46 protein-coding genes (1 of these 46 running past the window's edge) are annotated in these 57,671 nt (G+C 52.3%); 22 read left to right on the top strand and 24 right to left on the bottom strand.

Annotated elements, in window-relative coordinates; genetic code table 11:
• Nucleotides 1–310: 310 nt before the first annotated feature.
• Nucleotides 311–5,854: an alpha-2-macroglobulin family protein gene (locus C0081_RS04350; protein WP_180966757.1), complete on the top strand. Its 5,544-nt coding sequence runs from the start codon at nt 311–313 to the stop codon at nt 5,852–5,854.
• A gap of 12 nt (nt 5,855–5,866) precedes the next feature.
• Nucleotides 5,867–8,020 carry a penicillin-binding protein 1C gene (gene pbpC, locus C0081_RS04355; protein ID WP_245417858.1) on the top strand — a complete coding sequence of 718 codons (2,154 nt, stop codon included), beginning with the start codon at nt 5,867–5,869 and terminating at the stop codon, nt 8,018–8,020.
• Between the two features lie 91 nt (nt 8,021–8,111).
• Here pbpC and purU read toward each other — a convergent pair whose 3' ends face one another.
• Together purU and C0081_RS04365 are read right to left on the bottom strand one after the other, a co-directional pair.
• The gene (gene purU, locus C0081_RS04360; protein ID WP_101532588.1) at nt 8,112–8,984 is read right to left on the bottom strand and encodes a formyltetrahydrofolate deformylase; all 873 of its coding nucleotides are present in this window, start codon (nt 8,982–8,984) and stop codon (nt 8,112–8,114) included.
• 181 nt (nt 8,985–9,165) lie between these two features.
• Nucleotides 9,166–9,885 carry a glutathione S-transferase gene (locus C0081_RS04365; protein ID WP_101532589.1) on the bottom strand — a complete coding sequence of 240 codons (720 nt, stop codon included), beginning with the start codon at nt 9,883–9,885 and terminating at the stop codon, nt 9,166–9,168.
• 180 nt (nt 9,886–10,065) lie between these two features.
• On the opposite strand from C0081_RS04365, the gene C0081_RS04370 reads away from it, so the two are divergent.
• The gene (locus C0081_RS04370; RefSeq protein WP_101532590.1) at nt 10,066–11,298 is read left to right on the top strand and encodes an NAD(P)/FAD-dependent oxidoreductase; all 1,233 of its coding nucleotides are present in this window, start codon (nt 10,066–10,068) and stop codon (nt 11,296–11,298) included.
• Nucleotide 11,299: 1 nt separating this feature from the next.
• Here the strand turns inward: C0081_RS04370 and guaD are convergent, their stop codons facing one another.
• The gene (gene guaD / locus C0081_RS04375) at nt 11,300–12,595 is read right to left on the bottom strand and encodes a guanine deaminase (protein WP_101532591.1); all 1,296 of its coding nucleotides are present in this window, start codon (nt 12,593–12,595) and stop codon (nt 11,300–11,302) included.
• 373 nt (nt 12,596–12,968) lie between these two features.
• Here guaD and C0081_RS04380 point away from each other — a divergent pair, with 373 nt between their 5' ends.
• Entirely contained in the window at nt 12,969–13,904 is a 936-nt protein-coding gene (locus C0081_RS04380) for a glucosamine kinase nucleotide-binding domain-containing protein (RefSeq protein WP_101532592.1), read from the top strand.
• Nucleotides 13,905–14,052: 148 nt separating this feature from the next.
• On the opposite strand, the gene C0081_RS04385 is transcribed toward C0081_RS04380, so the two are convergent.
• The 3 genes from C0081_RS04385 to C0081_RS04395 all read right to left on the bottom strand — a co-directional run bounded on the left by C0081_RS04385 (nt 14,053) and on the right by C0081_RS04395 (nt 17,273).
• Nucleotides 14,053–15,285, bottom strand: coding sequence for a Hint domain-containing protein (locus tag C0081_RS04385; protein WP_101532593.1), 1,233 nt, complete (start codon nt 15,283–15,285; stop codon nt 14,053–14,055).
• A 184-nt stretch (nt 15,286–15,469) separates the two neighbouring features.
• Entirely contained in the window at nt 15,470–15,814 is a 345-nt protein-coding gene (locus tag C0081_RS23065; RefSeq protein WP_146006402.1) for a hypothetical protein, read from the bottom strand.
• Between the two features lie 337 nt (nt 15,815–16,151).
• A complete protein-coding gene (locus tag C0081_RS04395; RefSeq protein ID WP_101532595.1) occupies nt 16,152–17,273 on the bottom strand; it encodes a DNA alkylation repair protein in 1,122 nt (373 codons plus the stop codon).
• 209 nt (nt 17,274–17,482) lie between these two features.
• Here C0081_RS04395 and nagA point away from each other — a divergent pair, with 209 nt between their 5' ends.
• Complete coding sequence (gene nagA / locus C0081_RS04400) at nt 17,483–18,643, top strand: N-acetylglucosamine-6-phosphate deacetylase (protein ID WP_101532596.1); 1,161 nt, start codon at nt 17,483–17,485, stop codon at nt 18,641–18,643.
• A 350-nt stretch (nt 18,644–18,993) separates the two neighbouring features.
• Here nagA and C0081_RS04405 read toward each other — a convergent pair whose 3' ends face one another.
• Nucleotides 18,994–19,854, bottom strand: coding sequence for an SDR family oxidoreductase (locus C0081_RS04405; protein WP_101532597.1), 861 nt, complete (start codon nt 19,852–19,854; stop codon nt 18,994–18,996).
• Between the two features lie 116 nt (nt 19,855–19,970).
• Between C0081_RS04405 and C0081_RS04410 the strand changes: the two genes are divergently transcribed.
• A complete protein-coding gene (locus C0081_RS04410) occupies nt 19,971–20,876 on the top strand; it encodes a LysR family transcriptional regulator (RefSeq protein ID WP_101532598.1) in 906 nt (301 codons plus the stop codon).
• Between the two features lie 54 nt (nt 20,877–20,930).
• Here the strand turns inward: C0081_RS04410 and C0081_RS04415 are convergent, their stop codons facing one another.
• From C0081_RS04415 to C0081_RS04450, 7 genes are all read right to left on the bottom strand, one after another.
• Nucleotides 20,931–22,370: an NAD(P)(+) transhydrogenase (Re/Si-specific) subunit beta gene (locus C0081_RS04415; RefSeq protein ID WP_101532599.1), complete on the bottom strand. Its 1,440-nt coding sequence runs from the start codon at nt 22,368–22,370 to the stop codon at nt 20,931–20,933.
• Between the two features lie 13 nt (nt 22,371–22,383).
• Nucleotides 22,384–23,955: a Re/Si-specific NAD(P)(+) transhydrogenase subunit alpha gene (locus C0081_RS04420; protein WP_101532696.1), complete on the bottom strand. Its 1,572-nt coding sequence runs from the start codon at nt 23,953–23,955 to the stop codon at nt 22,384–22,386.
• Between the two features lie 536 nt (nt 23,956–24,491).
• A complete protein-coding gene (locus C0081_RS04430; protein WP_210200389.1) occupies nt 24,492–25,499 on the bottom strand; it encodes a glucokinase in 1,008 nt (335 codons plus the stop codon).
• Nucleotides 25,500–25,790: 291 nt separating this feature from the next.
• A complete protein-coding gene (locus tag C0081_RS04435) occupies nt 25,791–26,342 on the bottom strand; it encodes a biotin transporter BioY (RefSeq protein WP_101532601.1) in 552 nt (183 codons plus the stop codon).
• A 39-nt stretch (nt 26,343–26,381) separates the two neighbouring features.
• Entirely contained in the window at nt 26,382–27,002 is a 621-nt protein-coding gene (locus C0081_RS04440; RefSeq protein ID WP_101532602.1) for an energy-coupling factor transporter transmembrane component T family protein, read from the bottom strand.
• The gene (locus tag C0081_RS04445; protein WP_101532698.1) at nt 27,002–27,865 is read right to left on the bottom strand and encodes an energy-coupling factor ABC transporter ATP-binding protein; all 864 of its coding nucleotides are present in this window, start codon (nt 27,863–27,865) and stop codon (nt 27,002–27,004) included. Before C0081_RS04445 ends, C0081_RS04440 begins: the two co-directional genes overlap by 1 nt.
• Nucleotides 27,866–28,024: 159 nt before the next feature.
• Complete coding sequence (locus C0081_RS04450; protein WP_101532603.1) at nt 28,025–29,926, bottom strand: acyl-CoA synthetase; 1,902 nt, start codon at nt 29,924–29,926, stop codon at nt 28,025–28,027.
• A gap of 369 nt (nt 29,927–30,295) precedes the next feature.
• On the opposite strand from C0081_RS04450, the gene C0081_RS04455 reads away from it, so the two are divergent.
• Nucleotides 30,296–30,598 (top strand): metal-sensing transcriptional repressor, encoded by a 303-nt coding sequence (locus tag C0081_RS04455; RefSeq protein WP_101532604.1) that lies wholly within the window; start codon nt 30,296–30,298, stop codon nt 30,596–30,598.
• A gap of 8 nt (nt 30,599–30,606) precedes the next feature.
• A complete protein-coding gene (locus C0081_RS04460) occupies nt 30,607–31,935 on the top strand; it encodes an MFS transporter (RefSeq protein WP_101532605.1) in 1,329 nt (442 codons plus the stop codon).
• A 14-nt stretch (nt 31,936–31,949) separates the two neighbouring features.
• Here the strand turns inward: C0081_RS04460 and C0081_RS04465 are convergent, their stop codons facing one another.
• A complete protein-coding gene (locus C0081_RS04465) occupies nt 31,950–32,795 on the bottom strand; it encodes a sugar phosphate isomerase/epimerase family protein (protein ID WP_101532606.1) in 846 nt (281 codons plus the stop codon).
• A gap of 156 nt (nt 32,796–32,951) precedes the next feature.
• On the opposite strand from C0081_RS04465, the gene C0081_RS04470 reads away from it, so the two are divergent.
• The 5 genes from C0081_RS04470 (at nt 32,952) to C0081_RS04490 (ending at nt 38,349) form a co-directional block, all read left to right on the top strand.
• Nucleotides 32,952–33,587: a LysE family translocator gene (locus tag C0081_RS04470; RefSeq protein ID WP_101532607.1), complete on the top strand. Its 636-nt coding sequence runs from the start codon at nt 32,952–32,954 to the stop codon at nt 33,585–33,587.
• Between the two features lie 268 nt (nt 33,588–33,855).
• Nucleotides 33,856–35,331 carry a UbiA family prenyltransferase gene (locus tag C0081_RS04475; RefSeq protein ID WP_101532608.1) on the top strand — a complete coding sequence of 492 codons (1,476 nt, stop codon included), beginning with the start codon at nt 33,856–33,858 and terminating at the stop codon, nt 35,329–35,331.
• A gap of 10 nt (nt 35,332–35,341) precedes the next feature.
• On the top strand, nt 35,342–36,670 hold the full coding sequence (locus C0081_RS04480) for an FAD-binding oxidoreductase (RefSeq protein ID WP_101532609.1): 1,329 nt from the start codon (nt 35,342–35,344) through the stop codon (nt 36,668–36,670).
• A gap of 174 nt (nt 36,671–36,844) precedes the next feature.
• Nucleotides 36,845–37,327, top strand: coding sequence for a DMT family transporter (locus C0081_RS04485; protein WP_101532610.1), 483 nt, complete (start codon nt 36,845–36,847; stop codon nt 37,325–37,327).
• A complete protein-coding gene (locus C0081_RS04490) occupies nt 37,327–38,349 on the top strand; it encodes an NAD-dependent epimerase/dehydratase family protein (protein ID WP_101532611.1) in 1,023 nt (340 codons plus the stop codon). Before C0081_RS04485 ends, C0081_RS04490 begins: the two co-directional genes overlap by 1 nt.
• A gap of 62 nt (nt 38,350–38,411) precedes the next feature.
• Here the strand turns inward: C0081_RS04490 and C0081_RS04495 are convergent, their stop codons facing one another.
• Together C0081_RS04495 and C0081_RS04500 are read right to left on the bottom strand one after the other, a co-directional pair.
• Entirely contained in the window at nt 38,412–40,094 is a 1,683-nt protein-coding gene (locus C0081_RS04495; RefSeq protein ID WP_101532612.1) for a hypothetical protein, read from the bottom strand.
• A 177-nt stretch (nt 40,095–40,271) separates the two neighbouring features.
• On the bottom strand, nt 40,272–40,499 hold the full coding sequence (locus tag C0081_RS04500) for an RND transporter (protein WP_101532613.1): 228 nt from the start codon (nt 40,497–40,499) through the stop codon (nt 40,272–40,274).
• 249 nt (nt 40,500–40,748) lie between these two features.
• On the opposite strand from C0081_RS04500, the gene C0081_RS04505 reads away from it, so the two are divergent.
• The 3 genes from C0081_RS04505 to C0081_RS04515 all read left to right on the top strand — a co-directional run bounded on the left by C0081_RS04505 (nt 40,749) and on the right by C0081_RS04515 (nt 43,422).
• Entirely contained in the window at nt 40,749–41,567 is an 819-nt protein-coding gene (locus C0081_RS04505; RefSeq protein ID WP_101532614.1) for a tellurite resistance TerB family protein, read from the top strand.
• 96 nt (nt 41,568–41,663) lie between these two features.
• Entirely contained in the window at nt 41,664–42,227 is a 564-nt protein-coding gene (locus C0081_RS04510; RefSeq protein ID WP_101532615.1) for a DJ-1/PfpI family protein, read from the top strand.
• A gap of 151 nt (nt 42,228–42,378) precedes the next feature.
• Entirely contained in the window at nt 42,379–43,422 is a 1,044-nt protein-coding gene (locus tag C0081_RS04515; protein ID WP_146006403.1) for a DUF4424 family protein, read from the top strand.
• Nucleotides 43,423–43,439: 17 nt separating this feature from the next.
• On the opposite strand, the gene C0081_RS04520 is transcribed toward C0081_RS04515, so the two are convergent.
• Entirely contained in the window at nt 43,440–44,117 is a 678-nt protein-coding gene (locus C0081_RS04520) for a helix-turn-helix domain-containing protein (RefSeq protein WP_210200390.1), read from the bottom strand.
• Nucleotides 44,118–44,452: 335 nt separating this feature from the next.
• Here C0081_RS04520 and gcvP point away from each other — a divergent pair, with 335 nt between their 5' ends.
• The 5 genes from gcvP to C0081_RS04550 all read left to right on the top strand — a co-directional run bounded on the left by gcvP (nt 44,453) and on the right by C0081_RS04550 (nt 50,433).
• On the top strand, nt 44,453–47,323 hold the full coding sequence (gcvP, locus tag C0081_RS04525; RefSeq protein ID WP_101532617.1) for an aminomethyl-transferring glycine dehydrogenase: 2,871 nt from the start codon (nt 44,453–44,455) through the stop codon (nt 47,321–47,323).
• Nucleotides 47,323–47,793: a hypothetical protein gene (locus C0081_RS04530; protein ID WP_101532618.1), complete on the top strand. Its 471-nt coding sequence runs from the start codon at nt 47,323–47,325 to the stop codon at nt 47,791–47,793. Before gcvP ends, C0081_RS04530 begins: the two co-directional genes overlap by 1 nt.
• A gap of 13 nt (nt 47,794–47,806) precedes the next feature.
• Entirely contained in the window at nt 47,807–49,222 is a 1,416-nt protein-coding gene (locus C0081_RS04535; protein ID WP_101532619.1) for an L-serine ammonia-lyase, read from the top strand.
• Between the two features lie 437 nt (nt 49,223–49,659).
• Nucleotides 49,660–49,905, top strand: a complete 246-nt coding sequence (locus tag C0081_RS04545) for an EF-hand domain-containing protein (protein ID WP_101532621.1) — start codon at nt 49,660–49,662, stop codon at nt 49,903–49,905.
• 240 nt (nt 49,906–50,145) lie between these two features.
• Nucleotides 50,146–50,433, top strand: coding sequence for a hypothetical protein (locus C0081_RS04550; protein WP_101532622.1), 288 nt, complete (start codon nt 50,146–50,148; stop codon nt 50,431–50,433).
• 89 nt (nt 50,434–50,522) lie between these two features.
• Here C0081_RS04550 and nqrF read toward each other — a convergent pair whose 3' ends face one another.
• From nqrF to C0081_RS04580, 6 genes are read right to left on the bottom strand one after another with little or no spacing between them, the layout of a single operon-like run.
• The gene (gene nqrF, locus C0081_RS04555; protein WP_101532623.1) at nt 50,523–51,743 is read right to left on the bottom strand and encodes an NADH:ubiquinone reductase (Na(+)-transporting) subunit F; all 1,221 of its coding nucleotides are present in this window, start codon (nt 51,741–51,743) and stop codon (nt 50,523–50,525) included.
• A gap of 12 nt (nt 51,744–51,755) precedes the next feature.
• Entirely contained in the window at nt 51,756–52,364 is a 609-nt protein-coding gene (gene nqrE, locus C0081_RS04560; RefSeq protein WP_101532624.1) for an NADH:ubiquinone reductase (Na(+)-transporting) subunit E, read from the bottom strand.
• 2 nt (nt 52,365–52,366) lie between these two features.
• On the bottom strand, nt 52,367–53,026 hold the full coding sequence (locus C0081_RS04565; RefSeq protein WP_101532625.1) for an NADH:ubiquinone reductase (Na(+)-transporting) subunit D: 660 nt from the start codon (nt 53,024–53,026) through the stop codon (nt 52,367–52,369).
• Nucleotides 53,026–53,838, bottom strand: coding sequence for a Na(+)-translocating NADH-quinone reductase subunit C (locus tag C0081_RS04570; RefSeq protein WP_101532626.1), 813 nt, complete (start codon nt 53,836–53,838; stop codon nt 53,026–53,028). Before C0081_RS04570 ends, C0081_RS04565 begins: the two co-directional genes overlap by 1 nt.
• Nucleotides 53,831–55,039: an NADH:ubiquinone reductase (Na(+)-transporting) subunit B gene (locus tag C0081_RS04575; protein WP_101532627.1), complete on the bottom strand. Its 1,209-nt coding sequence runs from the start codon at nt 55,037–55,039 to the stop codon at nt 53,831–53,833. The genes C0081_RS04570 and C0081_RS04575 overlap by 8 nt, the downstream gene beginning before the upstream one ends.
• 3 nt (nt 55,040–55,042) lie before the next feature.
• Nucleotides 55,043–56,392 (bottom strand): Na(+)-translocating NADH-quinone reductase subunit A, encoded by a 1,350-nt coding sequence (locus tag C0081_RS04580; RefSeq protein WP_101532700.1) that lies wholly within the window; start codon nt 56,390–56,392, stop codon nt 55,043–55,045.
• 359 nt (nt 56,393–56,751) lie between these two features.
• Here C0081_RS04580 and C0081_RS04585 point away from each other — a divergent pair, with 359 nt between their 5' ends.
• Nucleotides 56,752–57,671, top strand: partial view of an FAD:protein FMN transferase gene (locus C0081_RS04585; protein ID WP_210200391.1) — the 5' portion only. It continues 85 nt past the right edge of the window; the window shows 920 of its 1,005 coding nt (coding positions 1–920); the start codon lies at nt 56,752–56,754; its stop codon lies beyond the right edge, outside the window.

Raw genomic sequence — 57,671 nt, forward strand, 5'->3', positions numbered from 1 at the left:
GCTTTTTCTACGCAAGTATCGGGCGCAGCTAGTTAGAACCATTCAAGACCATATCGATCGCAGTTGCTCTTAGGCGCTCAAAGGCGCTAGCAGCATATTTTTGAAATCAGTCTCTATGAGGAAGGCTCTGCTGTGACCAACAGCAGAGCCTTTGCATTATTTCCTTCATTGCGGCGAAACATTGCACATTATTGCCGTAAAACTGTAAGATAGTTCGATAATCATTTTTTTAACTATGAGTTTTGTCAGCAAAGCCCTCATTTTTTAAAGAGGGATTCAGAATGACGTTATGATTCCACGGGAGGGGACCATGGCCCGCACATTTTTAGCACTGATAACCGGCCTTTTGTTTGCAACCTTGTCGCAAAACACAGCCTTGGCACTCGATGGCAGCTTTGTGCGTGAGGTGATTATCGAAAAAGACACCGATTACTTCGGCTTTGATCTTCAAACCCGCAAAAAGGTGTCCCTTCAGGCCTGCCAAAAAGCCTGCATCGAAAACCAGTCTTGCCGCGCATTCACCTATAATGTCAAAGCCCGCTTTTGCTTCCTAAAATCCGACTTTGCCCAAGCCACTGCATTTAAAGGCGCTATTTCTGGGCGCATTGTCACCCGCTCTTCCGAGCCGGATCTGGGGGCCGCGCCCAAACTATCATCTCTGGCTGACAGCTGGTATCCAGCTGCTAACGACCTGCGCCGCAAGCTGCTTAAAGCCATTCCCAATGGATCGCAGGGTGGGTTCCAAGATTTGGTCCAGCAGGGTCACGATGCCCTAGGCTTTGATGAGGCCGGAGCCGCGGTTGACCACTTCCGCGCGGCGTTGTCGATGCGTCCTGATGAAAGCGATCTCTGGTTGGCGCTCTCCACGGCCTATGCCCGCCTTGCCGTCACAAACCCAGACCGCGAACAAGCCCGACGCGCCCGCAGTGGTGCGATTACGTCCGCCATCAACGCCTATCAAACATCGCGTTATCGCAGTGAACGCGCCCAAGCGTTATCAGGCTTGGGACACAGCCTTGAGAAAGCCAACTGGTTCCGCGAAGCACTGTCTGCCTTTAAAATGAGCTTGGCGCTCAGAGAAAATCCAAAAGATCGTGCCGACTATGCACGTCTGCTTCAAAGCCACGGCTTCCGCATGCTTACCCACAGTCTGGATGCGGATATCAAAGTGCCTCGTGCATGTTTGCAATTTTCCGAAGATGTCAAAAAAGGCTTTGGCGATTTCGCCTCCTATATTCGTGTTGACCAGCAGCAACCCAAATCCCTAGACGTGTCGACACGCCAAATTTGCATTGAGGGACTTGCCCACGGGCGAACCTATCAGATTGATGTGCGCGAAGGTTTGCCAGCCGAGAATGGCGAGCGTCTGATGTCCAACCTGCAGCTCGATCTATATGTGCGCGACCGTTCAGCAAGTATGCGTTTTACAGGCAACAATTATGTTCTGCCAGCCAGCAACCGGCGCGGCATTCCTCTTGTTTCGGTCAACAGCGAAGAAGCCAAGCTGTCACTCTATCGCATCGGTGAGCGATCTTTGGCCCACATGCTACAGGGGGCCAGCTTTCTCCGGCAATTATCCAGCTGGAATATCACCGAGCTTGTAGACCGCATGGGGGCACCCGTTTGGAAAGGCTCTCTTGCGATCCGGCCCAAAAAGAATGAAGAAGTCATCACAGCAATCCCTATCGACGAAGCCCTGCCCGAACGAAAACCGGGGGTGTATTTGCTCACGGCGGCTACCAAGACCCACGATTTGAAAGACTACCCATCGCTTGCCAGCCAATGGTTTGTTATTTCCGATATTGGCCTGACCACATTCACCGGCACAGGCTCAGGGATTGGCGCACAGGGCGGGACCGCAGAGCTAGGCGGTTTACAGGTCTTTACGCGGTCCTTGGCCAGCGCCAAACCGCTGGTCGGTGTCGATGTGGAACTGATCGCTGTCAACAATGAAGTATTGGCTACCGGCATTAGTGACGCGTCCGGAATGGTGACATTTGATGCCGGTCTGGTGCGTGGCACTGATGGCCTTGCTCCTGCGGTTTTAACCGCAGCAAAAGGCGATGATGACTTTGTTTTCCTCGATTTAACCCGCCCCGGTTTTGATCTATCAGACCGCGGTGTCACGGGCCGCACCTCTCCACTTGGCGTGGATGTTTATGCCTGGACAGAGCGCGGGGTCTATCGCCCCGGCGAACAAGTGCATTTGTCAGCTATGGCACGGGATGCGTCAGCCCGAGCCGTGGATGATCTGCCACTGACCTTTATATTCGAACGCCCAGATGGCGTGGAAGCGCAACGTTTGATCGGGTCAGGCAAATCTTTGGGCGGATATTCCGTCAGTCTACCGCTGACAAGCAATGCACGGCGGGGCACTTGGCACGCTCGGGTCTATACCGATCCTAAAAAACCAGCATTGGCAGAATTGAATTTTCTGGTAGAGGATTTCATTCCCGACCGCACTGACATGACGCTGAAACCTGATACTGATGTTGTTAAACAAGGAGAAGCGGCCACGGGCGCGATTGAAGGACGCTATCTATATGGTGCTCCGGCGGCTGGCCTGAAGGTTGATGGCAATGTGCTGGTGCGCGAAACGCGTGGGCGCAAAGGCTATGACGGCTATATTTTTGGTCTGGATGAAGAGGATAACACGGGCATCGAGCGGATTACTCTGCGTCCATTGCCCCCGCTGGATGAGGCCGGTCTTGGCCGTTACGGGTTTACATTAGGGCAATTGAAGGCCTCGACACGACCAAAGGTCGCCGATCTTGTCTTGCGTATGCAGGAAGGGTCTGGGCGCGCCATTGAGCGTCGTGTTCGCTATCATGTTCAACCCAAAACAACGATGCTGGGCATCAAGCCCTTATTCGACGATGGACAGGTTTCAGAAAACAGCAATGCCGATTTCACCTTGATCGCGGTTGATCCTGAGGGACAACGCACCTCTGAAACATATGTTGACTGGTCGCTGATCAAAATCGACCGTCACTATCAATGGTATCGACAGGATTCCCGCTGGAACTATGAAGCGGTTGATCTGGAAAGCAAGGTGGCTGACGGGCAAATTGATCTGACCGCTGGTGAAGCCGCAAAATTGTCTCTCCCTGTGGAATGGGGCCGCTATCGCCTCGCCCTAGGAGAAGCCACCAGCTTTGAGTTTCATGCAGGCTGGAGCAGCGCCGCGGGATCGATCGATACGCCGGATGGACTAGAGCTTGCTTTGGACAAAACCTCCTATAAAGCTGGCGAGACGGCCCACCTCAAGGTTTCCCCAAGGTTTTCTGGCTCGCTGTTGCTCGCCATCGGAACCGATCAAGTACTCGAAACCTTGTCGTTCGATATCCCGGCAGAAGGAGCAACCATTGATATTCCTGTGGCGCAAGACTGGGGGGCTGGTGCTTACTTGCTGGCCAATCTCTATCGGCCATCGGACAAAGATACATCACGCAATCCTGCCCGTGCCATTGGCGTACAATGGCTGCCGGTTGAACCCGAGGATCGTGCTCTCAGCATCGAAATTGACAGTCCCGCCACCACACGTCCGCATGAACAGCTTGTTGTACCGATCAAGGTGGCTGGCCTTAAACAAGGTGAAGAGGCTTACGTCAATGTCGCCTTGGTGGACGAGGGTATTCTCAATCTCACCAATTACAAAACGCCAGATCCCGTGGCACGGTACTTTGGCCAGCGGCGTCTGGGTGTGAGCATTCGTGATATTTATGGACGCTTGATTGACGGCTCGGCCGGAGCGTTTGGCGCGTTGCGCACAGGTGGCGATGCGGGCGGCCCACAAATGCAGTCCAAAGGCAACAAACCAACACAAGAACTGGTCGCCTTTGTTTCCGGCATTGTGCGTCTTGATGATGATGGCGAAGCCGAAGTCGCGTTCGATATTCCCCAATTCAACGGTACAGCACGGTTGATGGCAACCGCGTGGACCGCAAAAGCGGTGGGTAGCACCGAACAGGACAATATAATCCGCGATCCGATCGTGGTGCATGTCAGCCTGCCTAAAGTTCTGGCTCCGGGCGATACGTCTCGAGCGCTGGTTGAACTAACCAATCTGGAAGCCCCCGTTGGAGACTATCACCTCGATGTCACCAGCGATGGCATCGTAGAAGTGGATATGGGTCAGATACCCAAGCTGGTCACCTTGGCCAAAGACAAGATGCTGTCTCTGAGCTTGCCCATTACGGCGCAAAAAGCAGGCACCGGCGATGTCACCGTCAGATTAGCCTCCGCGTCCGGTGATGGTACTGGCGTGCTGCATGAAGCGCTCGTGACGGTGCGATCTGGCGTGCTGCCGATCACACGCATATCACAGGTTCCACTTCAAGCAGGAAGCGGCAAGGTGATGTTGGACAGCGATATGTTAGCTGGCTTTACGCTTGCCGGATCGCAGCTGTCACTCTCGGTTGCGCCAGAAGGCACCTATGATGTTACATCCTTGTTGATGCAGCTGGATCGGTATCCCTATGGCTGTGCAGAACAGATCACCAGTCGGGCGCTGCCTTTGCTTTATGCCAAGGACATTGCCCTGCATCTGCCACAAGAGCTGTCTAGCCTTTCGGGCAAGCAGATGGATCAACGGCTGCAAAAGTCTGTCGACACATTGCTTTCCTATCAGAGCAATCAGGGGGGCTTCAGTCTCTGGGGCAACGGACTTGATGACCCTTGGTTAAGCGCCTATGTCGCAGATTTCTTGACACGGGCCAAAGAACAGGGCCTGAAAGTGCCAGCCGCACCCATGAAACAAGCTCTGACCAGCGTGCAGAATCGCCTCGCTTATCAAAGCGATCTTTCTCGCGACTCCGCGTCGGTTGCCTATGGGCTTTACGTTTTGGCTCGCAATCGAATGGCCTCCGCCGGAGACCTGCGTTATTATATTGAAACCAAGCTCAATGACTTCCGCAGTCCTCTTGCCCGGGCGCAGTTGGGTGCAGCAATGGCACTTTATGGAGACAGACCACGTGCAGAACTGGCCTTCAACTCGGCGCTCACTCTTGCGCAGACTCTATCTGTAAAAGCAATGATGCCAATCGAAGACAGCTACAGCTTCTCTTCGATCCGCCGGGATGTTGCCGCTATGCAGGCTTTGGCGGGCGAAATAACGCCGTCGCTTTCCAGTCTTGATGGTATCAAGACACTGGCGCGAGAACTGCATGATCCTGAGCGCCGGCTCAACACACAAGAGCAGGCGTGGATGGTATTGGCAGCGAGGGCTGACATTGCAAATGTTGTCGATCTTGGCATTGAGCTGAATGGGCAAGCGATTGAAGGGCCTTTGACATACAGCGTCACAGGCGATGCCTTGTCCGACGCACCGCTAAGCATCGCCAATCACGGCGACAAGGATCTGGTCGCACAGGTCACGACCATTGCAACGCCGGAGGCTCCTTTGCCTGCGGGTGGGGATGGTTTTGTCATTTCGCGCTCTTATCATCGTCTGGATGGCAGCCCCGCCAATGTCGCCGAAGTGGCGCAAAATGAGCGGCTTGTTGTGGTGGTGACGGCCAGTCAACTGGATGACCTGCCATCGCGCATCATGATCAGCGATTTGTTGCCCGCTGGTCTGGAAATTGAAAATCCGCATCTCATCAAAAGCGCGGATCTGGAGAATTTCCAGTGGTTGCCAAAAACCGACTTCGCCCATGTAGAGTTCCGTGACGATCGTTTGTTGGCGGCCATTGATCACGCCCCCGGTGGCAAACGAGACTTCACCCTCGCCTACACGGTGCGAGCCGTGTCTCCAGGCACTTATATGCACCCTGCAGCGGTGATTGAAGATATGTACCGGCCAGAGAAATCCGCCCGCACCGCGAGCGGATGGATGACTGTGACACAACCCTAATCTGGTTTTGCCATGTCATTGCGTATAAAGTCCAAACTGATAGCCATGCCGAAGCCTTTGCTCGGCATGGTTGCTGCATTAGGGCTGCTTTTCATTGTGGCTCTTGGCGGGGGGCTTGGCTTTGTTTGTTTCGTCAAATACAGCCCTCCCCCACTTGCCATGCTCGACAGGCTTTCGGTTGAAGTGGTTGACAGGGACAAGGCTTTGCTGCGGGCCTACACCACCGAAGCGGGCCGCTGGCGTCTTGCGGCTCATCTAGACAGCATCGACGACGAATTCATCAACATCCTGCTTGCCTATGAGGACAAGCGCTTTTGGCAGCATGGCGGCATAGATGCCAAGGCGATGGTGCGTGCCTTTTGGCAATTGCTCAGCAATGGCCGCATCATATCTGGCGCCTCCACCATCACGATGCAGCTGGCTCGACTGATTGAACCCAGAGACAAGCGCACCTTTGCGGCCAAACTGTTGCAAATGGCGCGCGCCCTTCAGCTGGAAGCGCGCTTCTCTAAACGAGAAATCCTGACGGCCTATCTCACACTTGCGCCCTACGGCGGCAATCTGGAAGGCATCAGGGCTGCATCTTTGGCCTATTTTGCCAAAGAACCGGGAGACCTAACCCTGTCCGAAGCGGCTTTGCTTGTGGCGTTGCCCCAATCCCCCGAGGCACGAAGACCGGACTTGCGCCCTGAGCGGGCACTGTCAGCCCGCAACAACGTCCTGATGCGCATGGCCAATGCGGGCGTGATTGCCAAAAGTGAAGTCGCCCGTGCAGCGTCGCGCCCTGTGTCCAGTTTGCGTCACCCAATGCCGCAATTGGCCGCCCATGCTGCCGATCGACTGCGCAAAGAGACCCCGAAGGCCCGCCTGCATGAGACGACCATGCTGCGTGCTATTCAAGAGCGGATGGAAACCGTGGTCAAAGAGGCTACCGAGCGGCTTTCTCCCGATTTGTCCATCGCGTTGGTCCTTGCCGATGCCAAAAACGGGACTATTCTGGCAGAAATCGGTTCGCCCGATTATCTCAGCGAAGCACGCAAGGGATGGGTCGACATGAGCCGCGCCTTGCGGTCTCCCGGTTCGGCTCTCAAGCCCTTCATCTATGGCCTCGCCTTTGAAGAAGGCTTGGTTCGGGCGGAGACACTGATCACAGACAGACCCATTAATTTTGGAGGTTACAGGCCTAAAAATTTCGACATGGACTATCAAGGCGAAGTGAGTGTTCGAAACGCCCTGTTGCTGTCGCTCAATGTGCCTGCTGTGGCATTGCTCGATTCCGTTGGTCCTGCGCGCCTGATGGAGCGGCTTGAGCGTGGCGGTGTCACCACACAATTGCCCGACGACGGGGATGTCGGATTGGCAATCGGCCTTGGCGGCTTGGGGATTAGCCTCAAGGATCTGACCCAGCTTTATACCAGTTTTGTGAATGGCGGCAGGGTCGTGCCTCTGGTTGACACGGTTGGCATAAAAGACACAAAAAACAAAGGAGGCACTGCGCGGCGGCCAGAGCGAAGGGCTCCTGTGCTCAGTGACAATGCAGCGTGGCACATCGCTGACATACTGATCGCCGCGACCCCGCCCGAGGGCGCATCCAATCTCGCTATCGCTTATAAGACCGGCACCTCCTATGGCTACCGCGATGCTTGGTCCGTGGGGTTTGACGGGCGGCATGTGTTGGGCGTTTGGGTGGGCAAACCAGACAACAGCGCCGTACCCGGCATCACCGGACGCACTGCCGCGGCCCCTATTCTGTTTGAGGCCTTCGCCAAATCGGGATTGGACATTATGCCGCTTTCCCAGCCCCCTCTGGGCACCGAACGGCAGACATTGGCTGAGTTGCCGCCGACCATGCAGCGCTTTAAAATCGAGGCCAATTGGTTTCAGGACCCAAACTTGCCCGAACCGGCACCCAAAATCAGCTATCCGCCCAGCGGCGCGCAAATCGAGATGGGTCAAACGTCTCAAGGACAGAAGTTACCGGTCATGCTCAAATTGCAAGACGGCCGCCCGCCCTTTCGCTGGCTCGCAAATGGCCGTGTGTTCGAGACCAATGCAAACCGTCGTCGGGTGAGCTGGAACCCGGACGGTGCAGGGCAATCGACTTTGACGGTGATTGACGCAGCAGGTCGCGCCGATAGCGTGAGCGTCTTTTTGCGTCAGCCCTGAGATAACAACCCATCATCCCGTATTGAAACAAAAGACCCGCTGATGGCAATCAACGGGCCTATAGCAATTGCGAAAAAGTTGGAACCAGCCTCTATCGGCTAAAAACCACAGTGCGGTTGCCGTCGATAAACACGCGCCCCTCGGAATGCAGCCGCAAAGCCCGCGACAAAACCCGCGCTTCGATATCACGGCCAAGACGGATCAACTCATCAGGATCGTCGGTGTGGCTCACTCGCTCAGTGCCCTGCTCGATAATCGGGCCTTCATCCAGATCTGGTGTAACATAATGGGCCGTTGCTCCAATCATCTTGACGCCGCGTTCCCAAGCGCGATGGTACGGTTTGGCGCCTTTAAAGGCAGGCAGGAACGAGTGGTGAATATTGATGATTTTGCCAAAATGCTTGGAAGAAAAATCATCAGAGAGAATTTGCATATAGCGCGCCAAGACAATCAATTCCGCGCCGGTGCGCTCTACCAACTCATTGAGTTTGGCTTCTTGTTCAACCTTGTTGTCCTTATCGACTGACCAAAGATAAAACGGGATGCCCAGACGTTCGGCATTGTTGCGACTGTCAGCATGGTTGGATACGACGGCGACAATATTAAGCGGCAGGCTGCCCTTTTGCACACGATAGAGAATGTCCTGCAGGCAATGGTCAAACTTGGACACCATGAGGATCGTAGGGACCAAGTCATCCGCTGATCTGAGAGAGATATCAGCGCTGAACTTTTCAGCAAAGGCATCGATAGACGCGCGCAGCGCAGTCATGTCGGTGCCTTCAGGTGTAGCGAGCAACACACGCATGAAAAATGAGCCTAAACCATCGTCCCGTCGGGATTTGGGTGCGGGCTGGAAATACTGATTGCTTTCCAGAATATTGCAGCGGAAGGTCAGCAGGCGGGCGCTGAGATCCGCCACAACGCCGGGCTGATCCGGGCAGGTCATTTTCAATAACATGGTCATGGAACTGGTTTCTTTTCACTCATACAAGACTGGCAAAACAGGCGTCTGCCATCAGATGAACCGATAGCAGGCTCGCGGCGACATTAGCCAAGTGCAGCGCATGAGGAAAGTGCCTCAGGCGGCTCGGCAGGCAAGAAACGAGGTTTTGCCGTTAAATTTTTGTCATTGTGGGCTGAATGGGCTAATCCACGCCAAATTCATCCACCATCTTGCGGATGGATTGCTCAATTTGGCCCCCGCAATACAGGTCGCCCCAGTTGGCTTTTTGCTCGGCTATAAGAGCAGCAATGGCCGGTTGCTTGGCCACGCGTCGCGATAATGCGGCCACGACAGGCGCATGGTGACTGATCACCGGCGTCAACGCTGGTAGATTATCCATCATAGAAAACCACAGTGCAGCGGTAGCAAGATCGGTAAGGCCCAGATCATCGGTGCCAAGCATAGTGCCCGCCTCAAGCGTTGCGCCATGATCGGTTGCGGTGCGCTCAAAAATTTGCAGCCAGCGGGGCAAGCGTTGGGTTACAAACGGCTTCCAGCTGCCCTCTTCCCACATAGACCGCCCGCCAAACAAAGTGACCTCATCCAGCACGTCGTTGATGTCGCCTAGAATTTTCTGGGTTAAAGCCCGCTTGGTAGCACTGGCTGGCATCAGCTGATGCTTTTCCGCCAGATAGATCAAAACGGCATTCATCTGGGCGATATAAAATCCATTGTCCGGATCAAACAACAAGGGTGGCGCCATGAATGGTGTGGGCTGGTCGTGCACCGGTTGCTCTTTGATGGCGCCAATATCTGAAAATTCCGCTTCATGCCACACGGCCCCCACATGAGCCAGCACATAGCGGATCAACTGCCCGCGAAAAGGAAGTGGCCAGTAAAACAGATTGTAGGGTTCAGACATGGAAGCGCATCCCTTGGTGTCGATTGTTCGAACATTTTAACCTGAAACAAGAGGCCAAGCCATTCAATTCCGATCGCAGAGGTTGGGTCATTACAATTTGATACCGAGATATCATTGACTTGCCCCGCTACAGTCTTTAGCCAACCAGCAAGATTTCCCATTTTTCTCAGGAGCAGGGCAATGAGCGATACAAAGTCAATTGTGGTTATTGGTGCAGGCCAAGCAGGGGCAACCCTGGTGCAGCGGTTGCGCGAATTGGGCTTTGATGGCGCACTAACTTTGATCGGAGCTGAGCCATACTTGCCCTATCAACGACCGCCCCTATCCAAAGCCTATTTGCTTGGCGACATGGATCTGGACGGCCTGACCTTACGGCCACAAGACTTTTATGATGGCCATGATATTACGCTCAAACTTGGCACCGCGGTTTCAGCCATCGACAAAGAAGCCCAGACCGTTACCGTCGGCCATGAGGTGATCCGTTATGATCATCTTGCGTTGACCACCGGGTCCGATCCGATCCGCTTGCCTGAAGCCTTGGGCGGACATTTGCCCGGTGTGCATGTGGTGCGCGGTCTTGCGGACATTGAGGTCTTGGAGCCAGAAATCCAACCGAACCGTCGTGTGTTGATCGTTGGTGGCGGATATATCGGGCTGGAAGCGGCTGCCGTTTGCGCCAAGCGCGGACTGGATGTGACTCTGGTTGAAGCGGCAGATCGTATTCTGCAGCGGGTCGCCAGCAAGGAAACCTCAAACTATTTCCGTGCCTTGCATGAAAGTCATGGGGTCAAGCTGTTGGAAGGCTGCAAGCTGGCCAATTTTGTTGGCGGCGAGCGGGTCACGGGTGCGCTTTTGGATGATGGTACCATGCTTGAGGCAGATTTTGTCATTTGTGGCATCGGCATTCGCCCTGCCACAGCATTGGCCCAGATGGCCGAGTTGACGCTGGACAATGGCATTAAGACCGATGGTTTTGCACGCACCTCGGACCCACATATCTGGGCGGCAGGCGATTGCGCTTCTTTCCCGTATAAAGAAACACGCATCCGGCTAGAGAGCGTTGGCAATGCCATTGATCAGGCGAAAATCATTGCGGAAAATATCATAGCGGCCCTCAACGACACTGCGCCAAAAGCCTATGCCGCGAAGCCTTGGTTCTGGTCGGATCAATATGATGTCAAACTTCAGATTGCCGGTCTCAACAGCGGCTATGACCGGATCGTCACCCGCCACAGTGGCGAGGCCAAATCCTTTTGGTATTATAAAGGCGATCTGCTTTTGGCCATCGACGCGATGAATGACCCGCGCGCCTATATGGTCGGCAAACGGCTGATCGAAGCTGGCAAAACGGCAGATCCAGCCGTGGTGGCCGATCCAGAATCCGATTTGAAAGCATTGATGAAGCGGGGATGACCTACCCCTTCATTGCTTCACCAGCGACATAGGTTTGGGCGACGGTGCGGTCGTCAGACATGATTTGCAGAATGAAAAGTTCTTCGGCAAGGCTCTGGCAGGTTTCCATCCGCAGGGCCATCGCAGGTGTGGCTTGCGGGTTGAGCACTACGATATCGGCCTCGGAACCAGCGTCCAGTGTGCCGATTTTATCCTCTAGTCCAAGCGCCGTAGCATTACCCAGCGTGGTCCAATAGAAGGCACGCAAGGGGTGCAGCTTTTGGCCATTGAGCTTTAGCACTTTATAACCTTCATTCAGGGTTTGCAGCATCGAATAGGATGTACCACCGCCGATATCGGTCGCGATGGCGCATTTGGCCCCGCGCTGGCGCAAGCCTTCATAATCGAACAAACCCGAGCCCAGAAACAAGTTTGACGTGGGGCAGAAAACGGGGCGAGAGCCGGTCTCGACCAACGCATCAATCTCGCGCGGCAGCATGTGGATGCAATGGCCCAGCAAGGTCTTGGTTCCCAGTAAGCCATAATGTTCATAGACGTCGAGATAGTCCCGCGCCTCGGGGAACAGCTTTGCCGTGAGATTGATTTCGTCGCGGTTCTCGTCGATATGGGTCTGGATGTAACAATTTGGATGCTCACGGGCGAGCGCTCCGGAGGCATCCAGCTGTTCCGGTGTTGAGGTGATAGCAAAGCGCGGCGTTATGGCATAATGTGCCCTGCCCTTGCCGTGCCAATCGGCGATCAACGCTTTGCTGTCGTCATAGCCTCTTTGCGGTGTGTCGCAAACATTGTCCGGTGCATTGCGATCCATCATCACCTTGCCGCCAATCACCCGCATGTTGCGGCTTGCTGCTTCTGCAAAATAGACCTCGGCAGACGCCTTATGCGAAGAACAATAGGCAACCGATGTCGTGGTACCGTTGGCAATCAGCTCATCGAAAAAGTGGGTCGCCATGCGCGCGCCATGGACAGGATCAGCAAAGCGGGCTTCAGCAGGGAAGGTATAATCCTGCAACCAGTCGAGCAATTGTGCTCCCCAGCTGGCGATGACCTGCACTTGCGGGAAATGCAAATGAGTGTCGATGAAACCCGCCATCAGCAAACAAGGCCGGTGGTCGATGATCTGGACATCGTCCTCCGCCTGCGCATGGATCGTGTCATATGCACCGCACGCCTTGATCATGCCGCCTTCGAGCAACAAGGCACCATCCTCGATATACAGATGTGCGCTGTCATCATCCGGCGTTTGAGGCTCGGATATGAAGGTCAAAATGCGTCCACGGAGTAGTTTTTGCGGCATGTCCCGTCCTGTTTTTGACGATTATCGGCCCCGTTCAGGCCATCGCAGAGTATGCCCAAACCGTGCCCCTAATACCATAGGGCGGCGGCGCTTTTTTGCCTTTATCAGTTTCGCCCAAAAGCGAACAATGTGCATAGCCTCGCGCAATAGAGACAGCAAACTTGACATTATGCGCTGTATCAGAGCAAAGCGAGGCACACGGCGGCTTGTAAATTTGCAAAGACTTTCGGGCTATAGTTCATATTACCCAGCATGACCAATGGAGTTGTTGCAATTGTTTTGAATTGGTATTGTACTGGTCAAGTGACGTAAACCGCTCGTTTGGGACATTGGCACTCTAGCGGGACATGCTCTAAATGGATGAGGCTAAGCCATGAAGGACACTGACACTCTCTATGTTGGCATCGACGGAGGCGGAACAAACTGTCGGGGTCGTCTGCGCGATGGTGCTGGGAAGCTTTTGGGGGAAGCCGTTGCAGGACCCGCCAACACACGGTTGGGCATTGCCCAAGCCCGCCAACAAGTGATCAAGGTTGCTCGGGACACCCTTTTGGATGCTGGTTTGGGCGACGATGCGTTGGCTCGATGTCATGTGGGTGCAGGGTTGGCGGGGCTGCATATCCTTGCGGACAAAGAAGCCTTTCTTGATTGGAAACACCCCTTTTTAAGCCTCAAAGTTGCCAGCGATGCCCGCATTGCTTGTCTGGGCGCCCATGATGGCGCGCTGGACGGTGGCATCATGATTATTGGTACCGGCAGTTGCGGCTATGGACTGATAGAAGGAAAATCGATCAATGTGGGCGGCTGGGGCTTTGCCCTGTCTGATGGTGCAAGTGGCGCACGCGTTGGCTATTTAGCCCTGCGCTATGCCATTGCGGCGCAAGATGGTATTTACGATTCCAGCTCCATGACCGACCATATTATGTTCCAGTTCAAATATAGCCCAGAAGAAATGGTGCTCTGGTCGGCTCAGGCCAAACCGGCTGATTACGCAGAATTTGCACGGATTGTCGTTGAGTATGCAGACAAAAACGACCCCGTGGCGCTCAACCTCATGGAACAATGCGGCTCGGAAGCCCAAGCGATTTTGCGGGCCCTTGCTTGCCGCGGCATCACCCGCATCGCCTTGATGGGGGGCTTTGCCGAATTTGTGGAGCCATGGTTGTCAGCGGATGTGGCAGCTTTGCTGGTGCCGCGCAAATACGATGCCCGCGACGGCGCAATTCTGCTTGCCGGAGGCCATCTGCAACCGCTCACTCCCACCTATGAACAAGATATGGGCCACAAAGACCGCTTCGGCAACAATTGAGAAGAACAAGGTGCGCCGCTCGGTGCTCCTTATTTCAAGGTCGACTCTGCGGACTTTCCAGACCTTCGTCCAGTTCGCACCAATGACCGCTTAGCTAAAAAAGAAAGGCGAGAGTTTCCCGCCTTGTTTTTTGCATTCGGACTAGATCCTAGTGAACCGTCACTTTTTTGGCTTTTGATGCTTTGCGTGCATTTGCTTCTGCAGCGCGGCGTTGCTTACGGCTCATTGTCCGTCTGGGTTTACTTGGCGTTCGCGCACCGTCTCGCATTGATAGCGGTACATTGGCGGGTGCTGCCTGAATAACCGCTGGGTTTCTTGAAATGGCAGCATCTGGCAAGTTGGGAAATCTTGGCATTGGCATTTGAGGGCCAACCGCTTCCCATTCACCAACTTGGTAAACGTGCGAGAGTGTCGTGGCCGAACGCTGCAAGATGTAATCTTCTGGTTTTGGCAGCTTGGAGTTATTCGTCCAGCGGAATGGCATCTTAGGCCCGTCGATGCTGGCTTTGATATAGCCGTCCTCTGTCAGCATTCCTCCACGCGCATAGATAATCTCTTCAATGGAGATATCTTCCCCGTCTTCATTGATGAAACGGGTACCAAGGCGAAGCTGGCCAACCTCTGACACCTTTACGCGGCCATCGGGTTGGCTTTCCCCAATGATGGCATGAATGAAGCGGTCACCAATGGAACCAAGGGGACAGCCAGTGGCAGCGCGTATTTTGCTGCCATCTTTCATGACCAGTGCCCCATCAGAGCGCAGAATATCCATGATTGGTACATGCTGGCCTTCAAACTCACCATCACCACACAATGTAACGTGGCCGGGAGTAACCATCAGGCCATGGACATCAAGGATTTGTTTTGCTGTGTTTGTGAAAGTCTGTGTTACACGGCCGGGTTTGAGATTGCCATCTTTGTCGTATGAAAGCACCCAATCTTCTGGCTCAACTTCCTCAATCGGTTTTTCTGAACCGTCCGCCATCGTGATGGGGGTGCCCGCGAGAAAGCACTTGGGCGGTGGTACGGAGTATCCGTTTTGAGGTAACTCTAGGTTTCGGGTGCCGAGTATTGCGATACCGTATGGCTTAGATGGTGTCCAAGGTGGCAAAACTGCATCGACTACATGAAGGCCAAGCGTTAAAATATTTCCATTCAGGCTTCTGTGTGTCGACCATAGAGGGTAAAAATCATACTGGTCGATGGGCTTATGAATGCTTTGTGACCAGCTGCCGTCTACTATGGTAGCTTTGCCATTAACGACGGCAACATTGACTGTCACATCAGCAACAAATCCGCCAATTGTCTCAGATTCTGCTCCACGAAACTGCGCACCAACTTTGTTTAAGTTTACGGTATGGTTTCCATCAGGAAGACTCATACTTCCGATTCGCGAATTAAGGCTAGGAATCTCCGAAGCAGACAGGTTTTCTCGCAAGTTCGATATGTTTACAGCGATACCTTGTCCACTTCCAGCCATATAACGGCTTAGTGTTCCTTCATTCGACAAATGATTTACCTGATATAGGCTCTCACCATTTACCACAACCCAGTTTCCACTCATATTAACCTCTGCATTTAAGAGAATACCCAACCAAATCAGAATTATTTATTTTGAATGAAAAAAATTTTATACTTGGATATACGTTGACTGAAGTTGAAATCAATTCAATTTCTTCTGATATTATATTAGAATTGATTTGATAGTGTTGAGAATCAAAAAAAACAATATTTGATACTATTCTTTCAAATTTTCGTTCAGGGCATTTTCTTAGAAATAAATCAGAAGTTTCTTTTTGAGCAATGGAAATTGCTGTTTTCTCATTTAGTTGTTCCAGTCCAATGAATTTAACTGAAATGAAAAGCAAGAGGACGCAGCTAATTAAAAATGTTGTTTTTATTAAGCTCATACCCCCCCCCTCTTGCACAATGTCCCAACACGAAACGCCTTATAAGAGCAACGTTATCATTAACAACCGTGCTGTGGAAGAAAAATGTCGCGTTGCTCAGCACCTCATTTAACACCATTAGGAGTAGTACTAAAAAACACCCGCCAACTGTCGCGATTGACGCTTGTTCAATGAACACTGCCAACGCCTTTATATCAACGCCCAGAAGCGTTAAGTGTTCCTAGAAGCAGCCGTCGGAACACTATGCAACATCGGTCGACTTGGGCTCAAAGCTGACCTTCATTGTTATAACAATCAGCGCCCTCTCCCTATGCCCCTCGAGCCAAAGCCTCCCCCGTCACACGAACAGTATAAAGGGCTCATAGCCAAATTCAGTGCCGTTGATGCGTAGGGAGAGCGCATGGGGGCCTGCGTAATAGGTGCGGGTTGTAATCGGCCGGATGGCGTGCGAGCGCGACAGGACCAGCCGTTCTCCCGGTTTCAACTGCATCTGTTTCCATTTGAACACCTTGGGCGCGAGCGTGCCATTGGCTTTTTTGAAATGCACCGCATAATCAATGACAATTTTCTGACTGCTCTTGGCTTTTGACTGCAAGACAACATTGAACGCCAGCGTGCCACCAAGGGACACTTGTGGCGTGTCGATGGTCACGATCGGGGGATTTATGATCGCAGGCAAAACACCAAAGGCTTTCATCACGTCAGGATGCCCCTGTTTGATCAATGTCCGGCAGGCATGGCGGATGAGTTTTTGGCGCGGTGCAGCGGCACCCTCCATCCAGTCATGAGCAATCCGTGCCACCAAATCGGCATGATCTTTGGCAATATCATTGATGTGGTTGGCCACAGACCGGCGCACATAGTCTTCTGGGTCGTCCCGCAGAGTAGTCAAAACAGGCAAGGTCGGAGTGGGATCTTCAACCAATTGTTTGAGCTGCATACCCCAAGGCAGTCTGGGGCGGGTTCCCTCTGACGCCAGCCGCCGCACATGGATATTTTCATCCCTTGCCCACGGGGTCATGATGGCCAATGCACGGGCTTGATCTGCCTCCAGATAGGGGCGGACATCAAATTCCGCTGTGCCGCGCTTGGTCATTTCTTTAAGCAGTGCCATAGAGCCTTCAAAATCGGCCAATCCGTGATGCCCGACAACCATCGTCAACGGCCACAAACCCCAGCCAGAAATGCCTTTTTCATCGCTTGGTTTTCCCGCCTGATCAATCGGATCGGGGTGTAGCATTGCAGCAAGGACGGCATTGCGATGGGGCAATTGGCTGGGCAATGCGACATGCAGCGCATCAGAAATCAGTTTGATGCGTTGTTTGAGTTCCAGCGAAGGAAGTGCGTCCAATATCGGTTGTGTGAAGGCGTCCTTGTCTACGCCTTCCAGATGCCGCGCCAGATGCATCGCAATGTAGCCGACCACTTCAGGAGACACGCTGTTTTTAAAAGGTTCCATCGTTTATTCCTTCGCCTCAAGAAAATTCAGGGTCGTGCGCCGATTGCAAATCCGGATTTACGTCTCCATCCATTAGCGCGAAACACATCTGACATACAGGGGAATTCATTGCCCTGACAAAGACCAGCCTTGCGTTCGTCAATTGAGGCACGCATGCTGTTATGATAGCCAAGAGACAGATACGCCTCACGTGCAAATGGAATCGCCCAATGAAACAGATCCTCCTTCATGCTCGCCTGTTTGACGGCAACCAATTCCACGCGGGCAAAGCCGTGACGCTTGACGAGGGGCTGATCGACGCAATTGTCGATCAGCACGGATCGGTTGGCGGTTATGAACTGCATGACCTGACAGGGTTGGTGCTTGCACCGGGGTTTGTTGACACGCAGGTCAACGGCGGCGGCGGTGTGATGCTGGACGGGGAAACCAGCCTTGAAGGCCTTGAGACAATTACCGACGCGCATCGATGCTTTGGCACCACCACCATGTTACCAACCCTGATCAGTGACCAATGGCCGGCCATGCAGCATGTGTCCGATTTGATCAAACAAGCCCATCGTCATTGGGGCGAGAACAGCTCGCTGGCCGCGATTAAGGGTGTGCATTTTGAAGGGCCCTATCTCAACACGGCGCGCAAGGGTGTGCATCTGGGCAGCAACATTCGACCGGTTGATGAGGGGGCGCTTGATCTGCTGTCTCATCCCGATTTGGGCGTTCGACTTATCACCGTTGCACCGGAAAAAGTCGGGCCGGCATTTGTGCGTGATCTGACCAAGCGCGGCGCATTGGTCTCGGCGGGGCACACTGCCGGAAGCTATCAAGATATCGCGTTGGCGTTGCGCAACGGCCTGCGCGGCTTCACCCATCTTTATAATGCTATGAGCCCCTTGGGCAGTCGCGAACCCGGCGTGGTTGGGGCAGCTCTGGACGATGAAGCCAGCTGGTGCGGAATGATCGTCGACGGCTTCCATGTGCATCCTGCGTCCATGCGGCTGGCCATCAAATCCAAGCCACGCGGCAAGATCTTTTTGGTCACCGACGCCATGGCCTCGGTCGGCGCGAAAGACAAAAGCTTTATGCTGAACGACCAGACGATTCAGGCCAAAGACGGTAAATGTCAGCTCAATGACAGCACACTTGCCGGGTCTGATTTGGACATGATCGGTGCCGTGCGCAATGTGGTTGAGCTGCTTGGTTTACCCCTGTCCGAAGCGTTGCGTATGGCCTCGTCATATCCGGCGGCCTTCATGCGCATGGATACGTCGCTGGGGTCTGTAGCTCCCGGGTTTGTAGCTGATCTGGTGGCTTTTGATCCGGTTGGCTGGCGCGTCAAACACACATGGATCAACGGCTATCACCGCGCTCACTAGGGTCATATCGCCATAGAGGTCAGTGGCTTGTGGGATGGCGATACTCTGTGCCTTGATGGCGCTCTTAACAAACAGATTCAAATGCGTTGATTCAAGACATTCTAACTTAAAGCTTTGATTCAACCTGTATTCTGGTGCCGTTAAAGTACTTTAAGAGGGTTCAATTTGGCGAGTCATTTCAATGGGATGGCCGCGTCTTTGAATGAACCGATTCATGAGTGACGCGCCTGCTTCATGTGGTGATTCAAATAGCTCAGATAATGAATCTGGTTCCCAAAGGCACAAATAAGCACCGGTCTCCTCGTTCAGGAAACCGGTGCATTTTCTTCACGTATCAGAGGCAATCGGTGTTAGACCGTAGACAATGCGTTCCTGATGCTGTCGGCGATGGGTGTGGTTGGGCGGCCGATCAAGCGCGACAGTGTCTTGCTAGAATCGGTCAACCAACCCGATTTGATGGCCGCATCGGCATCGGCAAGCATCGCAGCAAAGCCTTCTGGCAGACCAGCCCCGATGAGAGCATTGGTCAGATCCTGCTGCGGCATATCAATATAAGAGACCTGCTTTCCCGAGACGCTGGCAACCACTGCGGCATACTCGGACAAGGAGAATTCTTCGTCCCCTGCCAGCTCATAAATCTTACCGGCCTGGTCCTCATTGCTAAGCAGGACAGCAGCCGCGGCGGCGGCATAGTCCGAGCGGGAGGCCGTAGCTATTCGGCCCTCACCTGCATGACCGATGACAGCGCCATGTTGCAAAACCGGCGCCAGATTTTCGGTGTAATTCTCGCTGTACCAACCGTTGCGCAGGAGCACAGCAGGCACGCCGGATGCGGCGATCAGCGCTTCGGTTTCCTTGTGCTCACGGGCAAGCATGATCGGCGAGACATCGGTCCGAAGGATGGAGGTATAAGCGAGCAATTGGACGCCATTGGCTTTGGCCGCATTGATGACGCTAGCATGCTGAGGGGTTCGCTGGCCGACGGCGCTGGACGAAATCAACAGCAGCTTGTCGACATCCTTCAACGCTTCGGCATAGCTCTCTGGCAGCTCATAATCAGCTGTGCGCACAGTGACACCCAGTGCGGCAAAATCTGCGACAGTGTCTGCATTCCGCACCAATGCGATGATGTTGGAAGGGGCTGTCTGGTTGAGGAGAGACTTGATAACGAGGCGGCCCAACTGGCCGGAGGCACCGGTTACTGCAATCATGATAATGTCCTTTCATGTGGCTGGTCTCGCCAGCTCAATGGTGTTTGCTTGACCGGAATATGCCCATTGTGCTTTGTTCCCACTAGACGACTTATTCAGAATTGAAAGTTCGGTAAATGAGTACAATAGGAGTTCAGCATCTAAAACCTCTGGCGATCTTTTCTTCTGTCGTGGATGAAGGAAGCTTTGCCGGAGCGGCTAGGACACTGCGCACCAGTCGGTCTCGGGTATCGGAGCAGATAACCCAGTTGGAAGAAGATCTCGGCGTTCGCCTTTTGCAGCGATCAACGCGCAAACTATCCCTAACGGAAGAGGGTCGCCGCATCTATGAGAAGGCCCGTACGCTTTCGCGGGTGCTGGAAGAAACACACGAGATCGCATCGCAAGAAAAACCATCGGGTCGCGTTTCCATCACCACTCCGCATGATATAGGCGTGTCGCAATTGCTCCCTGCCCTTGCTTCGTTTCGCAATCGGTATCCTGATGTCGTGCTGGACATTATCCTAAACGACAACCGCCTTGACCTAATCCAAGAAGGCATCGATATGGCCTTGCGCGTTGGTTTGCCAAAAGACGACAGCCTGATTGGTCGGGTGTTGTATGAGGAAAGCTTTTCGCTGTTCGCCAGTCCAGATTATTTAGCTGCCAACGGCACTCCAACAACCGTGCAAGAGCTTGCCAAGCATCGCTGGATTTGCCTCACCCATGTCAGTCCGCGCGGCGTTCACCAGCTCTATCGCGATGACGAGCTCACGACGCTACAGTCAAGCCAATTTGAGGTCTGCAACTCCCCACTGATGATGATACGGATGGCTTTGGCGAATATGGGGATCGCGCAAATATTCCCTTCCACAATCCGCCAAGAGCTTGCCAGAGGGCAACTGGTCCCTGTAATGCCCGAACTCAAAGGCCCAAGCATGCTGTTCTCGCTCGTCTATCCATCACGCAAGCAAATGCCGCTGCGGACTCGCGCCTTGATTGATCATTTGATGTCAGCAGATATGTTTGAAGACCGTCCCTAACAAAAAACGCCCGACCAATGGCCGGACGTTTTATCACTTCAAATAGCGCACAGATTACTTGATCTGTTCCAACAATTTGTTGAGGCTCTCTTTGGCATCGCCATAGAACATGCGGGTGTTTTCTTTGTAGAAGAGTGGGTTTTCGATGCCGGAATAACCGGTACCCTGACCACGCTTGGATACAAAGACCTGCTTGGCTTTCCAACATTCAAGCACTGGCATACCAGCGATTGGGGAGTTTGGATCATCCTGAGCGGCCGGATTGACGATGTCGTTGGAACCGATAACGATGGCAACATCCGTTGTAGGGAAGTCATCGTTGATCTCATCCATTTCCATCACGATGTCATAAGGCACCTTGGCTTCTGCCAATAGCACGTTCATGTGACCGGGAAGACGACCAGCCACCGGATGGATAGCGAAGCGCACTTCTTTGCCTTGCGCACGCAAGCGTTTGGTCAATTCGGACACAGCCTGCTGAGCCTGAGCAACAGCGAGCCCGTAACCCGGAATAATGATGACGCTGTCAGCTTCTTCCAAAGCAGACACAACACCGTCCGCATCGATAGCAATCATCTCACCAGAGATTTCCTGCGCTGGACCGCCTGCGCCACCAAAACCGCCAAGGATAACCGAGACGAACTGACGGTTCATAGCCTTACACATGATGTAAGACAGGATCGCACCAGAAGAGCCCACCAGAGCGCCGGTAACGATCAGCAGATCGTTGCCAAGGGTGAAGCCGATAGCCGCAGCTGCCCAACCGGAATAGGAGTTGAGCATGGAAACCACGACGGGCATATCTGCACCACCGATGCCCATGATCAAATGCCAGCCGATGAGACCTGCAAGCAGGGTGACCACAAGCATTGTCCAGATACCGGATCCCATCACGAACATGATACCGAGAACCAGACAAGCAATCGCCATCACAGCATTCAAAGCGTGACCACCAGGCCATTGTTTTGGCTTGCCGTCGATTTTGCCAGCCAACTTGCCAAAGGCAACAATAGAGCCAGTGAAGGTAATCGCGCCGATGAAGATGCCAAGGAAGACTTCTACTTTGAGAATGGAGATCTCAGTAACCGTCTTTTGAGCCAAATGTTCGGCAAAACCAGCCAGATGTGCAACGTCTGCACCCGAGGCTTTGAGACCCATGACGTGCTGCAACTCAAGTTCAGCATTCAGACCGATGAAGACAGCAGCCAGACCGACAAAAGAGTGCAACGCGGCCACAAGCTGTGGCATTTCCGTCATTTCAACACGACGAGCGACTTCATAACCAGCATAGGCGCCAATGGCCACAGCAGGAACAAGAAGCCAGTAGTTACCGAGGCCAGGACCAAAGATGGTGCCAACAACAGCAACACCCATACCGATGATACCGAACCAGACGGCGCGTTTTGCGTTCTCCTGGTTGGACAAGCCACCCAGTGAGAGAATGAAGAGAACAGCAGCAGAGATATAGGCTGCGGAAACAATACCGATAGACATAGTCTCTGCTCCTTTAAGATTTCTGGAACATGGCAAGCATCCGGCGCGTAACCAGGAAGCCACCAACGATGTTGATCGTCGCAATCAGAATCGAGATGCCCGAAAGGACCATCACGAGCCAACTGCCAGAACCAACCTGCAACAATGCGCCGAGGATCACGATGCCGGAAATAGCATTGGTGACCGCCATCAGCGGTGTATGCAGCGCATGAGAAACGCTCCAGATAACCTGGAAGCCGATGAAGCATGCAAGCGCAAAGACGATGAAGTGGCTCATGAAGCTGGCAGGAGCGTAGGCACCAATCAACAACATGAACAAGCCGCCACCGGCCAGCAATTTGATCTGGCTGAGGGTATTTGCCTTGAAGGCCGCTGCTTCTGCAGCTTTCTTCTCTTCGGGTGTCAGTTGCTTGACTTCTTTTTTGGGCTGAGCCGCAATCGCTTTGATTTTTGGTGGTGGAGGCGGGAACGTAATTTCGCCTTCGAATGTCACCGTCGATCCGCGGATCACATCGTCTTCCATGTCATGCTTGATTTGACCGTCCTTTTCAGGGGTCAGGTCGGTCATCATGTGACGGATGTTGGAAGAATAAAGCTCTGACGATTGGTTGGCCATACGAGACGGGAAGTCTGTGTAGCCCACAATGGTCACGCCATTATCGGTCACAATCTTCTTGTCTTTTACGGTCAGTTTGCAGTTGCCGCCTTTTTCCGCTGCCAAATCGACAATCACAGAACCGGTTTTCATGGCCGCAACCATGTCTTCGGTCCAGAGCTCGGGTGCCTCACGATTGGGGATCAGCGCGGTGGTGATGACGATATCGATTTCAGGAGCTAGCTCGCGGAACTTGGCAAGCTGGGCTTCGCGGAATTCAGGCGAAGACACAGATGCATAACCACCAGTGGAGGCTCCGTCCTGCTGTTCTTCCTCAAAATCAAGATATACAAATTCGGCGCCCATGGATTCAACTTGCTCAGCCACTTCAGGGCGAACGTCAAATGCATAAGTTACGGCACCGAGTGCCACAGATGTACCCAGAGCAGCCAGTCCAGCAACACCGGCACCAACAACCAAAACCTTTGCAGGAGGAACTTTACCCGCGGCGGTGATCTGACCCGTAAAGAAGCGACCAAAATTGTTGCCGGCTTCGATTACAGAACGATAACCAGCTATGTTGGCCATGGAAGACAGCGCATCCATCTTCTGGGCGCGCGAAATACGCGGCACCATTTCCATAGCGATAACGTTGGCACCGGCAGCTTTGGCTGCATCCATGCCTTCTTGGTTGGCCGCAGGGTTGAAGAATGAAATTAGCGTTTTGTCTTTTGCCAGATACTTCAGTTCAGTTTCCTGAGGCTGACGAACCTTGGCGACAATATCAGCCGTTTCCCAGAGGATGTCCGCTCCGGACACAATCTCAACGCCGGCTTCAACGTAGGCAGCATCCGAAAACCCGGCCAGAACCCCGGCTCCGGTTTCGAGGATGCAGTCATATCCCAATTTCTGGAGCAGTTTCGCTGAAGACGGCGTCATCGCAACGCGTGCTTCCCCGATATACTGCTCTTTAGGTGTCCCTATCTTCACGACAGACTCCCTTCTACACACAAGTTCATGCCCCATAAGCAGGCGGGGCGAATTTCCTCGGCCCTATAGTGCAGACCAAAGACCAATTGCCAAGTCTTGCTTGTGGATCACCTGCGCTTTCCAGTGCATGAAACAATGGAAACTGGACCAAAGGCGGCTTCTTTGCTGCCCCTGCGTCAATTTGCGTGGGTAAAACCACCAAGAAAAACGGATTTTTTTCCAACCGATGAAAAGTTACAGCCATCTTCTTACCAACATTTAGCCATAAGGCGAACTAAAACGGTTTATTCGAAAATTTACACCGGAAAATTACGTTATGAAGTCGACTAACTATTTGACTTTGGACATTTTCTGGCTCTGCACGCCTCTCGAATTGAAGTTTGATGCATGCGAATCATTTCAATCGCAACCACTTACGCCTCCACGCTACTTTGTGGTTCATAAATGGAGGTTTCTGGATTAGCATCAGGGCTGCGGATCACGACTGCCAAGGCCAATAACATGCCGCAACGTCCCTATCACCGGTAGACGTGACGCTATTTCATAGTTGGATCATAAGTCATGGCGTTGATCGCGCCTTGCAGGCCAAAATTGCTGTTTCGGTAAAGATAGATCGGAATATTGACCCGGAACTTGGTGTGGCGTCCGCCTTGATTGAAGCCTGCAAGAAATGCGGGGCGTTTGAAGATCCACTCGTTCTTGAGCAGAACACCCCCGGTCAGGAACACACCGCCATAGGCCGAAATATACAAAGCAAGATCACCTGCAACCGCACCAAGATGGTGACAAAACATGTCAACCGCACGAACGGCCAGACTGTTGCCATCTGTACGAGCGACATCAAAAATGTCACGCGCGGACATCTCTGTTGGCTCACGTCCGTTGAGCAATTCCAGAGCCTTCATCAAATAAGGCATACCCGTACCAGAGACGATGGCTTCGGCTTCAAGAGCGAGACATTTGTTCTCATCCATCTGGGTTTCGGGCCAAAGCTCGGCCAGTTTGGTAAAGATGTCGACTTCTTCTATTGTGTGGGGCGCAATGCGTACATGCCCGCCTTCCCCTTGAAGAACTTCAGGTTGTTCACCAGCCCATGCCAAGGTGCCGACTCCAAGGCCTGTGCCCGGGCCGACAATCAGGCGGGGTTGGGTTGGGGCTGGTGGCGTGCGCAGTGGAGCGGGTAGCTCACCTTGAATCTGCGTCAGGTCATCGGGTTCAGCGGTGACTAACGACCAAGCCGCGGCTTCAAAATCATTCAGGATTCGCGCTTTTTGCGCCCCTGCTGCCACCACCAGATCAGACTCGGAAAACCCCTGTTGGCCCGCATTGGTCAGGGTTACATAGCCATTCTGAATCACACCTGCTGCGGCCACTTCCAAATAACGAGGAGCCGACCCAACCTTATCCACAAAAGCGCGCACAGCTTCGGTCAAATGCAGTTGTCCCGTTGTCTCAAAAGTCTGTTGCTCTTTGATGCGACCTTCAACGGCAACGGCCAGACGCATATTGGTACCACCAACATCGGCAACCAGATCCCACAGCATGACGTTTCCTCTCACAATCTACCCTCGGGTGACTTTTTTGACGTTTCTGCCAAACTACTAGAGCTATGAATTATTTTCATCCTAAAAATAAAACAAGCTGTTTGTCGTGGAGGCAGCTATTCGTCAAATGCAGAGTTCGGGTGATTTTTGTATCCGGTTGGTGTGTCCAATGCACACAGGCAGTCACTCGACAGCTTGCAAAAGAAGTGACAAATGCAGCTTTCTAGTGCACCAGAAAAGGCCCTCAGAAAATCCGAGACCCTTTTGCTTTCTTGTTCGTTACCTAGCGGATTAACGCTGAGCGCGCGACAAAAGGGCATTAGGACGCGCCTTGGCGATGCCTTGGGTGATAAAACCGGCGATGATGGCTTTGACAATATCGCCCGGAATATAGATAAGCGACCCGATCAATGCTTCCTTAGCACTCAACTTTGTGTTGATTGTCAGGCCAAGCACCCCCAGAGAATAGAGTACGATAATCCCGCCCAGAATAGATGCAACGGCAGCAATCAAGAACAAATTGCCAGAACGCCACTTTTCCATAACCAGACCAGTAACAAAAGCAGCGATTGGCCAGCCAAGCAGGAAGCCTGCGGTTGGGCCCTGTATGATACCGAGACCACCGCGTCCACCGGATAGAAGCGGAAAGCCAATGATCACCAAAACAATAAGAAGAAGAGCTGCGAGCCCCCCGCGCTTGGCACCCAAGATGGTACCAGCCAGCATAACCCCGAGCGTTTGTGCCGTAACCGGAACGCCAATTGGCGTGGGAATTGGCGGCAGAAACCCCAGCGCAGCGATCAATGCTGCAAACAGAGCTATATAGGCAATTTGACGTTCCATTCCAGTTTCTTCCTTATGGTTCATATTTCGCGTATTTGTTTATTTCTTGATTTCTTCAGCGGAACTCAGGCCTCCGCGTGCCCTCAAGGCGTCTGCGACGTAGTCAGCGTCATCAAGCGCACCTAGAGCAAGAGGAACCAACAAACGCGGACTGGCGCGTTTGGCGGATCGGGCCCGCCACGCCTCATTTAAAAGCTCTCCCTTTTTGAGGAAAACTGGCGTGAAGCGAATGACAAGTCCCATAGCCAACCCGAGTGTACGAGGAGGGAGACCCACGCGATGTAGCGGTTTGGAGAGGGTTTCAACCACCGCCATCATGTCATCCAACCGCGAGGTCATTGTCACAAGGTTGGCCAAACTCACCATGGCAAACAGCTTGAGAGAAATAGTCAGTCCCTCTTCGATCCGCCCAGTGACCACATGATAGATAAAAATGAGACCAACCAAATATACCAGCGGCTTTAGTCTGGTAATGCCCACTTGGGCGAATGCCCAGCCAGCAGTCAAATAGAGCGCCGCGACTGTAGCCATCGCGGCCAAGGCTATCATCCAGTTGGTCACGGGCAGCATCAACAGAGTAGCAAGACAGAGCAATCCCAGCTTGAGTGGCACCGGTAACTTGTGCATCCAGCTTTTGGTCTCGACCGTCAGCGACAGCATCAGATATCTCCCCGCGCAGTGTCCAATACCAGATTGCCGCCCAGGATCGGATCATCCACGTGCACAAAGGCTTCCATGGCTTCCCGATAAGCGGGCAACACTTCGGTCGGCGTGCCGTCGCCCATCAGGGAGCCTTTTTCGAGCCAAATAATCCGATCAAAAGAAGCAAGATGATCAATATCATGGGTCACAAGCAGCACTTGTTGATCCAGCTTGTCCAGCCAGTCAAACAGGCGACGCGACGTAGGCCAGTCCAGCCCAGCGAAAGGCTCATCCAAAAAAATGACCTTGGGCTCCATCGCCAAAACAGCCATCAAACAGACCAGATGGCGCTGGCCCTGTGACAATGTAAAAGTGCCACGCTCGGCCCATTCCGAGCGACCAAAGGCCTTGAGGAACGCTTTTGCTTTCTCTCGCGCCTGCTTTTTATCGCCGCACAGGCTTTCCAGCCCGAAGGCGATTTCTTCTTCGACTGTGGGGAAAATGATCTGATGATCTGGGTTCTGAAAAATAAGCCCAATGGTACGGATAGCGGCAGCGCGGTCTTTATAGACATCCACCCCATGAATGCGAATATTGCCATCAGTTGGCGCAACGAGGCCGGACATCAAGCGCGACAAGGTCGATTTGCCCGAGCCGTTGCGCCCGATCAACCCGATCCGTCGCTCTGTCAATTTTAAGGACAGATTGTCGAAAAACGGCGTGCCGTCCAGCTTGTGCGAAAGATTGCTCACGACGATGCCTGCGTCGTTCAATGCTTCGCTTGCGTCTGGAATATGGTCAGCGATGGTTTTTCTCCCGCTTCTTACCGGTGGATACCGGACTCGACAAAAGTTGGATAAGCCATACCCAAGATCGCGCATAAAAACCAGCACGCCAAAGCCTCAAACGCCGTCTATAAGGCGATGTATGTGGAGAAAATGCCGCAGCTCAGAGCTTCACACCGCTGCTTGCTCTTGTTCTCGTAAAAAGAGGGCCGGTCGGCCCTCAACTTTGTTTCGCCTTAAAGCGTGTAACTTGCCCTACTGGTCCTGCTGCCATTGCCATGGGCGTGTGAACTGGCCCAACGCATGGCTGAGCGCCTCTTTGTCCACATTGTTCGAATTGCGCAGTTCTGCAACGAGGCCTCGTTTTTTATCCTCAATTACCCTGACAACTTCGGTGTCGAACCCCTTTTCAACCAGCACCTCGTTATAAACGCGACTGATGGCGAGCTTCCGTAAATCGGGTTTGAAGACTTTTCCAACCGCCGTCTTGGGTAACTCAGGCAGCACTTCAATATGTTTGGGAATAGCCGCGCGTTCATGAATGTGCCGCTTGGCATAGATGAGCAAGTCTTCTGCATCGACATTTGTACCGTCTACAAGTTCGACATAGGCGCAAGGCAACTCGCCGGCGTGGGCATCAGGCTGACCGATGGCCCCAACAAAGGCCACCGACGGATGCCCTGCCAGTGCTTCTTCAATTTCAGCGGGATCAATATTGTGCCCACCGCGAATGATCAAATCTTTGGCGCGGCCTGTAATCCAGAGGTAACCATCCTCATCCAGACGCCCCAAATCTCCGGTTCGCAGATAAAGATCATGGTGAAAGAGGTCATGGTTTTTATCGAGCTCTGTATAAGTCGAACCTGTCAGCACACCCGGGCTATCAATACAGATTTCACCAACTTCATCGGTTGCACATTCGACAGGCCCGTCTTTGGTGTGCTCCAGAATTTTAACCGTCGTATAGGGAAACGGAAGGCCGACAGACCCGACCTTTTTGGGGCCATCAGATGGATTGCATGACACCAGACAGGTGGCTTCGGTTAGACCATAGCCTTCCAGAATATTTACACCGGTTGCTTTTTCAAACCGGCGATACAACTCAAGTGGCAATGGCGCAGAGCCGGAAAATGCTGTTTTTACGCTGGAAACGTCAGCATCCACAGGGCGCTGCATCAAAGCCGAAAGGGCGGTTGGCACCGTGATAATAAAAGAGATTTGCCAGCGCTCGATCAATTTCCAGAAATTATCAAACACCCCGTCGCCGCGATAGCCCTTGGGTGTCGGAAAGACACCATGCGCTCCAGAGGCCAGCATCGACATGACAATCACATGGCACGCAAAGACGTGGAACAAAGGCAACGGACACATGATATTGTCATCATGACTGAACATCAACCTTGAGCCGACCCAGCCATTATAAAGCATGCCAGAATAAGTGTGTTGCGCCACTTTGGGCATACCCGTCGTTCCGCCTGTATGGAAATAAGCGGCAACACGATCTTCTTGCTCGTCCTCATAGGTTAGTCGATCAGACGGCTGTTTGCTCATCTCTTTGTTAAAACTGAGAATGTCGGCGTGATGCATCGCCGCGCGCGGATTTTTGGGCCGGATCAAGGGGATGATCATTTTCTTTATCCCCGTCACATAACGCAGCAGATCCACTTCTAGAATCGTCTGCACACGCGGCGCATGCCTAACCGCTTCGGCAACCTTCTCGGCAACATCCGTTTGGGGAAAGGCTCGCAACGTGACCACAACACGAGCATTGGTTTCGCGCAAGATGGCGGCGATTTGCTCGGTTTCAAGCATAGGATTGATGGGGCTGACAATACCGGCGACCATGCCACCGAGCATGGTGATCAGTGTCTCATTGCTATTGGGCAGAATATACGCAACGACATCATCCTGACCGACACCCAACTTTCGAAACAAATTGGCAGCCTGGGTCACTTTGCCCTTCAACTGCACCCAGGTCAGAGTTTCAGCCCTGTCAGTCGCCCCAGAGAATAGTTGAAAAGAAACAGCCTTGTGATCGGGATAGCATTGGGTTGTGCGTGACAATTGCCCATAAATGGTGACAGGCACATCACGCCCCTCGTAGGGCTTATCATTTTCTATCGCAAGACAGTCTTCCCGCGTGGCAAATCGGACCATGCATTCCTCCCCGTGAGCGCGCCTCTTGTTTTGGCCCTTTTTTATTATTCGCCGCTCTGTTTAAAATAGGCTGGCAATGGTTTTGGGGCAAGGCACTGGTTCCTCGCTGAGCACTATAAATGTTGACGTTACGTAAAATGGAGCCAGACTTTGGTCTAAAATCAACAACCATTAGATCAAATATATGCCTATGGTTTGAGGTCTGATGAATGCGACAAGCAGTAACATAGATTGTTCTGGTGTCATTATATCTCAGTTCTTGTTGGTGCATCTTGCGGCGCAGGACCACTGATTTGAGTTTTCCAAATACGCATTTCACAGGAGGTTTCCGTACTTTACCCATCCCCCCAGGGGGGATATGATGTCATCATGACCGATGAATCAAATGACGACCATTCGCACCTCCACATCCACGCCAGTCATCCTGCTATCACCAAGCGATTAAAGCGCGCTTCAGGGCACCTGTCGCATGTGATTGAGATGATTGAGACCCATGCGGGCTGTACAGACATTGCACAACAATTACACGCTGTGGAGAAGGCCATCACCAATGCCAAGCGCGTGCTGATTCAGGATCACATTGATCATTGCCTGGAAGGCTCTGTGGAGGCAGATGATGCCACACGCTCAGCCACCCTTGCCGATTTTAAAACCATCGCCAAATATCTGTAGGCACCCGCATGTTAGAAATTTTGAAAATTCGAAGTTTCCGTCATTTGTTTATGGCGCAAATTGTTGCTTTGCTAGGCACGGGGCTTGCCACAGTTGCGCTTGGGCTGTTGGCCTATGATCTGTCAGGGCAAGACGCCGGTATGGTGCTGGGCATCGTGTTTGGCATCAAAATGGTGGCCTATGTGGGCATTGCACCAGTGGCAGGTGCCTTTGCCAATTATGTCCCACGCAGAACCCTGTTGGTTGCTCTGGATTGTGTGCGGGGTTTTATTGCCTGCCTGCTGCCCTTTGTCGGTGAGGTTTGGCAAATATTTGTGCTGATTTTTGTGATGCAAGCAGCCTCGGCGGCGTTCACGCCGACATTTCAAGCCACTCTGCCCGACATCCTGCCAGAAGAGAAAGACTATACGCGTGCGTTGTCACTCTCTCGTCTGGCCTATGATCTGGAAAGCATCATCACCCCGACGCTGGCCGCCTTTGTGCTGATCTTTGCCAGCTATCATGCGCTTTTTTATGGCACAGCGATCGGCTTCATCGGATCAGGCCTGTTGATTGTATCGGTTCTGCTGCCCTCCCCTGCACCCGACAGTAAACGGCGCTCGGTTTATGAACGGACCACACGCGGCATACGCATCTATTTTGCAACCCCCAGACTTCGCGGATTGTTGGCGCTTTGTATGGTGGTTGCCTCAATAGGGGCGATGGTTCTTGTCAATACCGTGGTGCTTGTGCAGTCCGAACTGGGATTGGATGCCGTTTATGTCGCCTATACATTGGGCGCTTTTGGTGGCGGTTCCATGCTGGTGGCGCTGGTGATGCCCCGCCTGTTGGATCATTTACCCGACCGGCAAATGATGCTGACAGGTGCAAGCATAATGGTTGCGACGCTTGCTGCCCTATTTATTGTTTCAGGGGCGGGTCATTTCAGCTGGTTGTCGTTGCTCGTCAGCTGGGTTTTTGTCGGAGCCGGATATTCTGCGGTTCTGACCCCTTCGGGTCGTTTGTTACAGCGGTCCTCCCACAAGGAAGACCGCCCCGCACTTTATGCGGCGCAGTTTGCCCTGTCTCACGCCTGTTGGCTGATCAGCTATCCGCTTTCAGGCTTTCTGCAAACCCGATTTGGCATGGATGTTACGCTCGGAGTGTTGTCTTTGATCGGATTTATAAGTCTGGTGGCGGCATCGCGGATTTGGCCTGCCAAAGCCAAACGCGATCTTTACCACACCCATCCCGATCTGCCCGACAATCATCCACATCTTGAAGGTAGTGATCACACCAAAGGACACAGCCACACCTATGTGATTGATGATTATCACACCCAGTGGCCGCATCGCTAAGGCGTTGGTTCACACTATTGGGCAAGGCCTAGGCTTTGCAGTCGGGCAACCGTTTGTGGCAACTGCTCCTTACGGTCCCGAACTTCGAGTATAAGGCGAGGTGTCGCGCTGATGTCGGCCAATGCCTTGAATACCCCACCCCACGGCACGGTTCCTTCACCGGGATGCCAGTGGCGGTCTGCATAGCCATCGGCATCCTGTAGATGGACATGGCCAAGAAGGCTTCCCGCTGTATAAATGAAGTCGGCAACCGGCGGCGCCTTGAACTGGCCATGGGCAAAATGGGCATGTCCCGTATCGATCGAGACTTTCAGCATCGGGCTCTTGATTGCCTTGACCAAAGAGTTGCGCAAGCTTGGGTCTGAATCGGCCACATTTTCGAGCATCAAACAACACCCGATCTGTTCGGCACGATTGAGAACTGGCGCCAGCGTATTGGCGGCGGCCTCGATCATCTCATCGCGCATGGAAGGAAATGTCATGGAATTGAGCGTATGGAACATGTTGAACGGGCTATGCACCACCATGTGGGTTGCACCAAGTCNCACCATGTGGGTTGCACCAAGTCTCTCGCATTTATTGATTGCGTCGAGCAGACGCACCATCACCACATTCTGAACCAACGGATCAGGAGAGCCCAAATCGAGCCCCAGAAACGGGCCATGTATACCGAACACACCACCAAAGCCATCAAGCAACTGCGCATAGGCATCGATCAGGGCATCCTGATCGTCATCCAACACATCGACCCTGCTAAAATCTTGCAGTTCCAGCGTGCGATTCTTTTCAAAAATCCAATCTTTGAGAGAGACAACGTCTTTGTATGACAGGGCAGCGCCCAGAATTGGCAGAGTGGACATGAAGTTTCCTTTGGTCTTTGAGATGGTCGTAAATGCAGAAGCAATCTCTGTTTATATCAGCGGATATGAAGCTTTGAATAAACCGCGCCGCAAAAGCGCGATTGCACAGCACCAATTCGGTGTTTATCCTTAACATCACAAACAAGGAGATGCCGAATGATCTGGTCAGAAATACTCACGTTTGCCTTTGTTGCCTCATTGCTGGTTATGTCTCCGGGGCCGAACGGGGTGCTGATAGCAAAAACCGTGCCCACATCGGGAAAAACAGCGGGTTTTTCCAATGTGGCTGGTTTCGTTACGGCCTTTTATTTGCATGGTACCCTGTCGGTTCTTGGTATTTCTTTTATTTTGGTCCAATCCGCAACCGCCTTTACCATCGTCAAACTGCTTGGGGCCACCTATTTGGTCTGGATAGGCATCAAAGCGTTGATCGCGGCCTTCAAAGGCATTGAAACAAAGACCGTGGCTCCGGCAAAAAAACGCCAAAATCACGTCAGAGCCTATATTGAAGGCTTCCTCACAAGCATGCTCAACCCCAAAGTATCCCTGTTTTATCTGGCGGCATTTCCCCAGTTCATCTCTTCTTCGGACAATGTCATGATGTCATCGCTGCTATTGGTGTCGTTGCACGCGGCCATCAATGCAGTCTGGTTCTCGGCCATGGTATTGGTGATGTCCCGTTTAACCACACTGTCTAGCAGCGGCACATTCCAACGCGCGCTCAAGGCTGTTACGGGCGTCGCGTTTATCGGCTTCGGGCTTAAGCTGGCCTCCTACAAACCGGCGATCTAACTCTAGCCATCATCGTTGTTCATTTGTCTTATTACCCGGCAACAAGGCTTCAAAACCACACCTGTTAGGCAAAAGTATAAAGGGCACAACGATCAATCAGAGCGTTTATTTTTTTGAAACCATATGTGTTCATCACCGGTAAACCATACCTTTCGCAAAATTGCGACTAGGGTGTTGTTAACCATCATTCTAGAAGGTCGATTAGGATTTTTTTGGCAGACTGCGCAGCAGGTAAGAAAATTCCTTAAACGCGGACAGATTTGCAGTCATGAAATCCACTCAAGCAGCAAGGCGGATGGCATCATCAGCGCAAGCGCCTGACTCACGTCCGCTATGTGTCGATCTCGATGGCTCCCTGATCAGGTCTGATCTGCTGTATGAGTCGATATTGCTTCTGGTTCGAGCCAATTTCTTCAGTTTGTTTTTGCTTCCTTTGTGGTTGATGCGCGGCAAAGCGCATTTGAAGATGCAGATTGCGCGCCGTGTCCAACCCGACGTGCGTCTATTGCCCTACCGGCTGCATGTGTTGGAGATGCTGAAAGAAGAAAAAGCAAAAGGCCGCAAGATTATACTTGTGACGGCCTCTCCTCTCAGCTTTGCGCGCGCAGTGGCCGATCATCTGGGATTTTTCGATGCTGTTGAGGCAAGCTCTACGACACTCAATCTGTCGGGCCAAAACAAAGCAGACCATCTAACAGATGCCTATGGCAAAGGCGGCTTTGATTATTTGGGCAATGGTGGTGCAGATTATCCAGTCTGGGACGAGGCACGCTATGCTCTCATCGTCGGACGCGACGCTGCCGCCTTGCGGTATGCCAACAATGAGCATGCCCGCTACATCGCAGGCACCGGCACAAAAAAGCCAACATGGCAGATTTGGGGCAAGGCCATTCGGGTGCATCAGTGGCTCAAGAATTCACTTCTGTTTGTTCCTGCAATCCTCTCTAGCGAGCAGGTCAGTCTGGGTGATTTTCCGGCCTTGGTGATCGCATTCCTGTCCTTCTCACTGTGCTCTTCCAGTGTCTATCTGCTCAATGACCTGCTTGATATTGAAGCAGATCGCAAGCATCGCAGCAAATTTGCGCGTCCTATTGCTGCCGGTCTCATATCTCCTCCCAAAGCCATTATTGCGGCGGGCCTGTTCATCATATTGGCCTTTGCCTTGTCGCTGGTGTTGCCTTGGCAGTTTACGGCCGCTCTGGGCACCTATTTGGCGACAACTTCCGCCTATAGCCTTTATCTCAAGCGCCTACTGCTCATCGACATCATAACTTTGGCAGGCCTGTTTGCCATTCGCGTTTTAGCCGGAGCAGAAGCAATCGCCAGTCCCATTTCGACTTGGTTGCTGGCGTTCTGCATGTTCTTTTTCTTATCGTTGGCCATGGTCAAACGCTTTGTCGAACTTAACCAACAAATGGCGGGTGTCGGACGTAAAGATACCGGGCGTGGCTATCAGCTTGCCGACTTGGAGACGCTGGCACAAGGCGGCATTGCTTCGGGCTTTGCATCGGTTGTGGTGCTGGCCCTGTTTATTGATTCTCCCCAGATGGTGGAAAATTATCCCCATCCAGAGATGATCTGGCTTGTTTGCCCGCTGGTGCTGTATCTGGTTGTCCGGATCTGGATTCTGGCGCGGCGCGAAGAGATGAATGACGATCCGGTGGTATTTCTGATGATCGACTGGCGCAGCCAGCTCATGATTGGCGCTGGAGCTGCCATCATGATTGTAGCGCAGATGCTCTAGGACCGATGACATGAGCGCACCGAACGACACCAACAGCTGGGGCCGAATCCTAACCCACAAAAGAACGGCAACCGACTTTTGTGCAGATCTATTGACCGATGCCGGTCATCCGGGTTCCGGTGATTATTTGCCTTTTGGCAATGGCCGGTCCTATGGGGATTCGTGCCACAATGATCAGGGAACCTTGATCGATTGTCGGAAACACACGCGTATCCTTTCATCGGATTTCGACGCTGGTATTCTACGCGCTCAAAGCGGATTGATGTTGGTTGATCTGCTGGATCAATTGAAAGAAACCGGCTGGTTTGTTCCTGTTGTACCAGGTACTAAATTTGTCACACTCGGCGGCATGGTTGCCAATGACATTCATGGCAAGAACCATGGTCATAGAGGCACCATTGGCTGCCACGTCAAACAGTTGTCTTTGTTACGCTCGGATGGTCAGTCAATGATTTGTTCGGCTGATCAAAACAACGAAATGTTCGCCGCCACCATCGGCGGCATGGGGCTGACCGGTTATATCGAATGGGTCGAACTTTCTCTGTTGCCCGTCTCCTCCCATCTGGTGCTGGAGACCAAAACCCCGTTTAATTGTCTCAACGACGGTCTAGCCCTTATAGCGCAGGATGACCAAGAGCATGAATATTCTGTCGCATGGATTGACTCTCTTGCGACCGGTAAACAACTGGGTCGCGGTATTCTGATCAGCGGCGATCACACCGAAGTTGAAACCGCCCCTCGCTATGGTATACCGCGTCTATCAGTGCCATTCACACCACCGGTTCCACTCGTGGCCGGACCGGCACTTGCGGCCTTTAACAAGCTGTATTATTGGCGCAATGCCAATCAACAAGAACCACATTTGGCCTCTCCCGACAGTTTTTTCTTTCCCCTTGATATGGTAGGCGGCTGGAACAGGCTTTATGGACCAGGTGGCTTGCATCAGCATCAATCTGCGCTACCGCTGGATCGAGGCGAGCAAAGTCTGCGCGCATTGCTGGAGACTTGCCAGAAAGCCGGACATGGTTCGTTTTTGACGGTTCTCAAACGCTTTGGTGCAAACCAGTCTCCGGGGCTGATGTCGTTTCCCACTGAAGGCTATACGCTGACGCTGGATTTCCCCAACAAGGGTGCCAAGACCTATGCTTTGTTGAATGCATTGGACGCCATTGTCCTGAAAGTTGGTGGCCGCATCAATCCCTATAAAGACTGCCGCATGAGCGCACAGACCTTCCGAACGGCCTTTCCAAACTGGCGTAGCTTGGAAGGCATGCGCGATCCGGCGATGATGAGCGACTTTTGGCGGCGCGTCAGCGTTGGGACAACGTCACAAACCTGAATTTTCAGAAATAGATCAAAATTGAATTTTTGTATTCACATCTGCTTAACCAGAGTTATGAACGCAAGATTCACGTCAGTCCTTTATATTTAAGAACAACAGCCAATATTCCTGAAAGATTAGGAAGCAGGCAGGTCAATAATTAAAAATCAGGCACCGAGTGACAGGACGACGATGACTTACTTGCCATTCATTCTCTTTACGGTCTTCACCAATGCCAGCGCTCAAATAATGATGAAGCAAGGCATGATGACGTTGGGTGATGTTGCACCGGTTGGGGGCATGACGGCTTTTGGATTGATTACGATGGTTTTCAAGATCATCTTTCATCCTTGGATTTTTGCTGGCCTGTGCACCTTTGTTATTTCGATGGCATCTCATCTTTATGTGCTTGGCAAGGTGGAGTTGTCTTTTGCATATCCCTTCCTGTCGCTAGCCTATGTCGGGGTGGTCATAGCCGCTTGGTGGTGGTTTGCAGAAGACCTGAATGTCTGGCGCATTGCCGGTATCGGCTTCATTTGCATTGGAACGGCACTGATTGCACAGGGCGGTTCAGACGACAGAGGCCAAAGCAAAAGTACAGAAAATCAAATTGGGTTGAATGAGAATGTGGTCGGGCAATTGTCCCATTCACACCGTCGCGAGGAGTTGGCATAATGAAGCATATTTTGTTTGGCGGTGACGGGTTTGTCGGGCACACACTGGCAGCCAAGCTTATATCCGAAGGCGAACATGTCATTGTTTGCGACATCAACAAAACGGATTATCCGCACTATAGCAATGCTCTGTGCAGATGGATGGAGCTCGACATTACCCAACCGGCACACTTTGAGCAGCTCGAGATCAACCCCGAAGATGCGGTTTATAATCTGGCAGCCAAGATGTTGAGCCCCATAGTCACCCGTGCAGAGCGCCATGGGCTTTTCTGGCCGGTCAACTATCATGGCGTAGTCAACATTCTGGAAGCCATGGACAAGGCTGGTGCCAAAAATCTGGTGCAGTTCACCACCGACATGATCTATGGCCATACCCAAAGCTTTCCCAAATATGAGGACCATCCAGTCGCTCCATTGGGTGAGTATGGCAAAAGCAAGCAGGCCACTGAGCAGTTAGCCGCTGACTGGCGCGCAGACAAAGGGTTCAACATTTCCCTACTTCGTCCTCGTCTCATCATTGGGCCGGGTCGTTTGGGCATCCTATCCAAATTGTTCAAGCTGGTTGATCTGAACCTACCCGTTCCCATGATCGGCTCTGGCAACAACCCTTATCAATTTATTTCTGTTTTTGACTGCGCTGACGCCGCTTACTGCGCGTGGAAAGCCGGCTTTCCCAATCAGGCTTACAATCTAGGATCCAGCAATCCACCGAGCGTGCGCAAATTGCTGGGACGATTGATCAAAGACGCCAAAAGCCAATCCTTTTTGATTCCGACACCGGGTTGGGCCGTCAAGCGTACGCTGGATGTGCTGGACTGGATGAATGTGCCGATCATGGATCCAGAACAATATTTGATAGCCGATGAGGACTGCTTGCTCGATTGCTCCAAAGGGGAGCGTGAGTTGGGCTGGAAAGCCCGTTTCTCGGACGACGACATGCTCGTGGCAGCCTATCGTGAGTATCGAAAAGCTAGGGACAACACCCCCCGCAAGCTAACCACGTCCATTCGAGTGGCAGAGTAAACATTGGTTTCGGAGCATGATGCCCTGCTTTTGCAAGCGCACCTGGCCCTCCCCCCAGACCATCACTCAAGGCTCGTTTTACGTATATAAAAATCCCAGCAGGCCGTCAGTGGTAGCTTGTTAAAGTCAGTCTTCAGCACGGGATCAAACAGTGCACCGAAGTCCTCACCGACAATGTCACAACGATCCACAAAGACACCATTTGCTGTTTTGAGATAATCGCCAGCGCTCTCCTTGGTGAAGTGCGGCACAGTGCGGTCCAGATCCATGGTCAGCATTGTGCCTTTTGCAGGCATCAATCCAAGAGTGCGCGCAAAGGGATCGGAAAAGACCAAAGATGTAAAGCTGGTTGCGAGATCTTTGTAGTTGCGCTCTTTGAAATTTTCAATGGCGCGCACTGTGTCCATATAACGAGCGAGAGCGAAGGCGGGAGCGTTGGACTGAGGATCATGTGAAAAAAAATATCGTTTGGCCTGAATTTCACGCAGCAACTCCAATTTTTCGTGCAGAATTTCGGAGAAAAACCGTGCGCCTTCATAAGTCGGCAAAGGGATACGCGTGCCTTTTGCCAAGATTTCCATTGGCTGAACCGGCGCTGCCACGCGTTCTCGAATGAGAATTTTCAGCGAACGCTTCACTGCCATGTTCGCAACGGGGAAAATCATCGCGGTTACCAGCAGGGCAGTGATCAACCGATCGCTTCGCCAAGCGACGGGATGAAAGAAAATGGCTGCAGCAGCGATCAATCCGAGACCTCCGGTATTCTGGCTTTCTGCCCCCCACGCAGCGATGACAAGCAAAACAGTATCAATTAGAAAAGCTTCTCTGATCCAGAATTGGCGTATTGAGGGGAAGAGTCCCACCGTGCCGATGTCCGTTTGCTTGACAAACGACCAAAGCGCGGTCGACACCAACAGCCCCGCAAGCAACAACACCAGCCAATTATTGAAGGCACTATAGAAAAAAGCATACACACCACTCTCTTCATTGAGCGCGATCATGGTGCCGATATCCGACATGTAACCCGAAACGAGGCCCGTCGCGGTTTCGAGCACGACCATCGAGCCAAACAGCCAAACAGCTGCCAAGGCACCGGTCCACCACTCCGCACGGCGCAAAACAAGGGCCGAGACGACAATTCCAAGGCCGACCATTGCAGCGGTGATTTTGATAAAAACCAGCAAGAACAGCAAAAAGGCGAGCAGGAATCCATCAAAGCGAGATTTGGGCAGCACATACCAAAGCCCGATCAGCAACAGTATTCCTGTTGCAAAGCGGTTGTAGCTGGCAAAATAGCTGATCTCGGACAGATAGGTATCGTCCAGCGTCATCGGCAACAACATAATCGCAGCGAAGATGCCGAGCGCCGCCAAAAATGCTCTGTAGGATGAAAAACGTGGCGCAAGCATCGTCACGGCTGGTGTCAAAAGCAGCCACATCAGCGCATGATAAACGACAAATGCATTGCCCTGTGGGAACAGCATCTCCCCTGCCCGCATCACAAATAGAAGCAACGGGCCGATGGGAGAGGAAAAATCCACATGGGGCATTTGACCGACAGAAATGCGATAGGCACCATCCAGCAATACGAAAAGATCATGGAACGATCGCCCGTAGGGAATGGTTGTCAGCAGGTGACAAGCTGCAAGAACAAATATGCCTGACACCACAATTGTGACCTTGCGATCGATGATCCCAAATCCATTCCCGCGCATATCGAGGGCCTCGTTCCCATTTTTCGTCATTGCATATCGGTGCAAATGGCGCTTTACGGTCAAATCCGCAGCTATTGGGATATATCACGCCGCCTAAGGAATTGCTAAAATGCGAATTTGACTTAGGGAATTTCTTTACGGGTAAGCCAGATTCCAACCAGTGCAATCAGGTTTCCGGCCACTGGCTCTGTCATTTTCCCATTGTTTTTATGCCCCTTTTTTGAGTCCCATGCGACCCAGCTTAAGCACAAGCAAGACCCATGGAATGCCGTGAAAGGCCAGGTCAAAAATGTCCATAGGTTGAGTGAGCGTGCCTGAGGCCAGCATCTTGATCTTTTCCCAAACATGCGGTTCTGGCACAAAGGGCGAAAGGCCCAGTGTCAGGGCAGCAATCAATAGCATACCGATTGAAATCCGATCGAGGGCTTTGAACATTGGACATCCTGTATCGCGGGGTCAATTCATTGGTTTGCATTGGTTATCACCAGTGCGCACAGATCTGAAGACCAACCGCTAACGCTATTTTTTGACCGACGCAACAATGCTTTGGACTGAGATCGCCCCCTATTCGGGCAGGCAAGCGCCAAAGCCATTGACTTAAAAACCGACCATTGGCCTTGCTTAGCCTCTTGTCGTTCTTATATTTGCTAAAGGAAAATAGATTGCAACTACATAGGGGAAAGCATGTTTGACGCTTCGAAATTGATCAATGAAATTTTGGGTGCTGCCACTGGCGCGAATGGAGCGAATACCGCGACAGGATCAGGCAACCGAAGCGTGAGCGGTAACGGCGACCTTCTTTCCAAAGGCAAGGATTATCTGTCGACAAATGCAGGTGGTATCGGCGGCGGTGCGCTGGCAGGTGGTTTGGCGGGCTACATGATGGGGTCCAAAAAGGGACGCAAGATGGCCAAGAAAGCGGCCACCTATGGCGGTCTCGCTTTGGTGGCTGGGCTCGCCTACAAAGCCTATTCAGACTATCAGGGAAACAAAGCCGGTGTTCCTGTCGTTGATGGCAATGTGGGTGGCGGCAACAACACCATTTCAGCCAAAATGCATCAAACACCCGGATCGCAGGCTAAACTCAGCCACGTCCCAGTGGTGCCCATTGGATCGGGCTTTGAAATCAACGAAATGACAGAGCGCGCTGCAGGCTTTGGTGCGACATTGGTCAGCGCCATGATTGCCGCAGCGAAAGCTGACGGCCAGATTGATGCCGCTGAACATAAAGCCATTTTCGAAAAGATCGAAGAACAAGACCTGAGTTCCGAGGAGAAAGTCTTTCTGTTTGATCAATTGAACAAGCCACTCGATATCGACAGTTTGGTGGCACAAGGCCGCACCAAGGAACACGCGGTGGAAATCTATCTTGCATCACTGATGGCAATTGAGCCAGACACCCCTTCCGAGCAAGCCTATTTGACCATGCTCGCCGCGCGTCTGGGACTGGAACCCGAGCTAATCACGCAGATCCATCAGACTCTGATTGAAGCTGGCGACTAGACTTACTTTTCCCTGTGAATTGTTAGAGGCTGCTGACACACCCTGTCAGCAGCAAGGGCGTATGGTTGGTGTTCCAATGCGAAACACGAGGGTGTCATGCTGCCGATATATATTTTGCTTACCGAGGGTTATTCCGACTGGGAAATTGCGCCTCTTGCCGGTCTTGGGCGGGCCTTTTATGGTGCGGACCTGCAATTTGTCTCACCGACAGGCGGCGCTTTGACGTCTATTGCTGGTTTGCCCATCGCGCAAACCAAGCGGTTTGAGCCACCCAAAGAAGGTGTGGTTGTCGTTTGCGGCGGGCCGTCATTCGAAACCGACGTTGCTCCGCAATTGATAGACCATCTATGCAGTGCCTTTGAAAATGGCTGCGTCATTGCGGGCATTTGTGGTGGCACTTTAGCGCTGGCACATGCGCGCCTGCTGGATCAGGTTCGGCACACCTCCAACGGTCCGGGATATCTGGAAGGGTTTGTTCCCAACTACGCGGGCACTGCGCACTATGTAGACAGCCCAAAGGCTGTGCGTGATGGATCCATCATCACGGCCCCTGCACCGGCAACAGCGAGTTTTGCTACGGAAGTCTTGATCGCAGCGGGGCTGAACGCTCAAGCTGCGAGACAAATTACGGCCCTGCTTGGTCGTGAGCATGGCGGATAACCTTGGTTTGTTGCAGCCCAAGACAATGCCATTTGGGCTCAATCATCGCCAGTCCGCGCCATTTTTTCTTGGCGGCACTGGATAGACATGCTTAAGATGAAAGCCTGTGTTCGCCGAAAGAACACCTTTTCCGCTCATATCGGGGGCCAAAATGTCTATGTTACATTGCGCTTTTATCTTGTTCCAGCGACGCACGACCGGGTGTCGCCTGCCAAAGACAACAAACCAAGATCAACTTGGATGGCTTCAAGGTGTGTTGCTTGGCATTTTGCTTTGTGTAACAGCTCCCGCTCACGCCAATGATGCGTCGGCTCAGCTGGATGCCAACGGCATCCGGTTGGTGCAGACCTATGATATAGCGCTGGATGTAGAGGATCTTTATATCAGTCCCGAGCGGGTCAAAATCCACTATGAATTTATCAATAAATCCGAGTTTGACAAAAACATCCTGGTTGCCTTTCCCGTTCCTGAAATCGATGCAGACACCGAAGCCAACTATAATATAGACCCCAAGGATCCGATCAATTTTCTCGATTTTTCCATCATCGTCAACGGACGCAAGATTGAGCCACAAGTTGAAATCAAGCTGACCGCCAATGGCGTCGACTTCACTGAAACATTGCTAGCGCATGGGGTGCCGCTGAACCGCTTCGAAGACGACTATTATGACAATATGGAAAATATGTCACAGGACAATCTGCGGGCCTTGGCACAGGAAGGACTGGTTGACTGGACACCGGGTGAATCTTATTTCACGCCAAAATGGAAAATGAAAGCCACCTTCTATTGGCAACAAACATTCCCCGCCCAAAGCCGTACGATCATTGATCACAGCTATCGTCCCGTAGCCGGTGTGAGCATTTTTTCTGAGGAATATGGCCTCAACCAGTCAGTCGAGCGTTATTGCATCGAACCCAGTTTCCGTCGTGCCTTTCAGCGCAAAGTCGCCCAGAGCGGCCATAACGAAATGCTCGCTCATGAAGTGCGCTATATTCTGCAGACCGCCAACACCTGGCTAGGCCCAATCCGGGACTTTCGGTTGGTGATCGACAAGCTCAAACCAAGCAATCTGGTCAGCCTATGCATCAATGGCATCAGCAAGATTGCACCGACACAGTTTGAAGTTCGCGCGCAGAATTATGTACCCAAACATGACTTGGAGATTCTGGTGGTCGAACAACCAGCTTGGGATTAGGGGAATCTGGATTCGTCCTATCGTTCCAGGCTGACCCACAGCACAACAGCATCTTGCGTGCTGGTGGACAGGCAACAGTGGCCCATGGCACTGTCATAATAGACACTGTCGCCGGCCTTCATGGCCAAAGGGCGGTAATGCTCGGTGTGTAGCTCCAAGGTGCCGGACAAAACATACATGAATTCTTCGCCGCGATGGCGGATCCAGTCGCCAAAGTCGGATATATCCCGCGCCTTGATGGTGCTGACATAGGGCAGCATGGACTTGCTGGTCAGCTCGTTGCATAGCAATTCATGGGAATAGGTGGCGGTGAGTTTTGGCTCGCCCTCACCCGCGCGCGTCACATCGCGGCGGCCTGATAAATCACTTTTTCCGGTTTGCAAAAACAGGTTTGGCGTTTCCAATTCCAACGACTGGGTCAGGCGGCGGACGATATCAAATCCCGGGCTGGTCTGGCCATTTTCAATTTTTGACAGGGTTGAGCGGCCAATACCGGCATGGCGTCCGGTTTCTTCCAGCGTCCATCCCTTTTTTTTGCGGGCTTCGCGCACCATCTGGCCCAATTCATTGAGGCCAGGTGCGGCGGGTGCGCTGGCTCCGGCAGGAGCGACGCTACTGCTCATACTTTCAATGACGCTGGCTCCGTCTTGAAGACTCTCGACTATGCCCTGATCATCGCGCTCAATATCACCCATTTCAGATCCTCACCGAAAACCGAGGGGCCATTTGCACATATCCCGCTCTTGTTCCACTTTATTTCCGCTCATGCTCTTCACTGGCCCCAAAAGACCAGTCTTGAGACTATGTGCACAGATAACACATTATTGCCTAAGAGGGAAATTTCCCCTATAAGAAACAAAAGCAGGTTTGACGCGAGTCTCGATGGTCCCTTCTGCTGCGGCAAGCATCAACGTTAACGCCCCGCATAGACGACCGGATCCCTTACTTCTCCGCCAAACCGTCAGTTTTACATGTGTACCGTAGGCCAGAGCCAGCACGGCACTTAAGGCGCAGGGATTAGGAGCGTTCGATGACTTTTAAATTGACCGATTATGAAGCCTATGATTTTGCCAACCGGCGCCATATTGGCCCCTCGCCGAGCGAGATGGCCGCGATGCTGAAGGTCGTTGGCTTTACCACTCTTGATGAGTTAATCGATGCAACGGTGCCCCCTTCCATTCGGCAACAAGAACCTCTGGCATGGGGGCCCGCCCTGACCGAAGGCGACACGCTGCATTATATGAAGCAGGTGGCTGCAAAGAATAAGAACCTCACTTCTCTGATTGGTCAGGGCTATTATGGCACCAACACTCCACCGGTGATCCTGCGCAATATCCTGGAAAACCCCGCTTGGTACACCGCCTACACGCCTTATCAGCCAGAAATCAGTCAAGGCCGTCTGGAAGCGCTGCTCAATTTCCAGACCATGGTGTCGGACCTAACCGGACTAGAAATTGCCAACGCATCGCTGCTGGATGAGGCAACGGCCGCTGCCGAAGCCATGACCATGGCCAAGCGGGCATCCAAATCTAAATCCAACATTTTCTTTGTTGATGAGAATTGCCACCCGCAGAATATAGCCGTGATCCAGACGCGTGCTGAACCACTCGAGATCGAGATAAAAATCGGCGACCCCGACGATCTTGATGCGGCTGATGTATTCGGTGCAATTTTCCAATATCCGGGCACCCACGGCCGTGTGCGCGACTTCACCTCGGCGATCGACGCATTGCACGACAACAAAGCGCTCGGCATTGTGATTGCTGACCCGCTAGCACTGGCGTTGCTTAAATCCCCGGGTGAAATGGGCGCGGACATTGCCGTTGGCTCGACCCAGCGCTTTGGCGTGCCTTTGGGCTATGGTGGCCCACATGCGGCTTATATGTCCTGCCGCGATGCCTTCAAACGCTCCATGCCGGGACGCATCATCGGCGTGTCCATCGACAGTCAGGGCCGCAAAGCCTATCGCCTGTCGTTGCAGACCCGTGAACAGCATATCCGCCGCGAGAAGGCCAATTCCAACGTTTGTACAGCCCAAGCATTGCTGGCTGTGATTGCTTCGATGTATGCGGTCTATCACGGCCCAGACGGCATCAAGGCAATCGCGCAATATGTGCATCGCAAGACCGTTCGTCTGGCGGACGGGTTGGAAAAACTTGGCTTCAAGCCCGATCCTGAGGTGTTTTTTGACACAATCACGGTGGAAGTTGGTGCGCTGCAAGGCGTGATCATGAACGCTGCTGTCGCCAATGGCATCAATTTGCGCAAAGTGGGTAGCGAACGCATCGGCATCAGTCTTGATGAGCAGACACGGCCAGAAACCGTGGAAGCTATCTGGAAAAGCTTTGGCGGCAACTTATCCTATGGCGTCTTCGAGCATGAGCGCGATGAAGACATTGAATATCGTCTGCCAACTGATAATTTGCGCACCACAGAATATCTGACGCACCCAATTTTCCATCTCAACCGCGCCGAAGCTGAAATCACTCGCTATATGCGCCGTCTCGCAGACCGTGACCTGGCATTGGATCGGGCCATGATCCCGCTTGGCTCTTGCACCATGAAGCTCAACGCCACGATTGAGATGATCCCTGTCACTTGGCCAGAATTTGCCAATCTGCACCCGTTTGTGCCAGAAGATCAGGCCCTTGGTTACAAGGAAATGATCGACGATCTCAACACCAAATTGTGTCAGGTGACTGGCTATGACGCGATTTCCCAGCAGCCGAACTCAGGTGCGCAAGGGGAATATGCAGGCCTCATCACCATTCGCAACTATCAGATTTCTCAAGGCGAAGGGCATCGCAATATCTGTTTGATCCCCACCTCGGCTCACGGTACCAACCCCGCGTCGGCTCATTTGGCCGGCTGGAAAGTTGTACCGGTGAAGTCCGCCGACAATGGCGACATTGATCTGGAAGATTTCCGAGCCAAGGCTGAGAAACACGCAGATGTGCTAGCCGCCTGTATGATCACCTATCCCTCGACCCATGGTGTGTTTGAAGAAACAGTGCAAGAAATCTGCGCCATCACCCATGAGTTTGGCGGGCAGGTCTATATTGACGGGGCCAACATGAACGCCATGGTCGGCTTGTCTCGGCCCGGCGACATTGGCGGCGACGTCAGCCACTTGAACCTACACAAGACCTTCTGCATTCCGCACGGTGGCGGTGGTCCGGGCATGGGGCCGATTGGCGTCAAAGCCCATCTAGCACCTTTCCTTCCCGGTCACCCTGAGCGGGATGCGACCATTGGACCAGTCTCTGCCGCGCCATTTGGGTCCCCGTCCATTTTGCCGGTCAGCTGGGCCTATTGCCTGTTGATGGGTGGCGAAGGGCTGACGCAGGCCACAAAGGTGGCGATCCTGAATGCCAACTATATCGCAGAAAGCCTGAAGGATGCCTATGACATTCTCTACACGTCAAAAACAGGTCGTGTGGCGCACGAGTGCATATTGGACACCCGCCCGCTGAATGACAGCTGCCATGTGACCGTGGATGACGTCGCCAAGCGTCTGATGGACAATGGCTTCCACGCACCAACCATGAGCTGGCCCGTTGCAGGGACACTGATGGTGGAGCCGACCGAATCCGAACCCAAAGCAGAGCTAGATCGCTTCATTGCTTCGATGCTCGACATTCGCCGTGAAGCGCAAGACATCGAAGACGGCAAGATCGACAAGGACAACAACCCGCTCAAAAACGCGCCCCATACAGTGCGCGATCTGGTGGGCGACTGGGACCGGCCCTACAGCCGCAAACAGGGCTGCTTCCCTGCGGGCAGCTTTGAGGTCGATAAATACTGGCCTCCGGTCAACCGCGTCGATAATGTCTATGGCGACCGCAATCTGGTCTGCACCTGTCCACCGATGGATAGTTATGAGGATGAAGCGGCGGAATAGTGCTGAATCAAACCAGTGGGGGAAAGGCTGTGCAAATTAAAGAGTTGAAACTGCATCGCCTGCTTCTCCCACTTTGTTTGCTGTATGCCACATTTCTGTTTGTGAGTTATGTGTCCTCACGTTACATCCCGCGGCCCTTTGACTTGACTATGCCGGAGGATATACAAAAACAGTCCTGCTATATGTATTTATACGGCGTGAAGTGTGGCTCTGATGTTTTTGCGGGACCTCTACGCGAGTGGTTCTTTAACATCTGGATTGTCGCTTGGTACGTCCCTGCTTTGGCAGCCTATGGCTGGTATCTTGTAGTGTTCATCCCAGAAAACCTGGACGAGCTCGGCTTGAAACCTTTTACCAATTTGTCGTTGCTCACACTTCAAAGCTTAGCACTTGTGGCTCCGATTCTATATCTCATTTGGCATCTATTGAAACGTTCAATGGGCTTTGTGTTCAGTCACCATGACTCGTAGGTAAAGGGCTAACATGTTCTTATCCATTTTTGATATCTTCAAGATTGGCATCGGCCCCTCTTCGTCCCATACGATGGGGCCGATGAATGCGGCGGTGCGCTTTATGGATGATTTGCGCCAAGGGGCCTTTATGGGTGTCAGCGCGGGCCAAATACGCCGGGTTGCCTGCTCTCTGCATGGCTCGCTGTGTTTTACCGGCAAGGGGCATGCGACGGATCGGGCGATTATTCTGGGGCTGATCGGCCTGACGCCGGATCGTTTGGACCCTGACGAAGCAGAGAGTTTGGAAGCTGCCGTACGGGATGAGAAATTCATTCATCCTGACGGCTTTGGACGCTTGCGTTTCAATCCAGACGAAGACTTGATTTTTGATTATGGGCCGCCCCTGCCCGGCCACGCCAATGGCATGAAGCTGTTTGCTTATGGCGAGGGCAACCGTCAGCTGGCCACGGCGACTTATTATTCTATCGGCGGAGGTTTCATCGTGACCGCCAGCGAACTGGATAAGGAAATCAGCCACGACCCCAAAGACCTGCATAGCGAACAACAATCCGCAGGCTTCCCTTACCCTTTTGGATCGGCGACACAAATGCTCAGCATGGGCAAAGCCTCCCGATTGTCCATTGCCCAAATGAAGCGTGCCAATGAAGAAACCAATATGGATCGCGCTAAACTTGATGCTGGTCTGGAACGCATATGGCAAGCGATGGTCAGTACGATGGATCGCGGTTTGGCGCAAGACGGCATTCTACCCGGTGGTCTCTCGGTCAAACGCCGAGCAAAGATTATTCGCGATCGCCTGATCGCCAGTCACGGCGACAACCAGCCGATGCTGCACCAAATCAACGATTGGTTGAGTGTCTATGCGATGGCGGTGAATGAAGAAAACGCTGCCGGCGGGCGCGTGGTGACAGCGCCCACCAACGGTGCTGCCGGTGTCGTGCCGTCGGTTCTGCGCTATTATCGCGACCACTGTCCGGGATCAAATGACACAGGCATTCAAATCTTTTTGCTAACGGCAGCAGCGATTGGTGGGCTGATCAAGCATAATGCCTCTATCTCTGGCGCTGAGGCCGGGTGTCAGGCCGAAGTGGGGTCTGCCGCCGCCATGGCAGCCAGCGGTCTGTGTGCGGCCTTGGGCGGCAGCAATGAACAGATTGAGAATGCTGCCGAGATTGCGCTCGAGCATCATCTGGGCATGACGTGCGATCCGGTGGGCGGGTTGGTGCAGGTGCCTTGCATCGAACGCAACGGTCTGGGGGCTATCAAAGCGGTATCGGCAGCCTCCCTTGCTCTGCATGGAGATGGTTCGCATTTTATGCCGCTGGACAATTGTATCAAGACCATGTGGCAAACCGGACAAGATATGGGCCACAAATACAAAGAAACATCACTTGGCGGCTTAGCGGTGAATTTGCCGGAGTGTTGAGAATCATCCTACCCACCGAGCGCGATCACCGTCTATAGGCTCATCATCGGCCTGAATGATAAGCCCGAAATCTCTGACCCAACGCTCAAACTGCCGCACAAAAGCCTGATTTCCTCTTTCGTTCTTCGAGAATTGTTGTGAATTTTTGGACTTTCCGTTTATTTGGAATTTGCACGGGACTTTAATCACGTCCAATCAACACAGATGTGTGGCTTTGCTATATTGGGTCTATTTAGTTGAATTTCCTTTGAAATTTTTTGTAGCAATTTATGAGGCAATTGGCTTTGCAAGCTGGAGCTGTGACAGTTTCACCACACAGAATTGCAGGAAAGTGTATTGCCCCAATTCTGATCGAATTTTGCCCAACTTCAAAGGTGAACTCCATCTCGGGTACCCGCTAATCAAGTTTTGATATCCCTAGAGATGGAGAAGTGAAGATGAAAAAGACCCTAATAGCTGCCAGTATTGTTATGGCAATTGCGTCCCCTGCTCTGGCAGATGAAGCGACAATGATTGATGCCAACGAAGATGGTAATGTGACGCTTGATGAGCTTCAGCTTGCCTATCCAGACATTACAAATATTGAACAAGTGTTTGCGACTATCGACGTGGACGCTGATGGTCTGATCTCGAAAGATGAGCTGACTGCTGCGCAAGACTCTATGATCTTGCCTAAAAGCTAAAGTCACTTCCAAATTCTAAAAGGTTCCCCCTTCTGCCCGGCTGTTCCGTTTAGAAGGGGGGATTGGAATCAGCCATAGAGTGCTCTAATGATGTATGGCGTTAGAAACTCACGTTACGGCATATAAAATTTCAACCGCCCAACATCATGCTGCAGTGCACAAATTTCATAATTGCGTATTTTAGCGGATGGTTTTACAGGCGTTTTTATCATTTATATTCTCCAAAAGTAGGAGAAACAAATGGATAATTATGAAATTAGTCCTGGCTGCATCAAAGCAGCACGCGCCATTGCACTAGAAGCTGAAGCCATTTTACCTTGCACATGCACAGAGGGATTTGATGCAATGCAAAATAGCCTTGATGCTCAAATTTTAGCCTACAGCATTGGTGCTGAGCGCGTTCGCACTGGATCTGTTACCTTTTCACGCGAGGAGATGATGAAGGCCCTGGAAAAGGTGATTGATGAGGCAAAGAGCCTAATTCCCATGAATGGTTTTATGCAGGGCTTTTTTGCAGACTATGATTAAGGTGCCAGAATAACCAGCAGCAATATTTCTACAAAAAAACCGGGACACTTTGAGGGTCCCGGTTTTTTTGTTTTGTATATGATAGACGATTAGCCGCCAAAGTCGTCAAGCATGATGTCTTCGCGATCAACACCCAGCTCTAGGAGCATGTTGATCACTGACTGGTTCATGATCGGAGGACCACACATATAATATTCGCAATCCTCAGGTGCTTCATGGTTCTTGAGATACTCGTCATAGAGCACATTATGGATAAAGCCGGTGTAGCCATCCCAATTGTCCTCCGGCAACGCATCTGATAGAGCCACATGCCATGTGAAGTTTGGATTTTCTTCGGCCAATTTATCGAAATCTTCCACATAGAACATTTCGCGTTTGGAGCGAGCGCCGTACCAGAAGGTCACTTTGCGATCGGTGTGCAAACGTTTGAGCTGATCGAAGATATGTGACCGCATAGGTGCCATACCAGCACCACCACCAACAAAGATCATTTCTTTATCGGTTTCGCGGGCAAAGAATTCGCCGAACGGGCCAGAAATTGTGACTTTGTCGCCCGGTTTAAGGTTGAAGATGAAAGAAGACATCTTGCCAGGAGGCAGAGTATCATTGCCCGGAGGAGGAGACGCAACACGCACATTAAGCATGATGATGCCTTCTTCTTCAGGGTAGTTGGCCATGGAATAGGCGCGCTCTACAGGCTCTTCGCAGGTGGAGACGAATTTCCAAAGATTGAACTTGTCCCAATCTTCACGATATTCTTCTTCAATATCGAAATCTTTGTAGTTGGCGACATGGGCAGGCGCTTCAATCTGAATGTAGCCACCAGCCCGGAATCCGACGTCTTCGCCTTTTGGCAGTTCCAGAACGAGCTCTTTAATGAAGGTCGCTACATTGTGGTTGGAGCGTACGGTGCATTCCCACTTTTTGACACCAAAGACCTCTTCAGGTACTTCGATATCCATGTCTTGTTTGACAGCAACCTGACAAGACAAGCGATCGCCGCGTTTGGCTTCGCGCTTGTTGATGTGGGTCTCTTCGGTTGGAAGAATGGAGCCGCCACCTTCAAGGACACGAACACGACACTGAGCACAGGTCCCGCCACCGCCACAGGCTGACGGAACGAAGATTTTCTCGCCGGCCAAAACACCAAGCAACTTGCCACCAGCGGGCACAGTAATCTTGCGCTCATGGTTGATTGTGATGACCACATCGCCCGAAGAAACCAGACGGCTACGAGCAAACAGGATCAGAAACACCAGCGCCAACACGATCAGCGTAAAGAACGTGATGCCTAGGGTAAACTCTTGCATTCTATTGTCCCCTTACAGCTTCACGCCGGAGAAAGCCATGAAGCCCATAGCCATCAAACCTGCCGTGATGAAAGTGATGCCCAGACCTTGCAGACCTGCGGGCACGTCGGAATATTTCAGTTTCTCACGAACACCAGCCATAGCAGTGATCGCCAAAGCCCAACCGATACCTGAGGAAATGCCGTAGACCGTGCTTTCCGCAAAATCATAGTTACGCTCCACCATGAAGAGCGAGCCACCCAAGATGGCGCAGTTCACGGTGATGAGGGGCAAGAAAATGCCCAGCGCTTGATAAAGTGCGGGGAAGAAACGATCGAGCACCATTTCCAGAATCTGTACCATTGCCGCGATCACGCCGATGTAGGAGATCAGGCCAAGAAAGCGCAAATCCACATCGCCAAGACCAGCCCATGCAAGGGCACCATCGTTAAGCAAATAGGTCAGGATAAGATTGTTGGCAGGTATGGTGATGGCCTGCACGACCGTAACCGAAATACCTAGCCCGAGGGCTGTTTCAATCTTCTTGGATACGGCCAAAAATGTACACATACCCAAGAAGAAGGAAAGCGCAAGGTTCTCGATAAAGATCGCCTTGACTGCGAGTGATAGAAGACCTTCCATACTCAGTGGCCTCCTTCTTGTTCGATGATAGAGAAGTCACGCGCTTCAACTTGCTCTGGCTTCCATGTGCGGAAAGCCCAGATGATCAAGCCAATGATGAAGAAGGCGCTTGGTGGCAGCAGCAGCATACCGTTCGGCACATACCAACCACCATTGTTGACGGTATCGAGGATGGTGATCCCGAACAGCGATCCTGATCCCAATAGCTCACGGACAACGCCGACCATCATCAAAATGAGCGAATACCCAAGACCGTTTCCAATACCGTCAATGAAAGATTCCACTGGCGGATTTTTCATGGCAAAGGCTTCAGCGCGCCCCATCACAATACAGTTGGTGATGATAAGGCCCACAAAAACCGACAGGGTCTTAGAGATCTCATAGGCAAAAGCCTTGAGGACCTGATCCACCAAAATCACCAGAGAGGCAATAATGATCATCTGCACAATAATGCGGATGCTGTTGGGGATATGGTTGCGCAGTATCGAGATGGAGAAGCTCGAAAATGCCGTAACCAAAGTCACAGCCAAGGACATCACAAAGGCCACCTGCAACGAGGACGTCACAGCAAGGGCAGAACAAATGCCCAGCACCTGAAGGGTGATCGGGTTGTTATCGACCATCGGATCGATCAACATTTCTTTTCTTGTTGGCTCAGACATTAGACTGCCCCCGCTTTCAAGTTTTCAAGGAACAGCTTGAAGCCCTGCTCACCCATCCAGAAACGGACAAGATTGTCGACACCGCGACTTGTAAGGGTAGCACCAGCAAGACTGTCAATATGGTAAGCCGCCATCTCTGCAGATGGCGCTCCTTTTGCGATGGAGATTTTTACGTCGCCATCATCACCATAGATCTTTTTACCCGGCCACAAGGCTTTCCATTTTGGATTGTCCACCTCAGCGCCAAGGCCTGGCGTTTCGGCATGTTCATAAAATTGGAAACCAGCCACTTCGTTGCCGTCTGCCTTCAGGGCAACAAAGCCGTAAAGGGTAGACCACAGCCCGTAGCCATGAACAGGAAGAATGATCTTCTCGATTGCGCCAGCGGTATTGCGGATCAAATAGACCGAAGCAACCTTTGCCTGACGACCAATGCCGGCAGGATCCTCTGCCAACGACACTGACTGAGCAGGATCTTTGGCAGCAGCGCGCTGGTCATAGGTGGCGGCATCGGCTGCGTCCGTGAAGGTGCCAGTCTCGATATCAACGAGACGAGGCTCAACGGTTTCGAACGTTTTGTTGACGTCGATGCCTTCTTTAAACAAGCCTGCGACTTGCAGGATGTTGCGTTTTTTATCAAGAACCTTGTTCTGTTCCTGAATTGGCTTGAGCGCCACCGCCGCAGCGGACACGATCATGGAGCAAAACAGACACAGGCCGACAGCAACGATGACTGTCTTGACGGGATTGTCGGCTGGCATAGCCAGAAAACGACCCCATGGTCCAAGTGTTTTTTCAGGAGCCTCAGGCATTGCGGCTAGCCCTCCGCTTGATGTTGGCGCGAACGACGACATAGTCGATCAGCGGTGCAAAAATATTACCGAACAGAATGGCGAGCATCATGCCCTCAGGGAAAGCTGGGTTTATGACGCGGATCATAATGACCATGAAACCGATCAAAAACCCGTACCAAAAGCGACCTGAGTCAGTCATAGCAGCCGAAACAGGCTCGGTAACCATGAAGAACAGGCCAAAGGCGTAGCCACCCAGAACGAGATGCCAATACCAAGGCATGGCAAACATCGGATTGGTGTCCGAGCCGATGACATTCAGTAGCAATGAAAAGCCGATGGTGCCGACGAGACAACCAACGATCAAACGCCAGTTCGCTATGCGGGTAGCCACAAGGAACAAACCGCCGATGAGGCAGGCCAAAGCAGATGTTTCACCGATTGAGCCTTGCATCAGGCCGATGAAGGCATCCATCCAGGTGAGATCAATTTTGGCGAGTGCCTCATGACCTTCTAGTGCAGTGACACCTAATGCGGTTGCGCCAGAGAACCCATCGACCGGCGTCCAGATCGAGTCACCGGACATCGCTGCCGGATAGGCAAAATAGAGGAAGGCACGCCCAACGAGTGCAGGGTTGAGAAAGTTTTTGCCCGTGCCGCCAAACACTTCCTTGCCCATCACAACACCGAAGATGATGCCTACAGCGACCATCCAAAGCGGGGTCGAAGCTGGCATGATCAAAGTATAGAGCATGGAGGTGACGAAGAAACCTTCGTTGATCTCATGACCACGAACGACCGCGAAGATCACTTCCACAATGCCACCGACACCCAAGGTGATGATATAGATGGGCAGGAAGTACAGCGCACCATGTATCATGCAGGCAAAGATGCTACTGGGATCAAAGCCAATGCCCAGCAGGTTGATGACCCAAGCGCGCCAACCGGCAACGTCTGTGATACCAAGGCCTTCGATGGCCATATTGCTCTGGTAGCCAGTGTTGTACATGGCCCACAGAACACAAGGGAATGTGGCGATAACCACATAGGACATAACACGCTTCAAGTCGATATCATCGCGCGCATGCGGCGCGGCTTTGGTCACGAACTTGGGCGTATAGATGAAGGACTCGACCATCTCATAGATGGCAAAGTACCTGTTCAGCTTGCCGCCTTTAAGGAAATGCGGCTCAATGCTGTCGAAGAAATTGCGCAGACCCAAGGCTTAGCCCTCTTTTTCGATTTTGCTGAGATTGACGCGCAATGCTTCGCCATACTCATATTTCGAGTGACAGATGAAGGTACACAGTGCCAGATCCTCTTCATCCAATTCCAATGCGCCCAGTTTTTGGGACAAGTCGGTGTCCACAGTAAGCAAGGCACGCAGCAGCTGTGTTGGGAGCACATCCAGCGGCATCACACGTTCATAGGAGCCGATTGGCACCATGGCGCGACGCCCTCCACGCAGATTGGACCCAAAGGCAAACTTTTTGCCACGAGCCAGAAGCGAGGAAAGATGCACATTGTTGAACGAGTAGTTGTTTGTTGACGGGTTGACCCAGCCAAGGATGCGCTGTTTTTCGTCTTCTTCAATCAACGTGATCTGGCGCGCGGAACGCGATAGGAAAGCAAACTGATCGTGCGCATTGACACCGGACAGGATCGAGCCTGAAACAACGCGGCAATCAATACCGACCTCCACTTCATCAGCAGTCAATTCGTCAGTCGACGCGCCAACGCGGGTGGTAATGAGGCGTGGGTTGGTTGCAAGCGGCCCAGCCAAAGAAATCGTGCGATCTGTATCGATCTTACCTGATGTGAAGAGATTGCCGATTGCAATCACGTCCGCATAGGAAATAGACCAAACCATTTTCTCGGCAGTGACGGGATCAAGATAATGGATATGTGTGCCAGCAAGGCCTGCGGGATGTGGTCCCTCAAAGGTCTCGAACCGGACATTGGACGCTTTAACAGATGGCATTGTTGCGGCAGGATCGTGGCAGACAAAGACAGATCCGTCTGTCAGTGTAGACATAACGTCAACCCCAGCGGCAAAAGCCTCTGCATTGGCATTGATCACAACGTTGGCATCCGCGGCGAGCGGGTCTGTATCCATCGCGGTCACAAAAATTGAGTTTGGAACCGTGTCCTGAAGCGGAACATACGAATAGGGCCGCGTTTTAAAGTAGGTCCATTGGCCGCTTTCATAAAGACGCTTCTGAACATTGTCACGAGACAGCTGACTGAGCTGGTCTGCCGACGTTGCTTCAAAGGTCATTTCCTCTTCAACATCATCCAGTGCAATGACAATGGTTTCCAAAACGCGACGGGGGCCGCGATTGATAGCAGATATAGTACCACCACCGGGAGAAACATAAAGCACGTCTTCAGAGGCTTTGTGCAAAAAGAGCGGTTGACCCTTTTTGACCTTATCCCCTTCAGCTACGAGCATCTTGGGTTTCAGGCCGATGAAGTCCCGACCATTCAGCGCCACCTTGGAAATTTTTGGGCCCTTTTGAATGGTCTGGACAGGAGCGCCGGTTATCGGCAAATCCAATCCTTTTTTTAGCTTCATAGCATACCTTGACTGAATGAGTGTTTTGGCGCCCCAAGCGCCAGACATGCGTTGCAATACAACATCTTCTTGCTAACGAGGGAACCTTAACAATTCAAGCCCAATCCCTGACAGAAAGATTGCTTTTGCCAACGATTCAAACTTGAATGGATAAAATGGAATATTATTCCCCTAATTTCCACTGCTCTCATCCAACAATGCACCAGTCCTTACCTTGACTTCTATCAAAAAGGGGCGCAACTAGCGCGGCGTTGCGCCATTGGGTGAGGATTTGACTGCGCAAAGTGTCAGATCTGGCTACTGGTTTACGCAAGACTGAGGTAATGCCGTTGCGAATATATGTTAGATATCTGGTTCTTATGGTGGTGGGACTCTCGCTTTCTGGCTGTGATCTGCTCCCCGAAAAAACAGATCAATATGTGTTGCGTGGCCACACAATGGGCACCAGCTACACCATCAAAGCTCTGCATGTACGGGGAAAGGTGGATCAAGAAGCCCTGTATAACGCGATTAAATCCACGCTGGATGATGCAAACGAGAAGCTCTCCAACTGGAAAGACGGCACCGAAATATCACGCTTTAATACAAGCCCATCGACCAATTGGTTCGAAATCTCACCGATTTTTCATGAGGTGTTGTCCGAAGCCAACATTATCCATGCGCAAAGCGGTGGCCGATTCGATATCACGGTGTCGCCTCTGATCGACATGTGGGGGTTTGGCCCCCATGACAATAAAGTCATGCCCACCCAAATCGAGATCGACAGTGCGCTGGCTCATGTCGGACAGTCTGACTTGCTAGAAGTCAAGGACAGCCCACCTATGCTACGCAAGAAACGAGGGCCTGTTTCCATCACGTTGGGAGCCATTGCCAAGGGGTATAGCGCAGATTTGATCGCACGGACCCTTGAGAAGCACGGCATTTCAGACTATTTGGTAGAGATAGGTGGAGACTTGTACGCCCACGGTGTCAATGAATATGGCCAGCCATGGCGTGTTGGAATCGAAAAACCCGATGAAAAGGGCCGTTCGGTGCAATTGATTGTATCGGTTCGCGATATGGGAATGGCAACGTCTGGCGACTATCGCAATTACTTCCTCACGGAGGATGGAAAGCGCATGTCACATATCATCGACCCGGTGACAGGCCGCCCTGTAACGCATAATCTGGCGTCAGTGAGTGTGTTGGCGCCAAATGGCATGCGAGCCGATGGGTTGGCGACCGCCCTTCTTGTGTTGGGCGAAAAGAAAGGCCTGGCGCTGGCCGAAAAACTAAAGAT

Source organism: Cohaesibacter celericrescens, from assembly GCF_002866925.1.
Classification (GTDB): domain Bacteria; phylum Pseudomonadota; class Alphaproteobacteria; order Rhizobiales; family Cohaesibacteraceae; genus Cohaesibacter; species Cohaesibacter celericrescens.

Coding starts and splice junctions, on each gene's coding strand:
- C0081_RS04460 (WP_101532605.1), top strand. CDS start 30,607: ATGTTAGAAATTTTGAAAATTCGAAGTTTCCGTCATTTGTTTATGGCG.
- C0081_RS04395 (WP_101532595.1), bottom strand. CDS start 17,273: ATGGAACCTTTTAAAAACAGCGTGTCTCCTGAAGTGGTCGGCTACATT.
- nagA (WP_101532596.1), top strand. CDS start 17,483: ATGAAACAGATCCTCCTTCATGCTCGCCTGTTTGACGGCAACCAATTC.
- C0081_RS04570 (WP_101532626.1), bottom strand. CDS start 53,838: ATGCCTGAGGCTCCTGAAAAAACACTTGGACCATGGGGTCGTTTTCTG.
- C0081_RS04510 (WP_101532615.1), top strand. CDS start 41,664: ATGCTGCCGATATATATTTTGCTTACCGAGGGTTATTCCGACTGGGAA.
- C0081_RS04450 (WP_101532603.1), bottom strand. CDS start 29,926: ATGGTCCGATTTGCCACGCGGGAAGACTGTCTTGCGATAGAAAATGAT.
- C0081_RS04405 (WP_101532597.1), bottom strand. CDS start 19,854: ATGATTGCAGTAACCGGTGCCTCCGGCCAGTTGGGCCGCCTCGTTATC.
- C0081_RS04550 (WP_101532622.1), top strand. CDS start 50,146: ATGGATAATTATGAAATTAGTCCTGGCTGCATCAAAGCAGCACGCGCC.
- C0081_RS04470 (WP_101532607.1), top strand. CDS start 32,952: ATGATCTGGTCAGAAATACTCACGTTTGCCTTTGTTGCCTCATTGCTG.
- C0081_RS04480 (WP_101532609.1), top strand. CDS start 35,342: ATGAGCGCACCGAACGACACCAACAGCTGGGGCCGAATCCTAACCCAC.
- C0081_RS04415 (WP_101532599.1), bottom strand. CDS start 22,370: ATGTCTATCGGTATTGTTTCCGCAGCCTATATCTCTGCTGCTGTTCTC.
- pbpC (WP_245417858.1), top strand. CDS start 5,867: ATGTCATTGCGTATAAAGTCCAAACTGATAGCCATGCCGAAGCCTTTG.
- C0081_RS04545 (WP_101532621.1), top strand. CDS start 49,660: ATGAAAAAGACCCTAATAGCTGCCAGTATTGTTATGGCAATTGCGTCC.
- C0081_RS04435 (WP_101532601.1), bottom strand. CDS start 26,342: ATGGAACGTCAAATTGCCTATATAGCTCTGTTTGCAGCATTGATCGCT.
- purU (WP_101532588.1), bottom strand. CDS start 8,984: ATGACCATGTTATTGAAAATGACCTGCCCGGATCAGCCCGGCGTTGTG.
- C0081_RS04455 (WP_101532604.1), top strand. CDS start 30,296: ATGACCGATGAATCAAATGACGACCATTCGCACCTCCACATCCACGCC.
- C0081_RS04380 (WP_101532592.1), top strand. CDS start 12,969: ATGAAGGACACTGACACTCTCTATGTTGGCATCGACGGAGGCGGAACA.
- C0081_RS04505 (WP_101532614.1), top strand. CDS start 40,749: ATGTTTGACGCTTCGAAATTGATCAATGAAATTTTGGGTGCTGCCACT.
- C0081_RS04500 (WP_101532613.1), bottom strand. CDS start 40,499: ATGTTCAAAGCCCTCGATCGGATTTCAATCGGTATGCTATTGATTGCT.
- C0081_RS04430 (WP_210200389.1), bottom strand. CDS start 25,499: ATGCTGTGGGATCTGGTTGCCGATGTTGGTGGTACCAATATGCGTCTG.
- C0081_RS04385 (WP_101532593.1), bottom strand. CDS start 15,285: ATGAGTCTTCCTGATGGAAACCATACCGTAAACTTAAACAAAGTTGGT.
- C0081_RS04445 (WP_101532698.1), bottom strand. CDS start 27,865: ATGCGCGATCTTGGGTATGGCTTATCCAACTTTTGTCGAGTCCGGTAT.
- C0081_RS23065 (WP_146006402.1), bottom strand. CDS start 15,814: ATGAGCTTAATAAAAACAACATTTTTAATTAGCTGCGTCCTCTTGCTT.
- gcvP (WP_101532617.1), top strand. CDS start 44,453: ATGACTTTTAAATTGACCGATTATGAAGCCTATGATTTTGCCAACCGG.
- C0081_RS04485 (WP_101532610.1), top strand. CDS start 36,845: ATGACTTACTTGCCATTCATTCTCTTTACGGTCTTCACCAATGCCAGC.
- C0081_RS04520 (WP_210200390.1), bottom strand. CDS start 44,117: ATGGGTGATATTGAGCGCGATGATCAGGGCATAGTCGAGAGTCTTCAA.
- C0081_RS04365 (WP_101532589.1), bottom strand. CDS start 9,885: ATGTCTGAACCCTACAATCTGTTTTACTGGCCACTTCCTTTTCGCGGG.
- nqrE (WP_101532624.1), bottom strand. CDS start 52,364: ATGGAAGGTCTTCTATCACTCGCAGTCAAGGCGATCTTTATCGAGAAC.
- C0081_RS04350 (WP_180966757.1), top strand. CDS start 311: ATGGCCCGCACATTTTTAGCACTGATAACCGGCCTTTTGTTTGCAACC.
- C0081_RS04565 (WP_101532625.1), bottom strand. CDS start 53,026: ATGTCTGAGCCAACAAGAAAAGAAATGTTGATCGATCCGATGGTCGAT.
- C0081_RS04475 (WP_101532608.1), top strand. CDS start 33,856: ATGAAATCCACTCAAGCAGCAAGGCGGATGGCATCATCAGCGCAAGCG.
- guaD (WP_101532591.1), bottom strand. CDS start 12,595: ATGCCGCAAAAACTACTCCGTGGACGCATTTTGACCTTCATATCCGAG.
- C0081_RS04515 (WP_146006403.1), top strand. CDS start 42,379: ATGTCTATGTTACATTGCGCTTTTATCTTGTTCCAGCGACGCACGACC.
- C0081_RS04370 (WP_101532590.1), top strand. CDS start 10,066: ATGAGCGATACAAAGTCAATTGTGGTTATTGGTGCAGGCCAAGCAGGG.
- nqrF (WP_101532623.1), bottom strand. CDS start 51,743: ATGCAAGAGTTTACCCTAGGCATCACGTTCTTTACGCTGATCGTGTTG.
- C0081_RS04580 (WP_101532700.1), bottom strand. CDS start 56,392: ATGAAGCTAAAAAAAGGATTGGATTTGCCGATAACCGGCGCTCCTGTC.
- C0081_RS04495 (WP_101532612.1), bottom strand. CDS start 40,094: ATGACGAAAAATGGGAACGAGGCCCTCGATATGCGCGGGAATGGATTT.
- C0081_RS04410 (WP_101532598.1), top strand. CDS start 19,971: ATGAGTACAATAGGAGTTCAGCATCTAAAACCTCTGGCGATCTTTTCT.
- C0081_RS04535 (WP_101532619.1), top strand. CDS start 47,807: ATGTTCTTATCCATTTTTGATATCTTCAAGATTGGCATCGGCCCCTCT.
- C0081_RS04490 (WP_101532611.1), top strand. CDS start 37,327: ATGAAGCATATTTTGTTTGGCGGTGACGGGTTTGTCGGGCACACACTG.
- C0081_RS04440 (WP_101532602.1), bottom strand. CDS start 27,002: ATGCTGTCGCTGACGGTCGAGACCAAAAGCTGGATGCACAAGTTACCG.